Source organism: Allobosea sp. ASV33 (assembly GCF_016428755.1).
In the GTDB taxonomy this organism is placed as follows: Bacteria; Pseudomonadota; Alphaproteobacteria; order Rhizobiales; family Beijerinckiaceae; genus Allobosea.
In genome coordinates this window covers 1-51,280 of the sequence record NZ_JAELTI010000019.1, presented here as the reverse complement: position 1 = coordinate 51,280, position 51,280 = coordinate 1, and the positions used below count along the sequence as shown (strand labels likewise).

Annotated in this window: 74 protein-coding genes and 2 tRNA genes (1 of these 76 cut by a window edge); 41 read left to right on the top strand and 35 right to left on the bottom strand. The window is 64.3% G+C overall.

Annotated features, from left to right (window positions below):
- On the top strand, positions 1-100 hold the final stretch of the coding sequence (locus JHD80_RS08660; RefSeq protein WP_199086068.1) for a flavin reductase family protein. It extends 506 nt beyond the left edge of the window; 100 of the gene's 606 nt are visible here — the last part of the coding sequence; its start codon lies off the left edge, out of view; its stop codon occupies positions 98-100.
- Positions 101-234: 134 nt separating this feature from the next.
- Here JHD80_RS08660 and JHD80_RS08655 read toward each other — a convergent pair whose 3' ends face one another.
- The 3 genes from JHD80_RS08655 to JHD80_RS08645 are packed head-to-tail and all read right to left on the bottom strand — an operon-like array spanning position 235 to position 1,848.
- Positions 235-447, bottom strand: a complete 213-nt coding sequence (locus JHD80_RS08655; RefSeq protein ID WP_199086066.1) for a heavy-metal-associated domain-containing protein — start codon at positions 445-447, stop codon at positions 235-237.
- A 19-nt stretch (positions 448-466) separates the two neighbouring features.
- Complete coding sequence (locus tag JHD80_RS08650; protein ID WP_199086064.1) at positions 467-1,345, bottom strand: HpcH/HpaI aldolase/citrate lyase family protein; 879 nt, start codon at positions 1,343-1,345, stop codon at positions 467-469.
- 5 nt (positions 1,346-1,350) lie between these two features.
- Complete coding sequence (locus JHD80_RS08645; RefSeq protein ID WP_199086062.1) at positions 1,351-1,848, bottom strand: MaoC family dehydratase; 498 nt, start codon at positions 1,846-1,848, stop codon at positions 1,351-1,353.
- A gap of 189 nt (positions 1,849-2,037) precedes the next feature.
- Between JHD80_RS08645 and JHD80_RS08640 the strand changes: the two genes are divergently transcribed.
- Together JHD80_RS08640 and JHD80_RS08635 are read left to right on the top strand one after the other, a co-directional pair.
- Positions 2,038-3,117, top strand: coding sequence for a lytic transglycosylase domain-containing protein (locus tag JHD80_RS08640; RefSeq protein WP_199086060.1), 1,080 nt, complete (start codon positions 2,038-2,040; stop codon positions 3,115-3,117).
- Positions 3,114-4,328, top strand: coding sequence for a DUF2336 domain-containing protein (locus JHD80_RS08635; RefSeq protein ID WP_199086058.1), 1,215 nt, complete (start codon positions 3,114-3,116; stop codon positions 4,326-4,328). The genes JHD80_RS08640 and JHD80_RS08635 overlap by 4 nt, the downstream gene beginning before the upstream one ends.
- Positions 4,329-4,514: 186 nt before the next feature.
- On the opposite strand, the gene JHD80_RS08630 is transcribed toward JHD80_RS08635, so the two are convergent.
- From JHD80_RS08630 to JHD80_RS08610, 5 genes are all read right to left on the bottom strand, one after another.
- The gene (locus JHD80_RS08630; RefSeq protein WP_199086057.1) at positions 4,515-5,288 is read right to left on the bottom strand and encodes an NAD kinase; all 774 of its coding nucleotides are present in this window, start codon (positions 5,286-5,288) and stop codon (positions 4,515-4,517) included.
- Between the two features lie 151 nt (positions 5,289-5,439).
- A complete protein-coding gene (locus tag JHD80_RS08625; RefSeq protein WP_199086055.1) occupies positions 5,440-6,423 on the bottom strand; it encodes an MBL fold metallo-hydrolase in 984 nt (327 codons plus the stop codon).
- A gap of 76 nt (positions 6,424-6,499) precedes the next feature.
- Positions 6,500-6,934: a hypothetical protein gene (locus JHD80_RS08620; protein WP_199086053.1), complete on the bottom strand. Its 435-nt coding sequence runs from the start codon at positions 6,932-6,934 to the stop codon at positions 6,500-6,502.
- Positions 6,935-7,055: 121 nt separating this feature from the next.
- Positions 7,056-7,556, bottom strand: coding sequence for a hypothetical protein (locus JHD80_RS08615; RefSeq protein ID WP_199086051.1), 501 nt, complete (start codon positions 7,554-7,556; stop codon positions 7,056-7,058).
- A 70-nt stretch (positions 7,557-7,626) separates the two neighbouring features.
- On the bottom strand, positions 7,627-7,917 hold the full coding sequence (locus JHD80_RS08610; protein WP_199086049.1) for a hypothetical protein: 291 nt from the start codon (positions 7,915-7,917) through the stop codon (positions 7,627-7,629).
- A 186-nt stretch (positions 7,918-8,103) separates the two neighbouring features.
- Between JHD80_RS08610 and JHD80_RS08605 the strand changes: the two genes are divergently transcribed.
- Positions 8,104-8,592 (top strand): DUF3617 domain-containing protein, encoded by a 489-nt coding sequence (locus JHD80_RS08605; RefSeq protein WP_199086047.1) that lies wholly within the window; start codon positions 8,104-8,106, stop codon positions 8,590-8,592.
- A 64-nt stretch (positions 8,593-8,656) separates the two neighbouring features.
- Here JHD80_RS08605 and JHD80_RS08600 read toward each other — a convergent pair.
- The 3 genes from JHD80_RS08600 to rlmB all read right to left on the bottom strand — a co-directional run bounded on the left by JHD80_RS08600 (position 8,657) and on the right by rlmB (position 11,598).
- Positions 8,657-8,731 (bottom strand) — tRNA-Thr (locus tag JHD80_RS08600).
- 133 nt (positions 8,732-8,864) lie between these two features.
- Complete coding sequence (locus JHD80_RS08595; protein WP_199086045.1) at positions 8,865-10,523, bottom strand: MFS transporter; 1,659 nt, start codon at positions 10,521-10,523, stop codon at positions 8,865-8,867.
- Positions 10,524-10,797: 274 nt separating this feature from the next.
- Positions 10,798-11,598 (bottom strand): 23S rRNA (guanosine(2251)-2'-O)-methyltransferase RlmB, encoded by an 801-nt coding sequence (gene rlmB, locus JHD80_RS08590; protein WP_199086043.1) that lies wholly within the window; start codon positions 11,596-11,598, stop codon positions 10,798-10,800.
- A 97-nt stretch (positions 11,599-11,695) separates the two neighbouring features.
- Between rlmB and JHD80_RS08585 the strand changes: the two genes are divergently transcribed.
- Together JHD80_RS08585 and JHD80_RS08580 are read left to right on the top strand one after the other, a co-directional pair.
- Complete coding sequence (locus JHD80_RS08585; protein ID WP_465246506.1) at positions 11,696-12,253, top strand: AAA family ATPase; 558 nt, start codon at positions 11,696-11,698, stop codon at positions 12,251-12,253.
- Positions 12,254-12,421: 168 nt separating this feature from the next.
- Positions 12,422-12,506 (top strand) — tRNA-Tyr (locus JHD80_RS08580).
- 8 nt (positions 12,507-12,514) lie between these two features.
- Here JHD80_RS08580 and JHD80_RS08575 read toward each other — a convergent pair.
- The 19 genes from JHD80_RS08575 to JHD80_RS08485 form a co-directional block, all read right to left on the bottom strand.
- Positions 12,515-13,624, bottom strand: a complete 1,110-nt coding sequence (locus JHD80_RS08575; RefSeq protein ID WP_349237234.1) for a tyrosine-type recombinase/integrase — start codon at positions 13,622-13,624, stop codon at positions 12,515-12,517.
- Positions 13,621-13,815 (bottom strand): hypothetical protein, encoded by a 195-nt coding sequence (locus JHD80_RS08570; protein ID WP_199086041.1) that lies wholly within the window; start codon positions 13,813-13,815, stop codon positions 13,621-13,623. Before JHD80_RS08570 ends, JHD80_RS08575 begins: the two co-directional genes overlap by 4 nt.
- Positions 13,815-14,279 (bottom strand): hypothetical protein, encoded by a 465-nt coding sequence (locus tag JHD80_RS08565; RefSeq protein WP_199086039.1) that lies wholly within the window; start codon positions 14,277-14,279, stop codon positions 13,815-13,817. Before JHD80_RS08565 ends, JHD80_RS08570 begins: the two co-directional genes overlap by 1 nt.
- Positions 14,276-14,488, bottom strand: a complete 213-nt coding sequence (locus JHD80_RS08560) for a hypothetical protein (RefSeq protein ID WP_199086037.1) — start codon at positions 14,486-14,488, stop codon at positions 14,276-14,278. The genes JHD80_RS08565 and JHD80_RS08560 overlap by 4 nt, the downstream gene beginning before the upstream one ends.
- 198 nt (positions 14,489-14,686) lie before the next feature.
- The gene (locus tag JHD80_RS08555) at positions 14,687-14,893 is read right to left on the bottom strand and encodes a hypothetical protein (RefSeq protein ID WP_199086035.1); all 207 of its coding nucleotides are present in this window, start codon (positions 14,891-14,893) and stop codon (positions 14,687-14,689) included.
- Positions 14,890-15,168 carry a hypothetical protein gene (locus JHD80_RS08550; protein WP_199086033.1) on the bottom strand — a complete coding sequence of 93 codons (279 nt, stop codon included), beginning with the start codon at positions 15,166-15,168 and terminating at the stop codon, positions 14,890-14,892. Before JHD80_RS08550 ends, JHD80_RS08555 begins: the two co-directional genes overlap by 4 nt.
- Positions 15,165-15,587, bottom strand: coding sequence for a hypothetical protein (locus JHD80_RS08545; protein WP_210339837.1), 423 nt, complete (start codon positions 15,585-15,587; stop codon positions 15,165-15,167). The genes JHD80_RS08550 and JHD80_RS08545 overlap by 4 nt, the downstream gene beginning before the upstream one ends.
- A complete protein-coding gene (locus JHD80_RS08540) occupies positions 15,587-15,739 on the bottom strand; it encodes a hypothetical protein (protein ID WP_199086031.1) in 153 nt (50 codons plus the stop codon). Before JHD80_RS08540 ends, JHD80_RS08545 begins: the two co-directional genes overlap by 1 nt.
- Positions 15,736-16,077 (bottom strand): hypothetical protein, encoded by a 342-nt coding sequence (locus JHD80_RS08535; RefSeq protein ID WP_199086030.1) that lies wholly within the window; start codon positions 16,075-16,077, stop codon positions 15,736-15,738. Before JHD80_RS08535 ends, JHD80_RS08540 begins: the two co-directional genes overlap by 4 nt.
- Positions 16,077-16,511 (bottom strand): hypothetical protein, encoded by a 435-nt coding sequence (locus JHD80_RS08530; RefSeq protein WP_199086028.1) that lies wholly within the window; start codon positions 16,509-16,511, stop codon positions 16,077-16,079. Before JHD80_RS08530 ends, JHD80_RS08535 begins: the two co-directional genes overlap by 1 nt.
- Positions 16,512-16,514: 3 nt before the next feature.
- A complete protein-coding gene (locus JHD80_RS29100) occupies positions 16,515-17,741 on the bottom strand; it encodes a RecT family recombinase (RefSeq protein ID WP_465246505.1) in 1,227 nt (408 codons plus the stop codon).
- A 9-nt stretch (positions 17,742-17,750) separates the two neighbouring features.
- Positions 17,751-18,692, bottom strand: a complete 942-nt coding sequence (locus tag JHD80_RS08520; RefSeq protein WP_199086026.1) for a hypothetical protein — start codon at positions 18,690-18,692, stop codon at positions 17,751-17,753.
- Positions 18,693-18,846: 154 nt separating this feature from the next.
- Complete coding sequence (locus JHD80_RS08515; protein WP_199086025.1) at positions 18,847-19,794, bottom strand: pentapeptide repeat-containing protein; 948 nt, start codon at positions 19,792-19,794, stop codon at positions 18,847-18,849.
- Between the two features lie 26 nt (positions 19,795-19,820).
- Entirely contained in the window at positions 19,821-20,012 is a 192-nt protein-coding gene (locus JHD80_RS08510) for a hypothetical protein (RefSeq protein WP_199086024.1), read from the bottom strand.
- A complete protein-coding gene (locus JHD80_RS08505) occupies positions 20,002-20,313 on the bottom strand; it encodes a hypothetical protein (protein ID WP_199086023.1) in 312 nt (103 codons plus the stop codon). The genes JHD80_RS08510 and JHD80_RS08505 overlap by 11 nt, the downstream gene beginning before the upstream one ends.
- Complete coding sequence (locus JHD80_RS08500) at positions 20,310-20,975, bottom strand: PH domain-containing protein (RefSeq protein ID WP_199086022.1); 666 nt, start codon at positions 20,973-20,975, stop codon at positions 20,310-20,312. The genes JHD80_RS08505 and JHD80_RS08500 overlap by 4 nt, the downstream gene beginning before the upstream one ends.
- On the bottom strand, positions 20,972-21,112 hold the full coding sequence (locus JHD80_RS08495; protein WP_199086021.1) for a hypothetical protein: 141 nt from the start codon (positions 21,110-21,112) through the stop codon (positions 20,972-20,974). Before JHD80_RS08495 ends, JHD80_RS08500 begins: the two co-directional genes overlap by 4 nt.
- Positions 21,109-21,363, bottom strand: a complete 255-nt coding sequence (locus JHD80_RS08490) for a hypothetical protein (RefSeq protein ID WP_199086019.1) — start codon at positions 21,361-21,363, stop codon at positions 21,109-21,111. The genes JHD80_RS08495 and JHD80_RS08490 overlap by 4 nt, the downstream gene beginning before the upstream one ends.
- Before the next feature lie 5 nt (positions 21,364-21,368).
- Positions 21,369-21,767 (bottom strand): hypothetical protein, encoded by a 399-nt coding sequence (locus JHD80_RS08485; RefSeq protein WP_199086018.1) that lies wholly within the window; start codon positions 21,765-21,767, stop codon positions 21,369-21,371.
- Between the two features lie 125 nt (positions 21,768-21,892).
- Here JHD80_RS08485 and JHD80_RS08480 point away from each other — a divergent pair, with 125 nt between their 5' ends.
- On the top strand, positions 21,893-22,240 hold the full coding sequence (locus JHD80_RS08480; protein ID WP_199086015.1) for a hypothetical protein: 348 nt from the start codon (positions 21,893-21,895) through the stop codon (positions 22,238-22,240).
- Between the two features lie 224 nt (positions 22,241-22,464).
- On the opposite strand, the gene JHD80_RS08475 is transcribed toward JHD80_RS08480, so the two are convergent.
- Together JHD80_RS08475 and JHD80_RS08470 are read right to left on the bottom strand one after the other, a co-directional pair.
- A complete protein-coding gene (locus JHD80_RS08475; protein WP_199086014.1) occupies positions 22,465-23,268 on the bottom strand; it encodes a DUF3800 domain-containing protein in 804 nt (267 codons plus the stop codon).
- Between the two features lie 85 nt (positions 23,269-23,353).
- On the bottom strand, positions 23,354-24,127 hold the full coding sequence (locus JHD80_RS08470) for a LexA family transcriptional regulator (protein WP_199086012.1): 774 nt from the start codon (positions 24,125-24,127) through the stop codon (positions 23,354-23,356).
- A 619-nt stretch (positions 24,128-24,746) separates the two neighbouring features.
- Between JHD80_RS08470 and JHD80_RS08465 the strand changes: the two genes are divergently transcribed.
- The 17 genes from JHD80_RS08465 to JHD80_RS08385 all read left to right on the top strand — a co-directional run bounded on the left by JHD80_RS08465 (position 24,747) and on the right by JHD80_RS08385 (position 35,024).
- On the top strand, positions 24,747-25,091 hold the full coding sequence (locus JHD80_RS08465) for a hypothetical protein (RefSeq protein WP_199086010.1): 345 nt from the start codon (positions 24,747-24,749) through the stop codon (positions 25,089-25,091).
- Between the two features lie 164 nt (positions 25,092-25,255).
- The gene (locus JHD80_RS08460; RefSeq protein WP_199086008.1) at positions 25,256-25,702 is read left to right on the top strand and encodes a helix-turn-helix domain-containing protein; all 447 of its coding nucleotides are present in this window, start codon (positions 25,256-25,258) and stop codon (positions 25,700-25,702) included.
- Positions 25,703-25,727: 25 nt separating this feature from the next.
- Entirely contained in the window at positions 25,728-26,384 is a 657-nt protein-coding gene (locus JHD80_RS08455; RefSeq protein ID WP_199086006.1) for a hypothetical protein, read from the top strand.
- Positions 26,384-26,941 (top strand): hypothetical protein, encoded by a 558-nt coding sequence (locus tag JHD80_RS08450; RefSeq protein ID WP_199086004.1) that lies wholly within the window; start codon positions 26,384-26,386, stop codon positions 26,939-26,941. Before JHD80_RS08455 ends, JHD80_RS08450 begins: the two co-directional genes overlap by 1 nt.
- Entirely contained in the window at positions 26,941-27,276 is a 336-nt protein-coding gene (locus tag JHD80_RS08445) for a LexA family protein (protein ID WP_199086002.1), read from the top strand. The genes JHD80_RS08450 and JHD80_RS08445 overlap by 1 nt, the downstream gene beginning before the upstream one ends.
- A complete protein-coding gene (locus tag JHD80_RS08440) occupies positions 27,273-28,670 on the top strand; it encodes a helicase-related protein (protein WP_199086000.1) in 1,398 nt (465 codons plus the stop codon). Before JHD80_RS08445 ends, JHD80_RS08440 begins: the two co-directional genes overlap by 4 nt.
- The gene (locus JHD80_RS08435) at positions 28,655-29,569 is read left to right on the top strand and encodes a DNA-methyltransferase (RefSeq protein ID WP_349237233.1); all 915 of its coding nucleotides are present in this window, start codon (positions 28,655-28,657) and stop codon (positions 29,567-29,569) included. The genes JHD80_RS08440 and JHD80_RS08435 overlap by 16 nt, the downstream gene beginning before the upstream one ends.
- The gene (locus JHD80_RS08430) at positions 29,566-29,832 is read left to right on the top strand and encodes a hypothetical protein (protein WP_199085998.1); all 267 of its coding nucleotides are present in this window, start codon (positions 29,566-29,568) and stop codon (positions 29,830-29,832) included. The genes JHD80_RS08435 and JHD80_RS08430 overlap by 4 nt, the downstream gene beginning before the upstream one ends.
- The gene (locus JHD80_RS08425; RefSeq protein ID WP_199085996.1) at positions 29,829-31,253 is read left to right on the top strand and encodes a replicative DNA helicase; all 1,425 of its coding nucleotides are present in this window, start codon (positions 29,829-29,831) and stop codon (positions 31,251-31,253) included. Before JHD80_RS08430 ends, JHD80_RS08425 begins: the two co-directional genes overlap by 4 nt.
- Positions 31,250-32,125: a DUF1376 domain-containing protein gene (locus JHD80_RS08420; RefSeq protein ID WP_199085994.1), complete on the top strand. Its 876-nt coding sequence runs from the start codon at positions 31,250-31,252 to the stop codon at positions 32,123-32,125. Before JHD80_RS08425 ends, JHD80_RS08420 begins: the two co-directional genes overlap by 4 nt.
- Positions 32,115-32,606: a hypothetical protein gene (locus JHD80_RS08415; protein WP_199085992.1), complete on the top strand. Its 492-nt coding sequence runs from the start codon at positions 32,115-32,117 to the stop codon at positions 32,604-32,606. Before JHD80_RS08420 ends, JHD80_RS08415 begins: the two co-directional genes overlap by 11 nt.
- Positions 32,603-32,896, top strand: coding sequence for a hypothetical protein (locus JHD80_RS08410; RefSeq protein WP_199085990.1), 294 nt, complete (start codon positions 32,603-32,605; stop codon positions 32,894-32,896). Before JHD80_RS08415 ends, JHD80_RS08410 begins: the two co-directional genes overlap by 4 nt.
- A 66-nt stretch (positions 32,897-32,962) precedes the next feature.
- Positions 32,963-33,235 (top strand): HU family DNA-binding protein, encoded by a 273-nt coding sequence (locus tag JHD80_RS08405; protein ID WP_199085988.1) that lies wholly within the window; start codon positions 32,963-32,965, stop codon positions 33,233-33,235.
- Between the two features lie 65 nt (positions 33,236-33,300).
- Complete coding sequence (locus JHD80_RS08400) at positions 33,301-33,663, top strand: helix-turn-helix domain-containing protein (RefSeq protein WP_210339836.1); 363 nt, start codon at positions 33,301-33,303, stop codon at positions 33,661-33,663.
- Positions 33,664-33,785: 122 nt separating this feature from the next.
- On the top strand, positions 33,786-34,487 hold the full coding sequence (locus JHD80_RS08395; protein WP_199085984.1) for a hypothetical protein: 702 nt from the start codon (positions 33,786-33,788) through the stop codon (positions 34,485-34,487).
- A gap of 10 nt (positions 34,488-34,497) precedes the next feature.
- Positions 34,498-34,704, top strand: a complete 207-nt coding sequence (locus tag JHD80_RS08390; protein ID WP_199085982.1) for a hypothetical protein — start codon at positions 34,498-34,500, stop codon at positions 34,702-34,704.
- Between the two features lie 2 nt (positions 34,705-34,706).
- Positions 34,707-35,024 (top strand): hypothetical protein, encoded by a 318-nt coding sequence (locus tag JHD80_RS08385; protein ID WP_199085980.1) that lies wholly within the window; start codon positions 34,707-34,709, stop codon positions 35,022-35,024.
- A 170-nt stretch (positions 35,025-35,194) separates the two neighbouring features.
- On the opposite strand, the gene JHD80_RS08380 is transcribed toward JHD80_RS08385, so the two are convergent.
- Entirely contained in the window at positions 35,195-35,527 is a 333-nt protein-coding gene (locus tag JHD80_RS08380; protein ID WP_199085978.1) for a hypothetical protein, read from the bottom strand.
- 191 nt (positions 35,528-35,718) lie between these two features.
- Here JHD80_RS08380 and JHD80_RS08375 point away from each other — a divergent pair, with 191 nt between their 5' ends.
- Positions 35,719-36,084 (top strand): hypothetical protein, encoded by a 366-nt coding sequence (locus tag JHD80_RS08375; RefSeq protein WP_199085976.1) that lies wholly within the window; start codon positions 35,719-35,721, stop codon positions 36,082-36,084.
- A gap of 997 nt (positions 36,085-37,081) precedes the next feature.
- Here the strand turns inward: JHD80_RS08375 and JHD80_RS08370 are convergent.
- Complete coding sequence (locus tag JHD80_RS08370; RefSeq protein ID WP_199085974.1) at positions 37,082-37,672, bottom strand: acyloxyacyl hydrolase; 591 nt, start codon at positions 37,670-37,672, stop codon at positions 37,082-37,084.
- Between the two features lie 360 nt (positions 37,673-38,032).
- Between JHD80_RS08370 and JHD80_RS08365 the strand changes: the two genes are divergently transcribed.
- The 5 genes from JHD80_RS08365 to JHD80_RS08345 are packed head-to-tail and all read left to right on the top strand — an operon-like array spanning position 38,033 to position 42,656.
- Positions 38,033-38,275: a hypothetical protein gene (locus tag JHD80_RS08365; protein ID WP_199085972.1), complete on the top strand. Its 243-nt coding sequence runs from the start codon at positions 38,033-38,035 to the stop codon at positions 38,273-38,275.
- 3 nt (positions 38,276-38,278) lie between these two features.
- Positions 38,279-38,722, top strand: coding sequence for a terminase small subunit (locus JHD80_RS08360; protein ID WP_199085970.1), 444 nt, complete (start codon positions 38,279-38,281; stop codon positions 38,720-38,722).
- Positions 38,649-40,184 carry a phage terminase large subunit gene (gene terL / locus JHD80_RS08355; protein WP_199085968.1) on the top strand — a complete coding sequence of 512 codons (1,536 nt, stop codon included), beginning with the start codon at positions 38,649-38,651 and terminating at the stop codon, positions 40,182-40,184. The genes JHD80_RS08360 and terL overlap by 74 nt, the downstream gene beginning before the upstream one ends.
- 4 nt (positions 40,185-40,188) lie before the next feature.
- Positions 40,189-41,880, top strand: coding sequence for a DUF1073 domain-containing protein (locus JHD80_RS08350; protein WP_199085966.1), 1,692 nt, complete (start codon positions 40,189-40,191; stop codon positions 41,878-41,880).
- Positions 41,877-42,656, top strand: coding sequence for a phage head morphogenesis protein (locus JHD80_RS08345; protein ID WP_199085964.1), 780 nt, complete (start codon positions 41,877-41,879; stop codon positions 42,654-42,656). The genes JHD80_RS08350 and JHD80_RS08345 overlap by 4 nt, the downstream gene beginning before the upstream one ends.
- Here JHD80_RS08345 and JHD80_RS08340 read toward each other — a convergent pair.
- Positions 42,620-42,883 (bottom strand): hypothetical protein, encoded by a 264-nt coding sequence (locus JHD80_RS08340; RefSeq protein ID WP_199085962.1) that lies wholly within the window; start codon positions 42,881-42,883, stop codon positions 42,620-42,622. The two genes, JHD80_RS08345 and JHD80_RS08340, sit on opposite strands and share 37 nt — an antisense overlap.
- A gap of 58 nt (positions 42,884-42,941) precedes the next feature.
- On the opposite strand from JHD80_RS08340, the gene JHD80_RS08335 reads away from it, so the two are divergent.
- From JHD80_RS08335 to JHD80_RS08285, 11 genes are all read left to right on the top strand, one after another.
- The gene (locus tag JHD80_RS08335; RefSeq protein WP_199085960.1) at positions 42,942-44,387 is read left to right on the top strand and encodes a DUF2213 domain-containing protein; all 1,446 of its coding nucleotides are present in this window, start codon (positions 42,942-42,944) and stop codon (positions 44,385-44,387) included.
- A gap of 57 nt (positions 44,388-44,444) precedes the next feature.
- On the top strand, positions 44,445-45,386 hold the full coding sequence (locus JHD80_RS08330; protein ID WP_199085958.1) for a structural cement protein Gp24: 942 nt from the start codon (positions 44,445-44,447) through the stop codon (positions 45,384-45,386).
- 60 nt (positions 45,387-45,446) lie between these two features.
- Complete coding sequence (locus JHD80_RS08325; protein ID WP_199085956.1) at positions 45,447-46,538, top strand: major capsid family protein; 1,092 nt, start codon at positions 45,447-45,449, stop codon at positions 46,536-46,538.
- 52 nt (positions 46,539-46,590) lie between these two features.
- Entirely contained in the window at positions 46,591-47,037 is a 447-nt protein-coding gene (locus JHD80_RS08320) for a hypothetical protein (RefSeq protein ID WP_199085954.1), read from the top strand.
- A 39-nt stretch (positions 47,038-47,076) separates the two neighbouring features.
- Positions 47,077-47,403, top strand: coding sequence for a hypothetical protein (locus tag JHD80_RS08315; protein ID WP_199085952.1), 327 nt, complete (start codon positions 47,077-47,079; stop codon positions 47,401-47,403).
- Between the two features lie 18 nt (positions 47,404-47,421).
- The gene (locus JHD80_RS08310; protein ID WP_199085950.1) at positions 47,422-47,823 is read left to right on the top strand and encodes a DUF4054 domain-containing protein; all 402 of its coding nucleotides are present in this window, start codon (positions 47,422-47,424) and stop codon (positions 47,821-47,823) included.
- Complete coding sequence (locus JHD80_RS08305) at positions 47,820-48,305, top strand: hypothetical protein (RefSeq protein WP_199085948.1); 486 nt, start codon at positions 47,820-47,822, stop codon at positions 48,303-48,305. The genes JHD80_RS08310 and JHD80_RS08305 overlap by 4 nt, the downstream gene beginning before the upstream one ends.
- Positions 48,305-48,673 (top strand): hypothetical protein, encoded by a 369-nt coding sequence (locus JHD80_RS08300; RefSeq protein ID WP_210339835.1) that lies wholly within the window; start codon positions 48,305-48,307, stop codon positions 48,671-48,673. The genes JHD80_RS08305 and JHD80_RS08300 overlap by 1 nt, the downstream gene beginning before the upstream one ends.
- Before the next feature lie 6 nt (positions 48,674-48,679).
- Positions 48,680-49,261: a phage neck terminator protein gene (locus tag JHD80_RS08295; protein WP_199085944.1), complete on the top strand. Its 582-nt coding sequence runs from the start codon at positions 48,680-48,682 to the stop codon at positions 49,259-49,261.
- 2 nt (positions 49,262-49,263) lie between these two features.
- Positions 49,264-51,072, top strand: coding sequence for a DUF3383 domain-containing protein (locus tag JHD80_RS08290; protein WP_199085942.1), 1,809 nt, complete (start codon positions 49,264-49,266; stop codon positions 51,070-51,072).
- A 14-nt stretch (positions 51,073-51,086) separates the two neighbouring features.
- A partial coding sequence (locus tag JHD80_RS08285) for a tail tube family protein (RefSeq protein WP_199085940.1) occupies positions 51,087-51,280 on the top strand: 194 nt, incomplete at its 3' end.

The following is a 51,280-nucleotide window of genomic DNA, read 5'->3' as shown; positions in this document are numbered from 1 at the left end:
CTTCGACACGGCCGGCGCCAACCCGATCGCGCGCTGCGGCTATGCCGACTATGCCGAGGTGACGAGCCTGTTCTCGATCACGCGTCCGGCCGGCGGTTAGGGCCGCATCGCACAGGCGTCCTTCTCGGGCGGAGCGTAGCGTAGACCCGAAAATCTCAAGACGGATAGGCGCCGGAGCCCCTTTCGGCAGGAGATGCTCGGGTCAAGCCCGAGCATGACGCCCTATGAGCAGCGTCAGCCCTGCGCCAGCGGCTTGGCGCTGTATTCCCCGAATTCCGACAGCGCCTTGTTGATCGTCTCCGTGTCGAGCTTTGCGCCCTCCGGCAAGGTCAAGCGCGGCGGATCGAGCGTCACGGTCGCGCCGGGAGCGAGCGCCGTCGCGGCGCGCTGGACGCGCGAGGCGCAGCCGCCGCAATGCATCCCTGAAACCTCGAAAACCTGAGTCATTCGAATCGCCTCCGGCGGTTCATTCAGCCAGTCTGCGAGCCCGTGCGACGAGCCGCTGTGCCTTGATCAGATGGGGACGATCCAGCATTTCGCCATCGAGCCCGATGACGCCGGCGCCGGGATTGGCCTCGAACAACGCGATGATCTGCTCCGCTTTGGCCAAGGCCGCCGGCGAGGGTGCGAAGATCTCGTTGATGACGGGGACCTGCGCCGGGTGGATCGCCATCTTGCCGGTGAAGCCGTCGCGGCGCGATGCGAGGCATTCGGCGCGGAAGCCGGCATCGTCGCGGAAATTGGTGAAGACGGTGTCGATCGCATCGACCTGCGCCGCCGTCGCCGCGAAGAGCGTCAGCGCGCGGGCGAGGCGATAGGGATCGGCATAGGAGCCGTCCTCGAGCCGGTTGGTCTCGGCGCCGAGATCGGCCGAGAGGTCTTCTGCGCCCCAGGTCAGCGCCATCAGGCGATGCGAGGAGCGGCTGTAGCTGCCGAGCCCGAAGATGGCCTTGCCGGTCTCGGTGCCGATCGGGAGGATGCGTGTGGTTCCGTCCGGCAGGTCGCATTCGGCCTCGCGCACCGCGATCTTGGCGGCGAGGTGTCCGACATCGGTGCCGCCCTCCGATTTCGGCAGCATGATCGCATCCGGCGCACCGGGCATGACCGCGTCGAGATCGGCGTCGCTCATGCCGGTCGACAACGCGTTGATGCGCACGATCAGGAGCGGGCGCTTTTGCAGGGCGCGGGCGGATTCGAGGAAGGCGCGGGTGATCTCGCGCGCCTGCGGCTTGCTGTCGAGCGCGACGGAATCCTCAAGGTCCAGGATCAGCGCATCGGCGCCGCTTTCCAAGCCTTTCTGCTGCTTCTTCGGGCTGTCGCCCGGCACGAACAGGAGCGAGCGCATCGGCGTCAGACCGCGACCGTGGCGGGGGCCGGGCGCTTACGCATGAAGGCCTGGCGGCGGCATTGGGCGACCAGCGTCCCGTCCTGCTTATAGGCCTTGTGCACGAACTCGACGATGCCGGCATCGGGCCGCGAGCGCGACTCGCGCTTGGCGGCGATCTCGGTGGTGCAATTCACCGTGTCGCCCTCGAAGAGCGGGGCGGGAAAGAGGACATCGGTCATGCCGAGATTGCCGATGGTGGTACCGACCGTGGTGTCGTTGACGGAAATGCCGATCATCAGGCCGAGCGTGAACAGCGAGTTCATCAGCGGCTTGCCCCATTCGGTCTCGGTCGCGCAGAAATGCGCATCGATATGAAGGGGTTGCGGGTTCAGCGTCATGTTGGAGAACAGCATGTTGTCCATCTGCGTGACGGTGCGGGTCAGGCCGTGCTCGATGACCGCGCCGACCTGGAAATCCTCGAAATAGATCCCGCCACGCTTGTGACGCACCACATCCGCCATAGACGCCTCCGCCTTCTTCACGCCGGCCGCTGAGCCGGAACCAGAAGTCGTAGAGTGACCTCCGCCGGGAGGGAAGCGGAAAGCGCGGAGGCCTCCCGGACGGGGCCGATCTTAACGGTTCGCTTACCATAATGGAGCAATTTTCGACGGTGCCCTCGCAATGCGCGCGGGCCGCCGCCGAAGGTCTCGATGTTCCTCTTCATCACGCCGCAGAGCCAGAGCCGCGAAACGCAGCCAGCGAGCCCGGTCGTCAGCGCCATCCGCCAGGGCGCGGAGCGGACGGGGGCGGGGTTCGACTATCTGCTCAAGACGGCGCAGCGGGAATCGTCTCTGGAGCCGACGGCGAAGGCGAGCACATCGAGCGCCACGGGGCTCTTCCAGTTCATCGAGCAGACCTGGCTTTCCATGGTTAAGCAGGAGGGGCCGAAGCAGGGTCTCTCGCAATATGCCGATGCGATCAGCGAGAGCGGCGGGCGCCTCAGCGTCTCCGATCCGGCGGCGCGCGAAAAGATCCTGCAATTGCGCAACGATCCGCAGGTCGCGGCGGTGATGGCCGGTGCGCTGACCCAGAAGAATCGCGATCAACTCGCGTCGAGCCTCGGCCGGCAGCCGCAGGCCGGCGAGCTCTATATGGCGCATGTGCTGGGCGCGCGTGGCGCGTCCGACCTGATCCGCGCGGCCGCCAACGACCCCAATCGCGTCGCGGCGCGAGACTTTCCGGATGCGGCATCGGCCAACCGCTCGATCTTCTACGACAAGGCCGGCCGCGCCCGCAGCGTGCAGGAGGTCTATGGCGTGCTGGCGGCAAGCCATGCCAGCACCCAGGTCGCGGCCAATGTGACGCAGAACCCGCAGGCGGTGCAGGCGCAGGGCGACGTTCCGGTCGCCGAGGTTGCCGCCGGCTTGCGCGAGGGGCGGGCCAAGGGGCTGGTCGGGCTGTTCTCGACCAATGGCTCACGGGATCCGGTCTCGAAGGCCGTCGCCAATCTCTGGACGACTCCGCCCCGAGGCGGCACGCGCATGGCCTCGCTCGAAGGTGGCGAGCGCTATTTCCCGCGTTCCGGCCAGGGCGAAACGATGTCCGATGCAAACCCGGTTGCGATCGGTGCCGCGACCGGCGCCGCGGCCAAGGCCGTCAGCGCGCCGCTGCCGCCATCGCGGCCGAGCGATCTGTCCCAGCCCAGCGTCGCGACGTCGCAGCCGGCCGGTAAACGGCGCAGCGGACCGCTCGACCTGTCTTCCTTCATGATCCAGCGGAGCGGGGCATGATCGTTCGTCGCTTCCTGCTTTGGGCCCGGACCGCACCGGCGGAGGCGCGCGCGAGCGGCGCCGCGGCTTTGGCGGGGGCCTATCTGCGCTCGGAGATGTCCGACGAGGACAAGCACGAGGCCGAGACCGCGCTGATGGCCTTGATCGACGATCCCTCGCCCTTGGTGCGCCGTGCGATCGCCGAGGAGGTGGCGCCGTCGATGCGCACGCCGCGCAATCTCGCGCTGAGCCTGATCGCCGAGCAGAGCGATGTCGCGGCGCTCGTCCTGGCGCATTCGCCGGTGCTGACCGAGGCCGATCTGGTCGATGCCGCGGCGATCGGCGATACCCTCGCCCAGAAAGCGATCGCCATGCGCCGCTGCCTGCCGTTGAGCGTCTGCGCGGCGCTGGCCGAAGTCGGCTGCGAGGAGGCGCTCGTCACGCTCGCGGGCAACCGCACCGCCGAAATTCCCGAGTTCTCGCTGGAACGCATGATCGAGCGGCACGGCGACAGCGGCACCTTGCGGGAAGCCCTGCTCGAACGTGCCGATCTGCCGGGTGGATTGCGCCAGGCGATCGCCGCCAGAGTCTCCGATACGCTGGCAAGCTTCGTGGCCGGTTGCGGCTGGTTGACGCCGGAGCGTAGCGCGCGGCTGGCGCGCGAATCGACGGAGCGGGTCGCGGTCGCGCTCGCGGCCGGCGGCGAGGTTAGCGATGCGCCCGCGATCGTCGAGGTTCTCAGGGTCACCGGCCGCTTGACGCCCGGGCTGATGCTGCGCTCGCTGCTGAGTGGCGAGCCGGCCCTGGCCGAGGCGGCCTTCGTCGCCCTGTCGGGCTTGCCGGAGCAGCGGGTCGCGGCGCTGCTGCGCGACAAGCGGGGTGCCGGGCTAAAGGCGCTCTGCCGCAAGGCGGGGCTCTCGGCTGCGCTGGAACCCGCTTTCACGGCCGCCATCCTCGCGCTCAACGCGCGTGGTTTCGACCGGGGCAGCGTTCGCCAGGGCATCGATCGCGGGCTGTTGCGTGCAGTCCTGATCGCCTGCGAAACCCGCGAGGGGCCGGAGGCCGACGGACTGATGGCGATGCTGCGCCGCATGGATGCGGAGGCCGCCCGCGAGGAGGCCCGCAATCTCGCGGATTCGCTGGCCGACGACGCCGCGCTGGCGCTGCTCGTCGAAGCCGATCCGGCCTTCCTGATCGAGCTCGCCGAGAGCGATCTGCGCGACGCTGCCTGAGCGGCGCTATCGGGATTCGATAAGCTGAAGCACTGCGCGGTCATTCCGGGCTTGACCCGGAAGCCATCGTAGAGCGCTGGAACCCTTCGATGGATTCCGGATCGGCGCCGCTATCGCGGCTTGTCCGGAATGACGGCGCGGTTCCCGGACTGGTCGTTCCGGGGCCTCGTCATCAGGGTTGAAGGCTCAGTAGCCGAACTGCTCGCGCAGGATGCGCTCGTCCAGGCTATGGCCGGGGTCGTGCATCATGACGAGGTCGACGCTGCGGTCGATCTCGATCGAGACGGAGCTGACCTCGTCGATCTGCGTGTGATCGGCGACGGCGCTGACAGGGCGCTTCTCGGCTTCCAGCACCTCGATGAAGACCTTGGCATGGTCGGGCAGCAGGGCGCCGCGCCAGCGCCGCGGCCGGAAGGCCGAGATCGGCGTCAGCGCCAGAAGCGGCGCGTCGAGCGGCAGGATCGGGCCGTTGGCCGAGAGGTTATAGGCGGTCGAGCCGGCGGGCGTCGCCAGCAGCAGGCCGTCGGCGATCAGCTCGGACAGGCGCACCTGACCGTCGACCGAAATGCGCAGCTTCGCAGCCTGATAGGAGCGGCGCAGCAGCGAGACCTCGTTAATCGCCTTGGCCTGCACGGTCGCGCCGTTGCGGTCGATGGCCTCCATCGACAGCGGATGCACGATGCTGCGCTGAGCTGCGTCCAGCCGCTTGGTCAGGCCGCGCTCCTTGAACTCGTTCATCAGGAAGCCGACCGAGCCGCGATTCATGCCGTAGATCGGCTTGCCGGTCCCCAGGAAGCGATGCAGCGTCTGGAGCATCAGGCCATCGCCGCCGAGCGCGACCACGACCTCGGCCTTGGCCGGATCGGCATTGCCGTAACGCTCGACGAGCTTCTCGAGCGCCGCCTGCGCTTCAGGGGTTTCGCTGGCGACGAAGGAGATCGCGCCGAATCGTTCGGTCATAGCGTGTCCTGAAACGGCAGGCCCTGCGGCATCGGGGCAGGCTTAACACGCCAGGACGCCCGGCCGCGAGGCCATGGCGGCAACAAAGTCCCGATGACGGAAAAAGCCGGGCTTTCGCCCGGCCTCGATATGAAACGAAAAGGGACGAGTCTCAGAGAGCGGCGCTCCACTGCACCGGCACCATCTCGAAGCCGTTGCCGTCCTTGGCGATGAAGCCGGTCGCCGGGAAGGGCGCATGGTAGAACGCGACCTGCATCCGCTCGGCCGAGACCATGTCGAGGAGCTTGCGCCGCGTCGCCGCCGCCTGCGGGCCGTCCATATCGAAGACGGCCGACCAGTCGGGATTGCGCACGAACAGGGCCGGATGATTGGTCGTGTCGGACATGATCATCATCTTGCCGTTGCCCGAGGTCAGCGCGAAGACGGTGTGGCCGGGCGTATGGCCGGGGGCCGCGATCGGCGTCAGGCCGGGCAGGAGTTCCTTGCCGGGCTCGAACTGCTTCACATCCTTGGCGACCGGTCCGAAGACGCGGCGCACGCCGGCGAAGGCGCCCTTCATAGCCTCGGGCGCAGCGTTCATCTTGGCATCGTCCATCCAGAAGGCCCATTCGGCCGCCGGGACCATCACCTCGGCATTGGGGAAGACGGCCGTGCCATCCTTCAGCCGGAAGCCGTTGATGTGGTCGCCATGGAAATGGCTGAACACGACGCTGGAGACGTCCTTCGGATCGAAGCCAGCCGCCTTGAAATTCGCCATCCAGGTGCCGGAGGTCGGTGCGCCCGAATCGCCGTTGCCGGTGTCGATCAAGGTGAGCTTGCCGCCATGCTGGATGGCCAGCGTCGTGAAGGTGATGTTGAGCGCGTCCTGCGGCAGGAACGCCTCCGCCATCGCCTTCTTGACGTCGGCGAGCTCGGCATTGCGGACAAAGCCTTCGAGCGGGCGCTTGCCGAAGCCGTCATTGAGCGCCGTCAGGGTGACGTCGCCGATCTTGTAGCGGTAGAAACCGGGAGCCTGATTCACGGGAACTCCTTGAGCATGGGCCTGGCTGAAACCGGGCAGATCGAGTGTTGCAGCGGCAACGAAAGCACCGGCGCCGACCAGAGCGGCACGGCGCGTGAAATCTGTGTCCTGCATGTAGCTGTTCTCCCTGGGATCGCAGGCAGACTAGCGGCGGCCCGGCGGCATTCAACCGTGCGGGACAGCCGGCAGGTCAAGTTTCCGTGAGGCCCGGCTCCGTCGGCGCTGCGGATGAAGCCGGCTCGCGACGCGCGAGCGCGCGCAGCATGGCGGCGCAGAGCGCGAGCGAACCGACGACACCCTGACCGGAGCAATCGGCCACGAGGGCTTGGAACGCCAGCGCTTCGTCATTTGCGAAGCATTGCAGGCTCCAGCTCCAGCCGGGTGCCTTCTGCCGCAGCAGCGACACCGCGATGTCGATATCGGCGCTGACGGTGCCGAGCGTCTTCCAGAACGAGCCGTGCTGATAGATGCCGCCCGCCGGCGTGCGACGATTGACCAGCCGCGTCGGCTTGCGCCGAACGACGAAGCCGAGCGCCTCGTAGATATCGGCATCGAGCTCACGATCGGGCTTGCTCGAGGCCTCGCAACGGTCCGCGAGCGTGAGGAGTTGTGTCCGGTCGTCCATTCCGGTCCGTGTAAAGGTCGATCAGATCTATGGGCGCTGGTGCGGCACCGCAGGCGGGACATTTAACTCATCATAGCGCCCGCCGGCCAGCCACGGAATGGCGGGCCGACAGGCGCTGAGGTCACGGACCGACGACAGTTCCCCGCGCGCTGCCGCCGGGCACGCGGCAGGAGCAGCCGATGCCGATGGGCGCAGGCTCATACAGCGTGCAGGTCTTGACCCGTGTACTGCACATTCCGCCTTCGGCGGCCGGAACGGCTCCGTAGACGGGATAAACCGGATAGGCGGGATAAACAGGATAGCCGGGATAGACCGGCCCATAAGGATAGGCTGCGATCGCACCGAGCGTCGCTGCGGCCGCCAGGCCCGTGCCCCAATAGGGATAGCCGCGGTATCCGCGATAATAGCCGGCGTGGCGCCAACCCCAGCCGCCGCCGCGCCAGCCCTGTCGGTAGGCCCCAAATCCCGGCCGGGCTCCGAAAGGCCTCACGCCGATGCCGCGCGCGTGGAAGCCGCCCTGCCGGAAGCCGGCGCCACCGAAATGAGGCTGGGCTGCAGCCGGCAAGCTAGCGGCCAGAAGCAGTGGTGCGGCTGACGCCGCGACGAGAAAAAGATGACGCATGCGAACCTCCCTGGAAACCGGGATTTCGCCCCATCAGATCAACGTGTGGGTGCTTGCGAGGTTCCCGGGCTTAATTGTCGAAAAGGCGGGAGCGGCTCTTGCAGCGATAACCGACGAAGCAGGCCTGGCTGTCGCCGCTCGGCACGAAAGCGGCTTCCTGGTCTTCGTCGATCTCGCAATAGCTGCGATCGCGGACGAAGCGGTCATAGGTATATCCGCCGGTTCCGAGCACGACGGCGCCGTGCACCTGGACGTCGCGCTGACTCGCCGAGCAGGGTCGCGAGACGGTCGACGGGCGCGTTTGCGCCGTCGCGAGTCCCGCAGGGAGCAAAAGCGCTAGCGTGAGTACAAAGGTCTTCATCGAAGCCTCCAGAAGCTTGAGCTGACTGATCAACCGCCCGGCACCTCAAACGTTCCTGCCGCGGTCGCTCTGTCAAGATCGCGTTGCCCTGCAGGTATCGCAGCCCCGATGCCGATCCGCGCCGCCTCATTCTGGCCTTGGCCTGCGTCTTGTCTCGGCATCTTCCGAATCCCTTGGAGCGACGTCATGAAACTCGTGCTGATTGCCGCACTCGGTGTCCTCGTTGCGCTGCCCGCGGTGGCGCAGCAGCAGCTTCCACAGCGCAAGCCGGGCCTCTGGGAAACGAAATCGGTAGGCAATGAGGGCGAAACCCTCGCCAAGCAATGCGTCGGAGCGGGAACCGACCAGTCGGTCGTCGGTGGCCTCGCCGCCGGTGCCTGTTCGAAGATGCTGGTCACCAAGACGGCCACCGGCTACGCCGTCGAGACGGAATGCACCGTCGGCCAGATCAAGGCATCTGGCAGCAGCGTCATCACCGGCGATTTCCAGACCTCGGTCCGCACCGAAGGCACGACGAAGATCAGCGGCATGCCGGGGCAGGCCGGACCGGTCGAGCGCAAGCTGGTCGTCGAGGCGAAGCGCGTGGGTGACTGCGCCGCCGGCCAGAAGCCTGGCGACATCATCATGCCCGATGGCAAGGTGATCTCGATGCCGTCGTCGAAGCCGGCGCCGTAGACCTGTCGATCGACATGTCAGGGTGAGAGGCCCGCGCGCTCGTGCGGGCTGATCCTTCGGAAAATGGTGCCGGCGGAGAGGATCGAACTCCCGACCTTCGGTTTACAAAACCGCTGCACTACCGCTGTGCTACGCCGGCGCCGTCGCATTCGGCCTCGCGGCCAAACCGAAGCAGCGGTTACCAGCCGCGCGGCGCGAGGGCAAGCCTGAGATGGGCCCATAAAAAAAGCCCCGCCTTGGGAGGCGGGGCCGGGTTCGCGGTCAGGCGACGATCATTCCAGGATGTCGCGGTTCTTGGTTTCCGGCAGGAAGAGCAGGCCGATCACGAAGGTGCCGAGCGCCACGATGATCGGATACCAGAGGCCGGAGAAGATGTTGCCGCTGGCGGCCACGATGGCGAAGGCGGTCGGGGGCAGGAAGCCGCCGAACCAGCCGTTGCCGATGTGATAGGGCAGCGACATGCCGGAGTAGCGGATGCGGGTCGGGAAGAGCTCGACCAGCAGGGCGGCGATCGGTCCGTAGACCATCGTGACGAAGAGCACGAGGATGAACAGGATGCCGACGGCCTGGAGGGCGCGGCTGCTGGAGAGCAGCTCGCCGATCGAGGGCGTCTTCAGGATGCTCGGATCGCCCACCTTGGGATAGCCGGCGGCCTGGGCGGCGGCGGTGAGTTCGGCCACTCCGCTCGGCGCGTCCTTGCCGTTGATCGTCGCCTTGAGCGCCGAGCCGGCCGGGCCGGGCACCAGATCGTAGTGGATCGAGTTCGTGGCCAGTGCACGGCGAACGACGTCGCAGGGCTTGGTGAAGGTCCGCACGCCGACGGGGTCGAACAAGGTGCCGCATTCGGCCGGATCGGCGGTCAGGACCAGCTTCACGTTCTCGGTCGCGCTGATCAGGTTCGGATTCGCGGTCTTCGCCAGCATGGTGAAGAGCGGGAAATAGGTCAGCGCCGCGATCAGGCAGCCGGCGAGCAGGATGGGCTTGCGGCCGATCTTGTCAGAGAACCAGCCAAAGAAGATGAAGAACGGCGTGCCGAGCAGCAGGCCGAGCGCGATCAGCAGGTTGGCGGTGGTGCCGTCGATCTTCAGCGTCTGCGTCAGGAAGAACAGCGCGTAGAACTGGCCGGTGTACCAGACGACCGCCTGGCCGGCAGTGCCGCCGAACAGCGCGATGAGGCCGATCTTGGCATTCTGCCAGTTGCCGAAGGCTTCCGAGAGCGGTGCCTTCGACTGGGTGCCTTCTTCCTTCATCTTCACGAAGGCCGGCGATTCGGAGAGCTGGAGACGAATCCAGATCGAGAAGCCGAGCAGGATGATCGAGAGCAGGAACGGAACGCGCCAGCCCCAGGCCGCGAAGGCTTCCGGCGACATGCTGAGTCGCAGGCCGAGGATGACGATCAGCGAGAGGAAGAGGCCGACCGTCGCGGTGGTCTGGATCCACGAGGTATAGAAGCCGCGCCGGCCCATCGGGGCATGCTCGGCGACATAGGTCGCGGCGCCGCCATACTCGCCGCCGAGCGCGAGGCCCTGGAGCAGGCGACAGGCGATGAAGATCGCGGGCGCGGCGTAGCCGATGGTCTGGAAGCTGGGCAGCAGGCCGACGACGAAGGTCGCGATGCCCATCACCGTCATGGTGACGAGGAAGGTGTATTTGCGGCCGATCATGTCGCCGAGACGGCCGAAGAACAGGGCGCCGAAGGGGCGGACCGCGAAGCCCGCCGCGAAGCCGAACAGCACGAAGATGAACTTCGCGGTGTCGTTGTCGCCGGGCACGAAGGTCTGGGCGATGTTGGCGGCGAGCGAGCCTGCCAGATAGAAGTCATACCACTCGAAGACCGTGCCAGCCGACGAGGCGATGATGACCTTCCTTTCCTCCTTGGTCATCGGCCGGGGCGCGGCCCGCGAGTCCGATGCTTGTGATGCCATGCTCATGGCGCTTGTCTCCCCTGATGAAGCCCTGAAGCCGGGCTTAAGCCCGGCAACCTCGTTCGCGCGGTTCACGTTCTGAATGACGGTGGCCGCGCTGCCGGACGACGGGTGAGTCCCGTCGTTCCAGCTCGCTTCAAAGGATTGCGCGCGGATCGCCGCGGGGGCAATCAGGCACTTGGTCTTGCACCGTTCGTCTAAGAGACCATCGGTGGGGGAGGCGCGTGGGCCGGAACAGGGCGCGGAAACGCCCTTCTGCTGGCTTCGCGGAGGGCGCGGCTCAGCGGCGCCGGCTGGCCGCGTAGAGCGCGATCGCGGTCGCGTTCGAGACGTTGAGGCTGGTGATCGAGCCGGGCACTTCGAGCCGGGCGACATGGTCGCAGAGCTCGCGCGAGCGCTGGCGCAGGCCCTTGCCCTCGGCGCCCATCACCATGACCAGCGGACGGCGCAGCGCGACGTCGTCGAGCGCGACATCGCCATCCGAATCGAAGCCGATGCGCAGGAAGCCGCGCTTGCCGAGGGTATCGAGCGCGTCGCCGAGATTGCGCACGGCGATCAGCGGCACATGCTCCAACGCGCCGGAGGCGGATTTGGCGAGCACGCCGGTGGCGGCCGGGGAGTGCCGGATCGTGACGATCACGGCCGCGGCGGCGAAGGCGGCTGCCGAGCGCAGGATGGCACCGACATTATGCGGGTCGGTGATCTGGTCGAGCGCGAGCACGATCGCGTCGTCAGGCAGGCTGTCGAGATCGGGCGAGGGCAGGGGATCGCAGACGAGATAGAGACCCTGATGCACCGAATCGGGTGTCAGCAGGCGGTCGATCTCGGAAGGACGCACGATCTCGGCTTCGAGCGGCAGGTCCCCGACTTGCTCCTGGAGGCGGCGCAGGCCATTTTCCGTCGCGAGCAGCCGCCGGAAGCGCCGCTGGGGATTCTTCAGCGCCTCGACGACCGGATGCACGCCGTAGAGCACGGCCTCGTCGATTTCGCCCGGCCGGTGCGGCGGCGGGCCGTCAGGGCGGCGGGCGCCCGGTCTGCCCCCGGCGGGCCTGGCATGTTTCGGGCGGAACGGCGGAGCCATCGCTCTCTCCAGTGATTGCCGGATTGCCGTGCCACGCCACGGCGCACTTGGCCAGCGCGAACCAGCCTTTGCCGACATATCCAGGAGGACAGGAGCCATGATGCCACAAGAAAACGACCGGCTGATCGTAGTCACCGGAGGGCCGGGCGCGGGCAAGACGAGCCTGATCGAGGCCTTGGCTGCCAGCGGCCAAGCGGTGCGGCCCGAGGCCGGGCGCGCCGTCATCCGCGACCAGCAGGCGGCCGGCGGCCGGGGGCTGCCCTGGGCCGATCGCGCCTTGTTCGCGGACATGATGCTGGCGGCGGACCTGCGCAGCCATGCCGAGGCGGCCGCGGGAGGCGGGACGGTGTTCTTCGATCGCGGCCTGCCTGACATCGCCGGATATCTGACGCTGTGCGGTCTGCCGATTCCCGATCGCGTCGAGCGGGCGGCGCGGGAACTGCGCTATCGTCGCACCGTCTTCATGGCACCGCCCTGGCCGGAGATCTTCGCGCAGGACGCCGAGCGGAAGCAGGATTTCGCCGAGGCGGAGCGGACCTACGCGGCCATGGCCGAGACCTACCCCCGCTACGGCTATGTGCTCGTCGAACTCCCGCGTGCCAGCGTCGCGGAACGCGTGGCCTTCGTCCTGAGCCATCGTCCCGCTTCCGGCTGACCGGCTTGCGGCCGCATTGCCGCGCCTTCACAACGAATTCGCACCATCGGTCTTTTTGCCGTTGACAGGGCGCGGCCCGGTCACCATAAGTCCGGCCGCGCCTACCGGTCGTCGCGAAAGTGACATATCGGTGGCCCTGGGCTCACAGAGCCGATCAAGGGCGCAGGCGGGGGAATGTCCCGAGCGGCAAAGGGGGCGGACTGTAAATCCGCTGGCTATGCCTTCGCAGGTTCGAGTCCTGCTTCCCCCACCACCTTTTTTCTAAGCATTTGATTTTCCTTCTTTTTTAGCTTCGTTCCCCGCACCTGATGACGGGGTGCGGGAATAGACGTTCTTTTTCGGTTCCGGGATCAAGAGCGAAGCAGCCTCTTCCGCGAGGCGTTGGCGGTTCGCTTTCTTGGTATAGAGCGCCGCCATTCCGCGACCGCTCCAGCCGAAAATCGCATCGAGCTGAGCATCGGAGGCTCCCCGGTTCGCGGCGCGTGTGGCGCCAGCTTTGCGGAGGCCATGAGCGCGACCAGGCACCCCGGCCGCGACACAGGCGTCAGCGAACCAGTTGCCGAAACTCTCCTTGGTCATGGCCGTGCCGTCAGGCTTGGCGATGAACACCATGTCCCCGGTCTTCGTCGCCTCGATCGACTTGGCCAACGGAGGCAGGAGAGGGAGGACGACTGTGACCTTCCCCTGACCCTTCTCCGTGGTCATGTGAATCAGGCCACCGCGAATGTGCTGCCGCCCGAACTGCGAGGCGTCTCCGCGCCGGAATCCGGTATAGGCGAGGATGTCGAATGCCAGCCGCTCGCGCGTGCCGGTTGGCCATTTGGCCTCGAACCGATCGCACTCTTCGTCTGTCCAGGTATGGTGGCCTTCCGTCTTGGGCTTCGACACCTTCACGTCCCGCGTCGGATCTTCCTTGACGTGCTCGGCATCGACTGCCCACTGGAACATGCCCCGCATGGTCTCGACGAAGTGGCGCGCCATCGCCGGAGTGTCTTTGCGACGATCCCGCCCGGCGACGACGGCCTTGCGCGTGATCGCGGAGAGGGGCTTGTCGCCAGCCGTCTCCAGCACATGCTTCATGATGTTCTCGCGCTGGCGCCGCGTGGCATTCGACAGGCCCCCCCAAGCTTGGCTGCCTTGGTAGACTTTCCACAGCCACCGGAGCGTGCCAGCGCCGCCTGCCAGCTTCTTCTGAACCGGCTCGCCAACAAGCGCGGCCTCATAGGCCTCTTTGAACTCGTCGCTGCCATATTCAGCGGGGAGCCGAACGCGCTTGCCCTTGCCGCGCCGAAAATACCAGACCGGGTTACCGTGCCGGTTGAACTCGCGATGGGCGTGGGGGTAGCGAGGACGAGGCATGTCGTCGATCACAGCACGACCTCCTCTTCCTGCTCAACAACCATCTGCGTCTGATCATGCTGAGGCCGGGCATTCTCCCCGATCAGCACGCGAATGGTTCCGTCAGGCGCGACCTCGACGACAGCCTTGACCCGCGCCTGAGCAACCGCGCGAACCGTGCGGGCGATATCGGCTTGCGTGACCCTGGCGGCGGTGCGAGGCATCAGACAGGCTCCTCGATCCACAGCCGGTCATCGATGACGGCTTCGTCCCAAGGGCGCAGGCCCGCAACTTCAAGCGCGGCGCGGTTCTCTGGCGTATCGATGATGACCTTAACCTCATAGTTGTCGCAGATCGCCCCAACCCAACGGCCTTGCTGCAATGCTTCGCGGATTTCGGGGTGTCCTTCGAATTTGAGGCAGTGGCCTTCGACGCTCCATGCGCCATAAGTGTCGGGCCGGTAGAAGGCTCCGCTCTTCCAAAGCTCATCGCGCAATGGCGATTGGACATCGACCTTGGTGATTTTCCCGTTCTTGCGCACGCGGTGAACGAATTCGCCGTTGCGGTTGACGACGTCGAGCACATGGCGCGCCCTCAAGCCGCCAATCTTCGCGATCTCGGCGATGGTCGTGTGGTCCTTGAACCGCAACAAGGCGCGGATCGTTTCGAGGACGGGGCGCTCGGTCATCGTTTTGCCCACTCCCACGCGTGGACGGTGTCGTCATTCGAAAGCGCGTAATGGCGTTCGCAGCGGAAGCGCGCGACATGGCGTGTGCCGGGCCTCGTCGGCATGACGATCTCGACGATCTTGAAAGCTGTGCGGCCACGCTTCGCCTTGATGAAATCTCCGAGACGCGGCAGGCCCCCGTCCCAATGCAGAGCGGTGAGGGTTGCCAACTTCACAGCAGCCTCCCAGCCCGATCATCGGCACCCGCGCGCTGACGGAAGTCCGATTCCATTTCCTCGAAGATCTCGATTTGAATATCCGCATCGGCCTGCTTCATCCGGCCTTCCGCAACGCGGGTCGCATAGACGCGTCGGCGGAAGCCGCTCTCGCGGGCGAGAGCCTGCTGTTTCTGACGAGCGGTAAAGCGGTCAGCCATTCTCAACCTCCCGACCTGCATGGGCCTTGGCCCGGGCCGTTGCTGCGGTGATGATGCTGGCTCGGGCGCGTCGAGCATTTGCTAGATCGGCCTTCCGGTGCTCGATCACGGCGTCGAACTCAGAAACGGCGTCGGCCTCCACGGCCGTCAGGAAATTGCGCCAGGGCCATTTCGGAGTGCGGGGCTTGAACCGGCTCATGCCGCGTCCCACTCTGCTTCGTGTTGGCGACGTGCGCGGGCCAGCTCGCGGCGCTCTCGCTCCGACCGCCACTCTTCGGCGGACTTCATCGGATAAAGTCCGTGCCCACCCCAGCGGGCGATGCGGCCCTGAACCGACAGGTAGGTTAGCGAAACGATCTGGCCGAGCATTTCGTCCCAGCCGAGGCCGTCATGATGCTTGCCGTCCTGCTCGACGACGAAAGAGCCGGGGAACTGCTCATTTTCGTCGGCGATGCGGATAGTAATCGCCTTCACGGCTTGCTCCTCTTGCGATTGGGGAAGGGGCGGGAAGGCATGCGGGAGCGAGGCCGCTCGGGCCTCTCGCCGCGCTTGATTTCGAGGATGCGCCTGCGGAATTCCTCTCCACCGGCTGGGTCTCGCTCGATACGCTTCACCTTCGCGGCGTTGCCGACATCGCTGCCCGCGGTCGTGGCGCCGCGGCCGCGCGTCTTCTCGGCGTGCTCGACCTTGCGCAGCGGCCGCAGATGGCGCGGATCGTTCGGATGCGGCATGAGCTCGCCAGTCTCGGGATCAACGATCCTGAGCGCGAGCGCCGGCTGGTGATCCCACTCGACGCCGCCTGCGATCTCCTCCTCTGTGAACCCGAGCAGCAGCAGCGCTGCATGCAGCTTCACGCCGATGGGGATGTGTTTGCGATGATCGGAGGTGCGCATCAGGAGTCATCCTCCTGGTCGTCTTCTGCATCCTGCTCCTCGACCTGCTGGCAGTTGACGCCACCGCAGCGCGAGCATTCGGTGTGCGTCAGGGCGACGAGCGGGCCGCGCCAGGTCACGGTCTCGGTCTGGCAATGGGCGCAGATCATCATGCGTCCTCCGCCTGCTTCACAGGCGACAGGAGGCGCTCGAAGACGCTGATGTCGGTCGGACGGTCGAGGAGAGGGCGGAAGTCTTCGGCGTGGTCCCAAGGCTCTTGCGGCGGCGCGTCGCTCCATTCGCAGACGGGATTGACGATCTCAATCAGCCGAACGCCCTGGGTGCCGTCCTTGCGGTTACGTGTTTCGCGGATTGTGTAAACTGAGCCCTTGGACGGAGCGGCTACACCCCACTGGCGCCGCCAGTGAGCCCAGAATTTCCGCGCCTGATCGGGCAGTCGCGATTCGCTACCGCCGACACAGACGACCTTTTGCCCAGCATAGAAGGCCATCAGCGTGCCCTCCGCGGCTTCAGGCGCACCGCCGTCTCAGCCTCAAGCGCGTCGACATCGAGCCCGAGATCGGCGGCGAAGTCCTTTGCCTGTTCGGTGAAGAGAGCGAGCTCCTCGCGGCTCATCTTGCCGACGGATTTGAACTTGGCTTCGCCGCCGGCCTCGTCGAATACGACGCCGTCGATCCAGTGATGCGTTGCCTTCAGACTCGTCTTGAGCTTCTGATCCGTCATCGCGGGATCAGGGTGCGCGTCGGCGAACACCTTCAGGAAGACGGAGATGAAAGCCCGCGCACCTTGGGTGCCGGGTTCCCACTTCCTGAGCGAGAACACGGTGTCGGCGGGAAACTCGGCGATGGCGTCGCGATCCCGGCCGCCGACCGCGCGCAGCGCCTTGCCGTCCCAGCGTGCGAGGATTTCGTCGCCACGCTGCATGGCTCAGCCCTTCGCCTCAAGTTCGGCCTTGCGAGCGCCGAAATAGGCTTGCAACCGGGCAATATCCTCATGAGCAGTGATGCCCAGCCCATGGCGAACCGGGCGGGTCATCGTCCACCAGGAGCGGACCTCTTCGTAAGCCTTGAAGTCACCGGCAGCGGTCAGCTTCGACCTCACCAGAGCCTCGTAGGCTTCCGGCGTGCTCATATCCTCCTGCTGGCCAGCATCATCGTCAGCGGCGGGCGGTGGTGGAACGTCGTCGTTGGCCTCATCGGCGGCCGGCGCTGCGGGCGCGGTATCGGTCTGCCGCACCGTGCGTTTGACGTGGCGATCGCGGATCTCGCGAGCCCGCTCCACATAGCCGGAGAAATCAGCCAGCACCGCGTCGATATCGGTTTCGACGTACCAAGCCTCGACGTCGTCCGAGTTTGTAGCAAACCCGAGCTTCTCATCGAGGGCGGCAAGCTCCGCCTCGGGATCGATCGCATCGTCGGAGGGTGCCGCCGGCGCATCGTCAGGCTGGGGGGCAGATGTCGACGCGCCGGCGGCTTCCGCTGCCTGCTGGGAGGTGGTGGCGGCAGCGGATTCGGAGACGAGGACAGCTTCCTCAACGATCACGGCGGCGGTGAGGCCGACGTCATCGTCAGAAGGAGGGGGCGGCGGCTCTGTTGGAAGAGACCTCCCGCCAACGTCGCGGACTTGCGCGATGTCGGCAGCCTCGTCCTCGTCGTAGATGCCCGAGAACCCAAAGGCGTAGCGGGCGCCTTGCATCGCCGCCTTATGGCGCAGCATGCGTCGCTTCATCTTCCAGGGCTCGGTGCCGCGAATGCACTCGTCGAGGTATTCCGTCACGACGGTCGGATGCGAGCGGTCCTTGCGGTAGATGCGGCAGGTGACGGCTACGAGCGCGCCCTTCTCGTCGTCGTGCTGATCGAACTCCATGCCGTCGAACTGGGCGTGCCCGTTGATCAGGTTGAGCCAGCCGTCGATGCCGACGATCGGGACGATGCCACCGCCCTTCTTCGGGAAGGCATATATCTCGCGGAGGAGTGGGTTCAGCCGGTACTCCTTCGCGACGAGCACGAAAGCCGCGAACTCCTCGCGAGTGCCGGAAGCCGGAAAAACCGTCCCCCGAAGTGTCGCCTCGAAGGCGGCAGCCTCCATCCCGTAATTGTCGGCAAGCGTGGCGATAACGGACTTGCGCGGCTCGACCTTGGCAATGGCGTTCATGATGGCCTCTCAGGCGACGTATTCGAGGGTTTTCAGTTCGCAACCCGGCACGGCGACGCCGGTCTTCAGGTTCTGTTCGGCCATCTGCTTGATGACCGTCACGAACTGGACAGGGGGCTCGGGAAGCGCTGCGTAGAAGGCTGCCGCAGCGAGCAGGTCGTTGATGACAGCCACCTTGCGGGTACGGACCGTGGTGCTCCCGGTCGCGACCTTGCTGCGGCCGCGCACCGGCGCCTGCTCGACCGGTGCGTCTTCGCCCATGGCAGCCGCAGCTTTTGCCCGCGCCTCGCGATCAGCGGCTTCCTGCGCCTCGACAGCCCGCTTCTTCGCGAGGGAATAAACCGACATGCCGGTATTGACCTTGGAGACCAAGGCGTCGGCACGGTCGCGCGGCGGAACGAATTTCTTCTGGATTTCCTTGGCCTGCTGATCGATCGGCTTTTTCGCCGCGACCCGCATATCCTCGATCTTGCCGGAGAGCTCGCGCGCCCGTTCCTTCCACTTGTCTGCCTGAAGGGCGCGGACATCGTCCCCGGCGAGGACCGGCGTCTTGAAGAACTCGGCGATCTTCATCTCGATCAGATCGAGCTCTGCGATCAGCGCCTCGAACGGATCGGTCGGAAAGTTGGAGCGGGCGTCGTCGAGGCTCTCGATGTCTTCGGGCCACGGCTCGTTTCGGTTGGCCACAGCGTCGTAGAGGTCCGACGAAATCACATCCCGGCAGAAGAAGGAGAAAGTCGTCTCGGCGAATGATGCGTCCGCCAGCCGGCGCGTCTGCTTACCCTTGCGGCCGATCCAGGCGAACATCGTGCCATCGACGACACGGATCAGCACCGGGTCGCCGCGGTACCGGTAGCAGCCGCAGCGCGGCAGCTTGTCGGTCAGCTCGGGGTTCTGGCCGGCCAACTGCGCCTTCCAGTAGCTGAAGTCCTCTTTCAGTGCGGCGCTCATGGCTTCTTCCTCATCGGGATGCGCAAAACGGGCTTGCCGTCGCGCCATTTCGAGATTTTTAGCCCGGCTGCGCGGGCTTGCTGTTCAAGGGCGAGGCGCGCGAGGACCGTCGCGTAGTGACGCTGCACGGTTCCGTCTTTGCGCGCCGCTGGCATCAGGCAGCCTGTGGCTCTGGCGCCGAAGCGGGAGCGTCGAGTGCGACGAATTCCTCGATCCACTCGATGGCCTTGGCAGCGGCAAATCCGCCGCCCGACCCATCGCCGGGCTTGTCGCCCTCGCGGATCATGAGGAACCACTGCTCGGCGGGGCGATTTACATCCCGCTCCAGCGTCATGACATCGACACGGCGGACGTTGGCGATGGTGCCGACCAGACAGGCGCAGTCGCCGGCATAGGCGGAGCCGTTGACGCGCCCCTCGCGAAGGGCTGCAAGCAGGCCAGGGATTTCGGCTCGCGCGCCGGCCAGGATCATCCAGAGATCGGCCTTGAAGGATCGGAGCGTGCGCTTGTCGAGGCGGGCTCCGACGAGGCTGGCTCCGACGAGGCTGGCTCCGTCGAGGCTGGCTCCGTCGAGGCGGGCTCCGTCGAGGCGGGCTCCGTCGAGGCTGGCTCCGACGAGGCTGGCTCCGTCGAGGCGGGCTCCGTCGAGGCTGGCTCCGACGAGGCTGGCTCCGTCGAGGCGGGCTCCGACGAGGCGGGCTCCGACGAGGCTGGCTCCGTCGAGGCGGGCTCCGTCGAGGCGGGCTCCGTCGAGGCGGGCTCCGTCGAGGCGGGCTCCGTCGAGGCGGGCTCCGTCGAGGCGGGCTCCGTCGAGGCGGGCTCCGTCGAGGCGGGCTCCGTCGAGGCTGGCTCCGACGAGGCTGGCTCCGACGAGGCTGGCTCCGTCGAGGCGGGCTCCGACGAGGCTGGCTCCGTCGAGGCGGGCTCCGTCGAGGCGGGCTCCGTCGAGGCTGGCTCCGACGAGGCTGGCTCCCGTTCGGAAAGCCCACTTCACAGCCAAGCCCAGCTTGACGCTGCGCGGCTCATCATCAGCGCAGTCGATTTCTGCGGTGAACTGCAGCGCGCCGGTCCAGCGGCTGAAAACGTCGAATTTGATTGGCATCTCGGGCTCCGCTTGCGGTTTTGGGGTCAGAATGGCCGGTGACGGGCTTCGGCCTCGGGGTCAGGGCGACGCGGCTCGACATCCCAATCGTCATCGTCATGGATGGGCGCGCCGGTGCGACGGATGTCGATGAGCAGCCAAACGACGATTGCGAGAACGGCGATGCCGAGGAAAATCCAGCCCGCGTCGAACGACTGGAACAGAGGCTCAGGCTGCATCGCGGCCTCCCTCAGGCTTGCCGGAGACGCGGACGCCACCATGGCGCTCGGTCATCGAAGCGGTCTGGGAGAAGGGGGAAACCTCCCGCCCCGCGCCTCCGGCAAACTGGTAAAGTTCTGTCTGGGCGAAGGCTTTGGCCTCGCCGCCGAATTCTTGGATCGCGATCGGCGCGACCCGCTCAATGCGCCAGCGGGCTTCACACGCGGCGCTATCGGCTAGGTCGACGGCGGGTTCCAAGAGCAGGAGCCGGCCCATCATCGCGATTACGCGGTCGCAAACGACTTTGACCTGCGGGCTCATGACCGTGCCTCCGCCACCTTGCCCGCGTCGTGCTCAGCCTGCCGAGCCCGCCATTCGCGCTCATAGACAAGCCGCTTGGGTTCGCACCATTCCGGCTTCATCGGCTCGATGGTGGTCGCGCCGCCGTAGGTGACTTCGGCAAGCGGCAATTCCGGACAGAACCGCGCCATGATCGCGACGAAGGTGTCATGGCGCAGGTAGAGACCGCCCATGCCGCCTGTCGCGTGCCAGGGCTGTCCCTTCCACGGCTTCCAACGATTGATGTCGACGAAGGCGACTTCGGCGTAGCCTTCCGGCGCGCCGACATGCCAAGGGCCGCGCAGGACGATCTCGGAGCCGTCCGCACTCTGGAACATATGGACCTTGTCCAACCGGACAGCGCCGCCGTGAGCGTATTGCTCCATCCGCCCGTCCTCGTGCCGGGCGCGGTAGTAACGGCCGCCCTCAAGGACAAAGCGCTTGTTCGGCCAATCGCGGACATAGCCGCGAACCTTGAGTAGAACATCGGGGCTATTGCCGTAGCCCTCGCGCCAGCGGACATGCGCACCCTTGCACCAGTCGGGGATCGGCTGCGGACCGACCGGCCGCTCGATCTCCCGCCACGTCAGGCGGTTGTCGAGGCCGTGCATCACGGCGCGGGTCTGTTCCGTGGAGAGCATCATTGACCCACGAGCTCCCAGCAGGAAGCGAAGCCGACGAGGGCGATCATCGCGAAGATCGTCAGGGTGGCGAACACGTCGCCGACGCTGTCGATGCGCCAGACGGGCGCAGGCGCGGGCACATAGACGCGGCGGATCATGCTGCGCTCCGTTCGGTGAGACGATTGAGATCGGTGCGGATCCAGCTCAGAACCTTCAGGCAGAGGTTCCGGCGGTCGGCACAGTTCAGGCTGTTCGCATAGGAGAGGGCGACCTTCACGCAGGACTGGACGGTCCGAAGCACCGAGGCGCGGACAAAGTCAGTGCGGAAGTCCTGCAGCCTGCGAAGTCCGGCGAGAGCGTCGCTGATCCAACGATCGAACTGCTCTGCGCGGTGGATGTTGAGGTCCATCGCCGTCACTCCGCCGCGAGCAGCAGTGCGCCGGCTGCACGCTCATGGCGCCGTGCCCAGCGGAAGGCGATCATCGCGCCGCAAAGCAGATGCGTGTCGCCATCCTGATGGGCGAGGCGGCGAACAGTGCGGATGCCGTCTTCCGGGTCAGCCTGCGACAGGTTCCACGAAAGCGAGTTGAGCTTCTGCGGCGTCCGCAGGAACTGGCGGGCGAAGCTCTTGGCGTAGTTGATGGCGGTGCGGCGACCGGCGGCCTCGACCTTCGCCAGCGCCCTCCCCATCGCGGTCATGCCGTCCGGCGAAGCGGCCCGGATTGCGGCGTCACGAGCCCGGGCGGCAGCGACGTTTCCCGCCGAAGCCCGCTGGCATTCGTTGAGCCAGTCCTGTGTCTGTTGAGAGAGCATCGGTCGATCCCCATCGCCGGTTGGCTGATGGGGTCACTATGCAGAGCTAAAAATAGCTCGTCAAGGGGATAGGGCTAAAAATATCTCGCTCTCACTCCCGCTGACATTTGGAGTCAGGAGCGGCAGTGGCTCGTATCGACTCTGGGGAACAGGTATGCCTGAAATTGGAACGTAAGCAGAACAAAGAGGCTGCTACGACAGGGCATCATCAACAGAGTTCGGAGTATCAGGTCATGCCGGAAGACGTCGGAATTCGAGCGAGCTTCAAGCTCCATTACCGCTGCACCAACTGCCAACGGAACGTGTTCAAGCGCCTCGACGTCCCGGATGTGGACGACGCGCCTTATGACGTCGAGGAGCTGCTCGACAGCGCCTTCCTGCAGAGCGTCCGCGCGACCTGCGACGGCTGCGACAGCTTCATTGGGCGGCTGATCGCCGTCACCGTGTGGAAGTGCGAGGGGATTGCGGCATGAAAGACTGGAGCAAGGGCCTACCTGAGCCCGCCCGCGGCGCAGGCAGCAAATCCGGTGATGAGCGCAGAACGTTTTGTTTTCTGTTTGTTCCGGTTTGAGTGTTGTGAATCGCGGGGATATCTGCTAGATTCTTGTTGGGCAGACATGCGCCGGAACATCCCCAAGTTGCCTTCGGGCGGCAGCACTCAAGCAGTGTGAAACAGGGGCCGGGGGTCTGCCCACTTTCATTTCGCAAACGACTGGAAGAAGCCGCTTTGCATTGCGTCAAGCGCCGCTTTCGCGAGAGACGGCACAGGGGTTACGCCGCAGTCCAACGCTATACCCCGACGCTTAATCAAATTGGGACGTAGTAAGTTTGCATAGGTCGGTTCATAGTTCCCGTAAACATTGGGTTCGACGGCGTTAAAGAAAGCGCTCGTGATGCAGTCTGCAATCTGGAGCCCTGCCCATTTAGAGTGATTTTCGACCGCGATCTGATCTATGTCGAGCACTTTCCAATTAATGCTGCGTGCCGAAGGCATTACCTCTTTGCCGTCGCGCATCAGTGCCAAATACTCTCGCATGGAATTGTAGTCGGAATTCGCTCGGCGTGAGAACACAATTTTGAGGCTGCAGCCACCAGGTGACTTTGTCGCGCACGCGTGTGTAACCCTCTCCAAAAGCCAGCGCAGGAGGTAGTTGTAAAGATAGCCCTCCTTTTTGAAGGTCTCTTCGTATCGAGATCCGGGGATGGTTACCTTGTGCGACATCGCAACGGCCGCACCAATCGGAAGCCCGGAGATTTCCTGGCAAACCACTATCTTCTGTTCATGCTTGAGATCCCGGAAATGTAGGTCGCGAGACTTCTTTTTTGGGAATCGGCTGATGACCTGATTGCGCCACGTGGGGAGCTTCAGGTCGTTCTCGCGGCTAACTAAGCAAGCTCCTAGGATGAGCCATCGCGACTGTCCGCCAACCGGGCCGGCGGCGAGTTTTCCGAAGCCCTCGTCGCCGGCTTCGTCGATGTAGGCGGTGTACTGCGGGAGCATCGATCGACTCTGTCAATTCATCAATCGATGAAGCATAGAATGCAGATGTTGCAAAGTTGTTCGAGCGCCTGTTTGACTGACGTCGTCAGAGGTTGAACTCCGCCACAAGTCGCCGAACAATCGCGATGATCTCCACCGTCACGCCGTCATCGGCCAAGCTGTCCCGCTTGATGATGATCGGCTTGTGGCGTGGGTTGGTGGATCTCGGATGGAACTCCATCCGGTCCTCGTAGATCTCGAGCTGCTTCACCGACCATTCGCGCTCATGTCCGCCGTGCCTGGTGCGCTCAACAACGACGATCATGCCGTCTCGCAGCGGGTAGCGGTCGGCGATGTCCTCATAGGCGAGGGCGGATAGGCGATCACCATCTTGGATCGGCCGCGGTTTCAGCGCGTTCATGCTGTCGCCTTCGACCTCAAAGCCCAGGTGTCGGGCATGAGGGAACCTTGGATCGCGCGTGTCGAGGAACTCCTCGGGCTCTTCCCAGTCACCCAGATCCTCGATCGCGATGAACTCGCCGGCCTTGACCTTGCCGGCGATCTTGACCGGAACGAACTCGCCTAAGTCAGTGGGGATGACCGTCGAGGTTGAGGGGGATGGGAGTCCATCGCTGGCCGCAGCAACCTCGGGGCCTCGTCCTTCGGTGAGCCAATCGATCGTGGTGCCAAGAACGCGAGCAAGTGCCTTCAATCCGTCGGTGCGGGGCGATTTTGACGCGCCTAGCCGAATGTTCTTGATAAAGCTCTCGCTCTGCCCCGCTTCGCGAGATGCCCCTTTGGCGCTCTTTCCGGTCGCGGCAAGCCGCCGATCGATGCGTTCGATCAAGGTCTGCGGCAGCTTTTCCGTCTCGTTCGTCATGAGCCAAAATTAGCCCGCTGACGAGCTAAACGCGCGGGCTAAGAATAGCCTTGACATCGAGCTAAAAATAGCTCCATGTCTTCGCGCATGAACGCGATTGATGAACTCCTCGCCGTTGTCAGCGCCTTTGCTGAGGCAAGACAACTCTCGGAATCGAGGGTTTCCACGCTCGTGTTCGGGGAAGGGACGCGTCTCAAACACCTTCGCGAAGGTGGAGATATGGGCGCCCGGCGCGTAGCGCGCGGAATGTCTTGGCTTTCGTCGAATTGGCCTGAAGGGGCCGAATGGCCCGCGACTGTGACCCGGCCCATCGCGGCCGAGGAGACAGTCTGATGGACCGCTTGCTGGACATTTTTGTCGGCGCCGTCATCGGCGCCGCATTGGCAATTGCTGCGCTGCTTGCGCTTGCTCCGGTCGCCCTCATGGCCACCGTCATTGCTAGGTCCTGATCGTCATGGTGGTCCTCGCGCATCCCCGTCCATCAGCTTCGTCTCTCCTGAAATCCGGTGGGGTGCGGGTTGCAGCCCGCGTTCCCCGGAAGGTCGATCCGACCAGCACTGCCAAGCGCCCCGCCGTTCCGTCCTCGTCTGTGAAGCCACTTTCGCAGTCGGAGCTTGGAATGACTGGTCAGAAATCCGGAAAGGTTGGGGTGGCTTCACCCCAGGCTTGCCCCGAGAAGGCCCTTGATTTTCTGCGCGGCCTCTATCCGTCGAAGACGGTCGAGAACGTCGCGTACGACACCGGCATACCATCCGACACGGTGCGGAAGTGGTTCGAGGGCGTCGCCAAGCCATCCTGGGCCGCGTTCTCGCGCCTGATCTTCGCCTACGGCCCGGCTTTCCTGATCGCTGTCTATCCGAAGGCGCCGGCGTGGCTCGATGAAGCCCATCGCCGCGAGCGGCAGAACGCCCTGCGCGCTGAACAGCGCCGAATTCAAGAACAACTCGACGCCCTTGGCGCGTGAACCCTGAAAGGAGGGGCCATGCGGGGCCTTCTCGCGATTTTTCTAGCCGGGCTGTCTTGGCTCCTCGCCAAGCTGTCGCGGCTGACGATGTTTCCAGCAGCGGCCTTCGCCGATGGCGCGGAGTGGTGCGACCGGCAGGCCAAAAACCTCTCGGAGCCACGGCCATGAGCACGCCAACCCCAGACTGGCACGCAGTTGCCAAGCAGATGCACGCAGAAGGCGCTCGGATCTGCGAGATCGCGCGGCGTCTCAGGAAGTCGCGCAGCACCGTGCGATGGGCGGTCGATGCCGGGAATGAGCGGCAGCAGCATCGCGACCGCGTCCGCGTCCAGCGCCAGACGATCGCTCCTGGCATTCGCCGTCGTGTTACGCGGCAGCCGGTGCCGGAGCCGGTCGCTGCTCCACTAGTCGAGATCGGCACGAAGCCGACGCTGCCGAAGATCAGCCTGCTTGCGGCAGCCGAGCCCGAGCCGATCGTTCGGAAGTTCGCCCCGCGCACTCGCATTCGCCCTGCCTCGTCAGGCGCTGAACGCTGGCGGCAGATCCATCGCGCGATGATCCGGGCCGGCAAGCTGCCTGAGCCTGGGCTTCCCGAACAACTCCACCACTGACCACCACCAGCAGGAGCACGCTCGCATGACGCAGGAATCGGAAGCCCCAATCAAGCTGCCACAGGCATCTGTGGTGAAGGCCCTGTTCGCAGAAGCAAACCGGGTGAAGGAGCAGACCTCCAGCATTGCCGGACAGTTCGGCGATCGCATCAAGACGCAAGTCGAGGTCGGCAATCTCTGTGGGCCGGCGTTCCGCCAGGCCGCCTCGATCTTCAAGAAGGCACGGAACAACGAGCTGAAGGCGAAGGAGCATCTCTACCACCTTCGCGCTTACCTCGATTGGGTCGAGGAAGACCTCGTCAACAAGGGGCACGTCGGAAATCTGGCCGATATGGCGGAAGACGGCGGGGAGGAGCCCGAAGTTCCTCAGGAGACCGCCGCTGAGGCCGCCGATCGCATTTTCACCGAGCAGAACCGGGCCGCCGCCGGCGAAGCGCTCGACCTCGACAATCTGAAAACCGAGGCCCCGACCGAGCCTGCCAAGCCGAAAGGCAAGGGTGGCCGCAAGAAGGCCGTCGAGGCCCAGACTGAGGAAGCCCCGCCGGCCCCGGTCGACGACGATGTTCCGGCCGCGCCTTCCTCTGAGGACTTCAGCGACGATATCCGCCCAGCGTTCCTGCGAGCCCGAGACGAAGAGCGGGCCGTGGAAGAACAGGGCGGCACCTTCAGCCGCGTCCACTGATGTTCACGGTCGGGCTCGACCTCGCAACCACCACGGGGGTCGCTATCGGCGACTCCCGCATCAACCACCCGTCACAGATCGAGCTGCTGTCCATGCGCTTCCGCAAGCCGCACGAGCCATTCGAGATGGCTGGGTTCAACCTCGAACGCTGGCTTGAGCAAGCGTTCATTCGTCCGCTTCCGCAGTATCCGCGCCCCGATCTAATCGTCGCTGAAGCCATGCTGCCGGTGGCAGGGCAGAAGTCTGACGATGCGGCCAAGGTCGCCCTGTCCCTCAATCAGGGACTTTTCAATTTCGCCCGCCGATTCAGCGTTCGTGTCGAGCGCGTCGCTCGCTCCACGGCATGCAAACATTTCATCGGAAAGGGACGCGCCGACAAGGGCGAGGACATCAAGCTCTTGGTTGCCAAGCAGGCACATCTCCTCGGCTACACGGAAGTCATTCTTCCGAAAGCCAAGCGCGACCAGTCCGATGCCATCGCTTGCTGGGATTGGGCTGTCGCGACTTACGCGCGCCGCCGGCCGGCTGGCGTTGCCCTTCTCGGAGGCGTCGCCTGATGAGCACGGGCCTGACAAAGCGACAGCGCGCGCTGTTGGATTTCGTGAACGAGTTCGCCGCTCGCGAAGGGCAGCCGCCTTCCTATGAGCAGATGGCAGCCGGCGTTGGCCTGCGCTCGAAATCGGGCGCATTCCGATTGATGGCAAAGTTGGAGGAGCGCGGCGCTATCCGGCGCTTGCCGAACCGCGCTCGCTCAATCGAGGTGATCGACCAGTCGAGCTTTCCGCGCGATCTGGAGGAGAGCATCGCTGTCTACTGCCGGAACATCGGCATCCCTCGCGCGACCTTTGATCAGCGCGCTGCCGAATGCCTCCTGCGGGGAGGCGTGGCATGAGCATTGAGGCTTATCGCGACATCATATCGGCCTCTCGCGGTGCGTTTCAGCCCTCAGGCTTCGACGGCCATTTCGATCTCCCGTCGTCGCTTTTCGACCATCAGCGCGCAGCCGTCGAATTCGCACTCCGGGCCGGCGCCTCGGCCATGTTCCTCGACACAGGGCTAGGCAAGACACGCGCGGCCTTGTCGTGGGGACAGGAGGTCGTTCGTCGGACGAATAGGGCAGTCCTGATGCTGGCGCCGCTCGGGGTGACGCGGCAGCACAAGCAGGAGGCCGATGATATCGGCATCGATGCGATCGTTTCACGCGATGGCTCTTGGTCCGGCGCTCGGATCGTGATCACCAATTACGAGCGACTGCACCTATTCAACCCGGCCGACTTCGCCGGGATCATTCTGGACGAGAGCTCCATCCTCAAGAGCTTCAGCGGGCAGACTACGAAACGGCTGATCGAGCTGTTCTCGCAGACGCCCTATCGGCTGGCGTGCACAGCGACGCCGGCGCCCAACGACCACACCGAGCTTGGTACTCACGCTGAGTTCCTGGGCGTCATGACGCGGGACCAGATGCTGATGCGCTGGTTTCTGCACGATAGCGCCGATACCGGCACATGGCGGCTAAAGGGTCATGGCGTTCGCCCCTTCTGGGATTGGGTGGCGTCATGGGCGCGATGCGTCTCGAAGCCCTCTGATCTCGGCTTTTCCGATGTCGGGTTCGAGATGCCGGAATTGCGGATGCAACGCCATCTGGTCGAGGCCGATCGCCTCGTCGGGCGTGGGCAGGAAAAGGATGGCCAGGCCCATCTCTTCCGGCTCCCGGACATGTCCGCAACCTCGATCCATGAAGAGAAGCGGCTCACATGTCGGGCTCGCGCCGAAATGGTTGCGAGCATTGTCGCGACTGAGCCCGGCGAGCCTTGGACTATCTGGGTTGAGACCGATTACGACGCCGACGCCGTCATGGCTGCCATCCCCGGCGCCGTCGAAGTCCGCGGGTCGATGACGCCGACGGAAAAGGAAGATCGGCTCACCGCTTTCACCAACGGCGAACTGCCCTGGCTGGTGACAAAGGCCAGTATCGCGGGTTTCGGCCTCAACTGGCAGCACTGCGCCCGCACTGTCTTTGCCGGCATGAGCTTCTCTTACGAGGCCTTCTATCAGGCTGTCCGGCGCCACTGGCGCTTTCGACAGACCCGACCAGTTGATTGCCATGTCGTCTTTGCCGACACCGAAGCCGCAATCTGGGATGTGGTCAGCCGCAAAGCCGGCGATCACGACGCGATGAAGCGCGAGATGATGCTCGCTATGTCGCGCGCCCACCGCGCCGAAACCCGTCTCCATTCCTACCAACCGCAAAAGTCGGCCTCATTGCCGGCGTGGGTGCACGCATGATTGAGGTTCTCGATCAGGTCGTCGGCGATCGCTTCGCCGCCTATCAGGCGGATACGGTCGAATTCACGCCGACCATGCCGGACAACAGCATTGGCCTGTCGGTCTATTCGCCCCCGTTCTCCCAGCTCTACGTCTACAGCGAGAGCGAGCGAGACATGGGCAATGTCGCCGATCATGACGAATTCGCGGAGCGCTATCGCTTTCTCGTCCGTGACCTGCTGCGCGCCACGAAGCCGGGTCGCATCAGTGCAGTCCATTGCTCGGACCTGCCGCTGAGCAAGTCACGAGACGGCGTGATCGGCCTGTTCGATCTGCCGGCACTGATCCGCAAGGTTCATGAAGACGAAGGCTGGACCTATCACTCCCGCGTGACGATCTGGAAATGCCCGGTCGTGGAGATGACGCGGACCAAGGCCCACGGCCTGCTCTACAAGACGCTCCGCACCGACGGCAGCCGCGTCCGCGTCGGGATGCCCGACTATCTCCTCGTCTTCCGGAAAGAAAGCGACGGTAAGACCCCAGAGCCCGTCCAGCACGATCCCGGCGTCTATCCTGTGTCTTGGTGGCAAGAGGCCGCGTCGCCGGTTTGGATGACGGTCGATCAGACCAACGTCCTCAACGTTGCAGTCGCTCGCGACAGCAAGGACGAGCGCCATCTGTGCCCGCTGCAACTCGATGTGATCGAGCGCGCCGTCCATCTGTGGAGCAACCCGAACGACCTCGTCTATTCGCCCTTCATGGGCATCGGCAGCGAGGGATTCATCGCTCTCAAGCACGGGCGCCGTTTCGTCGGCACGGAATTGAAAGATACCTACTTCCGGCAAGCGGCCCGAAATCTTCGGCTGGCGGAAGACACAGGAACTGACGGCGATCTCGTTTCGAGGATGGCCGCAGAATGATCGCAGATCCAATCATCCTCGACAGCGGTGCGCTTGGCTGGACGATCGGCATCTCCACCCGCTCCAACGGCAGCGGCGAAGCCAAGATCACATGGGACGCGCAGGGGCAGCTTAACCCCGACTTCCATGGTGGCCAGTCCAGCCCTGCCGCCGCACTTGAAGCTGTCCTGATGCGGGTCGAGCGCAACGGCGGCGTTTCGCCGCTTGATGTCCCGGTGCTCGTCGGCGTCCTCGTTGGCCATTTTCAGGCGAGGGCGCGATGAACGCCCATACCCCCGATCAATTCACGGACTGGTTCCGCGAGATCTCCGAAACGGAGATGGCGCTCGTCGGCGGCATGCTGATGGCGCCGCCCGCGATCAGCACTGTGATGTTGACCGGGCTGACGGAGGAGCACTTCGGTGATCTGTCGGCCGCGGCGCTCTATCGCCGGATCATCGACATCGTCGCGCGCGGAGGAACGATCGACTTCCGGACCGTGATTCAAGGCGGCGCATCCGTCCTGATGGGCGAGGGCGGTTCCATCAACGAGCTTATGGCCCGGATGGCTGCGCTCGCGGCGCCGGCCGGTTCGCTGGCCGACTATGCGAAGATCATCCGCAGCGCATGGGTCGTCCGGCGCATCTTCGACGCTGCCGACGGCGCGCGAAGCACGATCGCCACGTCAGATGTTACCGCGCTGGCTCGCGGGCTGATCGATGCCGTGGATGCACTGCGCGACGCGGCCACCGATCAGCGTCGTTCCAGCCGAGGTAGCCTCGGAGACATCGCTGAGCAGGCCGGGCGCGAAGCCGAGGCCATGATGCGCGGCGAACTGGAGCGACCACCATCCTGTGGCATCCCCGACCTCGACAAACATCTGCCGATGCGGGGGCTGGCGCCGGGTGCGCTCTATGTGCTGGCGGGACGAACCGGCCAAGGCAAGACGCTTATGGGCTCCGCTCTGGCCTCCAAGATGAGCAGCCGGGGCGAAGGCACGCAGTATTATTCGCTAGAGGTTCCATCGAAGGAGATCGCCGCCCGCGTCATCTGTGAACGGCTGGGCTCCAAGGGCCCAACCTACGGGCAGGTTCTTTCAGGGCACACCACCGAGAACGAGCTTGAGGCCTATCTGTGGGCCGCCAGCCAGGCGAAGAAGGAGCCACTACGGCTAGACGATACGCCATCGCTCAGCATGGCCGACATCCTCGTCGAATCTCGCAAGTTCGCTGATCGGCTAGACAAGCAGGGCAAGCGCCTTCGGCTTGCCCTGATCGACCACGCCATGCTGGTTAAGCCATCGAGCCGCTACCAGGGGAACAAGGTCAACGAGCTCGGCGAGATCGCCAACTCCGCGAAGGTCATGGCGAAGACGTTGGAGTGCACGGTAATGCTGTGCTGCCAGCTTGGCCGGGATGTCGAGAAGCGCGACGACAAGCGCCCCCAGCTTTCCGACCTCCGCGCCTCCGGTGAAATCGAGGAGGCCGCAGACGCCGTCCTGATGCTCTATCGCGAGCACTATTACGCCACTCGCACCGAGGCCTACCGCCGCGGCGACCAGGGCGCCCAGGACGAAGCCGAGGCCGTCCGCAACAACCTCGAAATCGGCATCGAGAAGAGCCGGCAGGGTCAGACCGGCCGCGTCAATCTCTGGTGCGACCCCGGCCGGTCGATCGTCTGCGGCATCCATGGAGATGGCCGGTGAGGGGCGAATTCTACAAGATGGAATACGAGGCTTGGGACGAGGGGACCGACACCCTCTCCCTTGAGCAGGAGGGCGCATACCTCCGCTTTTGCCACCAGATGTACCGGCGCAAGAGCGCGGTCGTCGATGACAAGATGGTTCTCGGGCGCCTCTGGAAGTGCCATCCGAACAAGGCATCGAAGCTCCGCGATGACCTGATCGCCGCGGGCAAGATCGTGCCCACAGGTGACGGGCATCTGACCAACACCCGGGTGACACAGGAGCTAGACACCCGCAAGACACAGTCGACACACAGGTCAGACGCAGGGAGGACAGGTGGCATACGTAGCGGAGAAATTCGCCGCAACGCATTGAAAAATAACGACGCAGATGAAGCACTTGCTTCAAGCAAAACGAACCAGAGAAGAGAAGAGGAGAAGAGAGGAGATATATCCTCAGAGACTTCGTCTCTTCGGAGTGCGCACGAACAGCCAATCGACGATGGCGGTCGCGAAAAGGCCAGCAGCCGAAAGCGTGGAACACGCCTGCCTCCGGATTGGTGGCCCGATGACGAACTCAAGGCCTATGCCCGCGAACGGCTGCCGAGCAACCGTGCCTGCCAGGAAGAAACCGAGCGATTCAAGGATTGGGCTGCCTCTTCGCCGAAGGCCGTAAAGCTCGATTGGGCTGCGGCATACCGGAACTGGATCCGCAACAACGCGCCGCCGCCGGATGTCGACATGAGCCGCCCTGGCTTTGTCGGAGCGATTACGCACGCCGACCCCAGGCCTGGGCCGACTGGAGCCCGTGACGCGCCACGACGACCATCCTCGGATGATCGATTGGTCGCAGGTCTCAGAACAGTCATGGAGCTCTTCCCAGATGAACAATAGCCCCGCAATCCCCGCAGGAAAGCTGCCCGTTCCCGCTGGCGCGGAACTCGTCCGCAAGCCGACCAAAGCTGAACTCCAGGCGAGCTTGTCCCTGTTGTTCCGCGCTTTCGCCAGCCAGCAGCGCGATGACCCTGCTCAACTTGCAGCCGTCTACGTCATGGTCCTCGGAGAGTTCAGCGCCTGGTCGATCCAGGAAGGTATCCGTCAGCTCATCAGCGGCGAAGTTGAGGGAGTCGATAGGACTTGGCTGCCGTCGACAGCCGTGGTCGCACACACCATCCGCACGATCGCGGCCAAGAGCCCCGAGGCGAAGGAGCGGCAGTGGCGGCAGAGGCTTGAGGCTTGGCGCACAGGGCAGCCGTGGAACCCCCATTGGGCGCAGGATCCTGAAAGCCTGAGCTTCCCCCACCTTTGTCCGCCGCATCTGCGGTCGCATTTCGAAGAGGCGACGCGCCAGCGCAACGCGGGGAAGGCAGCATGACGACCGTCCCGCGCGACTTCGGCGCCGTGCCGGCCCCCAATCGTCTCGGCTGGTTCGCATGGTTCCAAGCCCCCGGGGTCGGAACCTGCTGGATCACGATCAAAGACGCTGTGACCCGCGAGAATGGCAAGCCGGTGAAGCAGGCTTTTGCGACCGAGGTCGAAGCGATCATTGCGGCAGCCCGAGCGAAGGACCGTGCCGAAGACCGAGGGCGGACCCCGCTCTCGAAAGCCGCCAAGGTCTTCAAGACCGCCGGCACCGGCCGAAATCGACGCGCCGTCGCGATCTGAACCCAACCCCCATTCCTGCGCCGCAGGAACATCCCGGCCCAGCGAGGGCCCTCAACGGAGAAGACCATGACCAAAGCAGAACTGATCCAGGCGATCGCCGACGACAGCGGCAAGAGCAAGAACGACGTCGCAACCGTGCTCGCCAGCCTTGGCCGCGCTGTTACCGGCAGCCTCAAGGGCGGCGCGGACATCACCGTGCCGGGCGTCGGCAAGCTTTCGGCGAAACGTCGGGAGGCTCGGATGGCGCGCAACCCATCGACCGGCGCCACGATCGATGTCCCGGCCAAGACCGTCGTGAAGTTCAAGGTCACCAAGGACCTCGCCGGCGCGATCGCCTGACCACCCAACAGCTACGGCCGGCGCATTCCCGCGCCGGCTGCCCCCTTTCACGATGCGGCAGGATGATGGGCGAGGTCGACAGAACGAAATTCAAACCGGCACGGGAGCGGGCACGCGACATAGCGGCGCTCGCTGCGAACGGCATGACGAGCTGCGAAATCGCCGACACCATCGGCGAAATCAGCCCGCGCCGCGTCAGGGCTATCGCGCATCGCTATCACATCAAGCTTGCCCGTCCCGGCGCCAGGCGCTTCGGCACCTACCTGCCTGACCGCAACGCCCGCGTCCTGACCGAGCTTGCCGACGCCGCCCAGGTCAGCCCGGCAACCATGCTCGACCGCATCACCCGCGTCGTTTTGGACGACGGAATCGAACACGCCCGCCGCCGCCTCGGCAAACTCGCCCTCCCAACACGGCCACGCCCATGAACGATCTCGCTATCGCCGTTCCCGGATATCTCGGTCCTGCAGGTGACCTCAGCAGCCGCATCGCAGCGATCGGGGAGGAAGATATCCCGACGGAATGGACGCCTGAGCATGTCCAGAACCGCATGGTCGAAGCCTTCGATATCCTCGCCCGGTCTGGAACCCGCGTCGGGCCGCGCCAGCATGCAAACGGCTGGCCGGCAATGATCCACGAGTTCTCCGACCTCGTCGACGCTCAGGCCCGAGCCCTGGCGGAGAAGGAGAAGCAGCAGGAGCGCGCCGCGCGACCGACGGCCGATGAGCTCTCACGCATGAACGAAGCGCTGAAATGGCCGATGGCTTATCTCGACGGCCGCCCACTCCCATCCGATGCCATGATGCTATGGGCCTACGCCACCGCGCTAGGACGCGACATGGCCGCCATGCTCCACCACCGGAAGAAGCGGGCTATGGCTCTAGCCGATGAGATGATGCGTCGGCACAACGCACCGCCACACCGGGACGACAAGGGCGCCGTCAAGGACACCCGCGAACCGGCGGTGATCGAGGCACATGAGCGGCGCGCGGCGATCGCGCGCGAGGTGGCGGGTCTGGCGAATGCCGAGATGGCGAAGGCCAATCTCTCGAAGCACGCGGAAATACGGGTTCAGGCGCGAGCAGTATTCATGGCGCGATGCCGCGAGGCCGGCTGCCTGCCGCTGCAAGTCAAGCCGCATGAGGCCATGCCCGGCCGCTGCCTGTCGCGCACCAATTTGGATCGGCAGCGCAAGATCGCGGCGGCGACTGTGGCCACCGGGCTACGGCGGGCCGGGATCGCAGTGAGGTAGGAGATCGATAATGACCGAGGAAGAGTTCGCGAACCTAGCGTTGAAAGACGAGCGGATAGCTACTTTGGAAGCCGCTCTTGAACCGTTCGGGGATATTGCAGGCGAAGGCAGCGACGACTTCAGCGACGACACAAAGGTGGTCGTGACTTTCGGCCGGACGACGCACTACGCGCTCCGATTGGGGGATCTACGCCGAGCTCGGGCCGTGCGGTTGTAGACATGCCCATTCGCTCCGAGAACAAGGCCCGCTATCCGAAGGAATGGCCAGCGATCTCGGCAAAGATTCGCGAGCGCGCGGGTCAGCGCTGCGAGGAGTGCGGCGTCGAGAACTACACGCTCGGCGGACGGTTGCCTGGTGGCCGCTGGCTGAAAGCTCAGCCGACTGGAGACAACGGCCTTCGTTTGGAATGGCCTCAGCCAGGTGACATGCGTGGTGTGGAGTTGGCGAAAGCGTTGAACGTCTCCGTATTGTCCGCATCATCCTCACCGTCGCCCATCTCGACCACCAACCGGAGAACTGCGCGGACGAAAACCTGAGAGCCTTATGCCAGCGTTGCCATAACCGCTATGACGCGAAGGCTCGAAGTGATGGTATTCGGGAGCGTGCGAGACAGCAATCAGCCGTCGGCGACCTGTTTGATTGATGCACCGCAGTGGCAGGATGCCACTGCGGCTTCATCTTCAGGGCACGCCGTGAGGTGAGCTCCTCAATCTGCAACGCGGTACAGTGTGACCCGCATTGGCATACCCGGCGCTTGAGGGCTCTCGCCCTGCAGAGAAATTGTGCCGCCCGATGACACGCCGGTGAACTTGGCAGTAACGTTATCTAAGCCGAACACGCTCGTAACAGTTGGCGTCACTGTGTGCCGCGAAACGCGAAGATCGGCGGAAACGGCGTCGCCGTCTTCCTTGTAAGAGCCGACATAAAGCATAGCCGAGTCACCGCCGCGTGCCTTGCCAGCGGCCAGGACAACGATACCCGATCCAATGCCGAGCGCCGTCGCGAAGTCAGCCTTGTAAGTTCCCGGTTCAATAGCCACGGCAATTTCCCTCTCGGAGTTGTGGTGCTGGAGTAATTCGACCCTGAGTCGGTGACGTAGCGCAATCAACGCGGTCAGTTGTCCACGAAATCCACGGGCGCCGAGGTATGATTTCCGCGGCGGCGCGTTGAGGCAAACACCTCTTGAGAGCGAGCGGGACAAGTGCCACGCTCTGCGGCCCGGGGGGAATCGTGCCGAAGTTTGACCCGCAAAAGATCATTCAGGGAGCATACGACAGAATCAAGCTCGGCTCGGGCTTGTCTGGAAAGCTCACCGCCGCGCTAATCGCCTTGTATGGCGTATTGGCGGTAGCGGCCTATGGCCTTTCAGGCCACGTTTCTGCACTGCTTTTTGTTGTGGTCGCAGCAATAGTTGTGTTCCTCGTGTTTTGCGGCGGGATGGCGTTTTACGCAATTAAGTACCCTGGGCTGGCGGTCCTCGAGGGAGCGGACTTTATCAAGCTTCGACAGATTGAAATGTCTGCTTCTGATCCTCGTATCATGACGGCCGGCCCCAACTCCTTGCCGCCACCCGAAGGACCGCTGACCGATGGCTAAGCTCTATGCCGTGTCGGTCCGATGGATCGGAACGCCAGCAAACGCAGAGAATGTTGGGAAAATGGATGCTGCCATCGGCACGACCGGTGATTGGATCCGATTCAACGGGTGGACGTGGCTAGTTTGGACGCAGAATTCGGCGGAGCAGGTCTCCTCCGCCATCAGGCGCGTCATCCCTCATGACGAAGATAGTCTTTTGGTAATCGCCTGTGATCCGAACGACTTCAATGGCTACGCGGCGCCGTGGATCTGGGAATGGCTTAGAAACAAGAGAGGCAGCGCTTCCCTGTCAGCGCTCGGAACTGGTTTTGGCCTACCTCCCCGCCGAGGGTAAAAATCAATCCGACGGCCTGAAAATCTAGCCCGTGGTACATCCCCATAATCTTGTTCCAATGCAAGATTTTAGGCGTAAATTGGATGGTTGTCGAATTGTCATTTTGCAGGCATGCATTGGCCATCGTCGCGAAACGTGTCGGTCACGGCACCTCCCGGCCCCGCTCAATGCGAACGGCCCTTGCGACGGTGCAATTTCTGAGTTCGACGAGCGGCGCTGAAGGAAGCGCGTGACGACTAACGCCAGCCCGTGCACGGGTGTCTTTGCAAACGGCCAGCCGGTATCAAGCCCGGCCTCGTCGATCATCTCCGGCTGGTGCAAGGCCAGTCTAGCCTCGCGGGCCTCCCGGTCTCACCGCGCGAGTAGCGAACACTGCGACGCCGGCGCGCGGGCCTCCGCAACAGCGGGGCTTCAAGCGCGACAATTCGCCCGAACGGGCAAACGAGGGTGCCTCCCGTTAGCGAAGCGCGGGCGCGGTAAAGTCGGGATGCTGCGCCCCGTCAGGCCATAGCAATTCAGAGTTCGCGCGGCAGACGGACAAGGCTGAGGCCCGTGAGAGAAGCGTGAGTGCGGGAAGCGAGAAACCGCTGACGTTCACCGCTAAGCGCCAATCAAGCCGGGGTGGGAAGCGAGTGGTCTAGTCCGCGCGATGCCCTTGATCGCTCAAAAGGTGTAACCGACCCGCACACCGTAGTTCGTCAGACCTTGGTTGGCATGGCAGAGATTGGCGTTCGAGATGTGCTCCACGGTCGCCATGATCGACCAGTTCTCGTTAAGGCGGTAGCCGATCGAGCCGGTCCCTCGGATCAAGGGCGAGCAGCCCAGGCTCAATCGATCTGGCACGCGGAAGCGCCCGGTTTCACCGTTGTGGAAGCCGGCACCGACGCTGCCCTCGATGAACACCTTCGACGTGATGTCATAGGTCCAGGTGAAGCCGGCGTAGAACTGGCTGGTATCCCCCGCCGTGTTGATTGTGGTGCCGAGATGCAGCCGCGGCACAAGGAAAGCCAGCAGCGGGTCGGCCGGCATTAGCGGCTTGGAAAACAGAACTTCGCCGTTGATATCGACCGAGCCATCTTCCCTAGTCCCGATAGCGTGGGCGTACACGCCGCCCCGGAACTCGGAAATCAGAGAACGCGCCACCAATGGCGGAGCGTAGGCTAGCGGATTGGTGAGATCAGCGGCACTCGCTTCCAAAGCGATGCCAGCCGAAAAGCATAGGCACAAAGCGAGACAGGTCAGCACACGGCTCATAGGAAACGTTCCCAGCGAATCCGCCGCGTAAGGTTATCGGAGGGTGTTCGTTTGGAAATCGTTAACCATAAGTGAGGGGGCGGAATGCCCGGGCATGTGGCTTGCCTACCGCACCCTCACTCCTTCGGCCTAGGCAGAGCCGCGGCAACGACTGCATCCGACGCAACAAGGGCTGCTTCGACCATCGGCCTGACAAACGCTCGGAGATCTCGCTTCCACTCCTCGCTGGATTGCTCCCAGGTGTATTGCCGCTTCTCGCGGCAAGTCTCGTGGAACGCCTTCGCGGCGGCTTCAATGGCAACGTCGGTTCTTGTCTCGGTCATCGGACGCAACCCAAATTCGCCTTAGCAGGATTTTGCCATGAAGACCCTCGACACGGAAAGCCCTGCTGGCCGTGCGCTTGAGCTTGTCGGCGATCTCGTCGAGCAAGGCAGGATGTCCAAGGCTGAGGCGAGGGTGATCGAGGAACTGGTGTGGCATCCCGAGTTCCCGGAGAGCCTGCGTCGTCGGCAGCTGATCAATCACAACTTCACGTTCGTCGTTGGAAGCGGTTATGACGCCGCGGCCCCAATGATCCGGCGACCGTGCACCACTTCGCCGTGAGCCGTGCCGATCCTCGACAATCAACGCCACGAGCGCTTCGCCCAAGAGCTCGCCAAGGGAACCCCGGCAAATCAAGCCTATGTCCTCGCAGGATATAAGCCGAGTGAGCCGAATGCGTCCCGCCTGACAAGAAATGACAAGGTCCTGACAAGGATCGCGGAATTGCAGGGCAGGGCGGCCAAACGAGCCGAGGTGACGGTTCAGACCATCGCCGAAGAGCTCGAAGAGGCCCGCAAGCTGGCGATCGCGGAGAAGCATTCCAGCGCCGCCGTCGCGGCTTCGATGGGTAAGGCCAAACTGTTCGGCCTCATCGTCGAAAAGCACAAGCACTCCGGCACCATCGGCACCTACGACCTGTCGAAATTGGACGACGATGCGCTCAATCGCCTTGAAGCCATCCTCGGTCCGCTTGCCGACGCTAGCGGAGATCAGGGCGGAGAGGCGTAGACGCGAACAGGAGCGCGAGCGCACACGGCTGGCGCGTGACGTCGAGGCCATCCGGGCGCGGTGCACCACGCTTGCCGGGTTCATCCGCGAGGCCTGGCGCATCTTGGAGCCGAACGCGGCTCTCGTATGGAACTGGCACCTCGATGCAATCTGCGCGCATCTAGAGGCGGTATCTGCTGGGAGGATCAATCGACTCCTGATCAACGTGCCTCCGGGCTCGTCGAAATCGCTGATCGTCAGCGTGATGTGGCCTGCCTGGGAATGGGCGCAGGGGCATCGCTCGCTTCGGTACCTGACGACTTCGTTCAACGATGGGCCTGTCAAGCGCGACACCCGCAAGTGCCGCGACCTGATCCTCTCCGATTGGTATCGGGCTCTCTACCCCGAGGTGGTGCTGACCCGAACGGGTGAGACCTCGTTCGCGAATAGCTCGACAGGATCCCGCGAGGGCGTCGCCTTCGGCTCGCTGACCTCGCAGCGTGGCGACCGGCTGATCATCGACGACCCGCATTCGACCGAGACCGCAGAGAGCCCGGCGGAACGGCAGACAACCACGAGGCGCTTCCGAGAGGGCGCGCTGAACCGCCTCAACGATCAGGAAAAGTCCGCGATCGTCGTCGTGATGCAGCGGCTGCACGCGGAGGACGTCTCAGGCACGATCCTGAAGCTCGGCATGGGGTTCGTGCATCTGTGCCTGCCGATGGAGTTCGACGCCGATCGACGGTGCCGAACAGAGATCGGATTTGAAGACCCTCGCGAGGTCGATGGCGATCTGCTCGACCCGGTGCGCTTCCCTCGCGAGACGGTCGAAGCCCTGAAATCGGGCATGGGCTCGTACGCCTATGCCGGCCAGTACCAGCAGCGCCCGACGCCTCGCGAGGGCGGGATGTTCAAGCGTGCGTGGTTCGACGGCAAGCTCATCCGCGCGGCGCCGCAGGCCACGCGCTGGGTTCGGCATTGGGATTTGGCCGCAACCGCGAAATCGAACAGCGCTCGCACGGCCGGCGTGAAGATCGGGAAGGCGCCAGACGGTTCCTTCATCGTCGGGCATTCTATCACCGGCCAGATTGAAGGCCCCGAGGTTCGAAAGCTGATCAAGCTGACTGCCACGACCGACGGCCGCCGTGTCGAGATCAGCCTGCCTCAGGATCCGGGGCAGGCCGGCAAAGTTCAGGCCCGCGATATGGTTGCAATGCTCGCTGGCTTCCGCGCTCATGCCGAGCCGGAGACGGGCGACAAGATCACTCGAGCCGAGCCATTTGCTGCCCAGTGCGAAGCTGGAAACGTCTTCATTCTCGAAGGCGAATGGAACGAAGCCTACCTCGACGAACTCTGCCTCTTCCCAGGTGGCTCCTTCAAAGATCAGGTCGACGCCAGTTCCGGCGCGTTCGCCCGACTGACCGGGACGAAGGGCCGGATGATGGTCACAGAATCTCTCATCGCGAAGATGGCTCAGGGTTGATTGCATGGCGCTTCGCGAACGGATCAGACGCTGGCTCGGGGTGAACGATGCCCCAGCGCCGGTGCCCGAGAAGCGTGGTCGCAAGATCGGCCATGGGGTGATCGGCTGGGCTGGCGCTAATGACGTGAAGAAGCATGAGGCCTTCATCGTCTCCGACCATCCGCCCGGCGTTCTGCCGTTCGGCACGAAGCTGGCGATGGACGACAACGTTTCGGCCGCGCTCGGTTGGGCAAATGGTTGCCTGCAAGAGGGTGTCGTCTTCCCCGGCTTCCCGTTTTTGTCGCAGCTCGCGCAGCGGCCGGAGTATCGGAAGATCACGGAGACCATCGCGTCGGAGATGACGCGGGCTTGGATCACGTTCGAATCCGCCGGCGGCGATGACGAGGCCAAGCAGAAAGCGGAGAAGATCAAAGCCATCGAGGCGGAGTTCGGCCGCCTGCATGTGCAGGACATGTTCCGCAAGGCGGCAGAGGGCGATGGCTACTTCGGTCGGGGCCACATCTTCCTCGATCTCGGCGAAACCGATGATCGCGAGGAACTGAAATCGCCGGTCGGTGACGGCTGGAACTCGATGAGCCAAGGGAAGGTGGGGCAGAAGTCGCTTCGCCGCCTCCGCTACATAGAGCCGATGTGGGTGGCAGCGACCACCTACAATTCGACCGATCCGCTCAAGGGTGATTGGTTCCGGCCCGTTGGCTGGTACGTCATGGGCAAGGAGGTGCACACATCACGCCTGCTGACCTTCATCGGTCGCCCGGTCCCCGACCTGCTGAAGCCGACCTACCTGTTCAGCGGGCTCAGCATGAGCCAGATGGCGCAGCCCTATGTCGACAACTGGATCAAGACGCGGGAAGCGGTTTCGGACCTGATCAGTTCGTTCTCGTTCACGGGCTTGAAGACTGATCTGACCGAGCGATCGCAGATTGACGACGGCGCCGAGCTGCTGGCACGGCTGAAGCTCTTCACCACGATGCGGGATAACCGCGGCACGCTGGCGATCGACAAAGATACCGAGGATTTCTTCAACATCTCGGTTCCGCTCGGCACGCTCGACAAGCTGCAGGCGCAGAGCCAGGAACAGTTGTCGTCGGTGAGCTCGATCCCGTTGGTGAAGCTGTTGGGCATCACGCCATCTGGCCTCAATGCATCGTCCGATGGCGAAATCCGCGTCTTCTATGACTGGATCGCCGCCTATCAGGGCGTCCTCTTCCGGGACAATCTGCATCGCCTCCTCGGCTTCGTGCAGCTCTCGCTCTTCGGCGAAGTCGACCCAGCGATCACGATCAAATTCAACCCGCTCTATTCGCTCAACGAGAAGGAGCAGGCAGAGGTCAACAAGATCGAGGCTGAGACCGGCGCCGTGCTCATCAACGCGAACGTCATCTCCCCCGAGGAAGAGCGGAAGCGTGTCGCCACCGACAAGACGACGCCATACACCTCGCTCGACGCCGGGGCGGCGCCCGTCGCCGTTCTCTCCGATCTCGACAAGGCCTCGATCGCGTCGACGCTCACAGCCGCGGTTGCTGGCGCCGCAGAGGCCGGCTTGGTCGATGACGGTATCGCCATGCGCGAACTCGCCAAGATCGGCGCGGAGACCGGCCTTTGGTCCAGCCTCACGCCTGACGACATCGCCCAAGCCGAGGCCGAACCGCCGGCGCCTGAACTGCCGGACGGAACGCTGCCGGAGGCGGCATGATCAGCCGCACAGATATCAATGGCACGATCCGCTTCGCCTTCGATAAGGCGAGGGAGAAGGCGCCGGGATCCGGCTTCAGCGCCGCCCGCAAGGTGGAGCGACGCTTCGCCCAGCAGCTTCGCAAGATCGCCAGGCATATCGCCGATCTGGTCGAGACGTTCGGCGCTGAGCAGACCGATGCGCTGACCTATGCATTGGACCGCTATGGCGAGATCATCGAGCCATGGGCGCGCGCTGTCTCTGGCCGGATGATTGCTCAAGTATCGGAGCACGATGAACGAGCCTGGATGAAGCTCGCTCGCCAGATGGGCATGTCGCTGAAGAGCGAGATTGAACGGGCTCCCGTCGGAATCCGCATGCAGCAACTGCTCGAGGAGCAGGTTGGACTGATCAAGAGCCTGCCAATCGAGGCGGCCGAGCGGGTCCACAAGATCACGACGGAAGGCATCACGAAGGGGCTCAGAGCCTCCGAGGTGGCTGCCGAGATCATGAAGACCGGGCATGTTACGAAGTCACGGGCGAACCTGATCGCCAGGACAGAAGTCGGGCGCACATCCACCACGCTGTCACAGGCGAGGGCAGAGAGCGTCGGTTCCCGCGGCTATATCTGGCGTACCGCTGGCGACACCGATGTCCGTGAATCGCATCGCAAGATGGAAGGCCGCTTCGTCGCATGGAACGACCCGCCGACGCTGGACGGTTTGACAGGGCATGCCGGAGCACTGCCGAACTGCCGATGCTACCCTGAGCCGGTGATCGATGACGCCGAAGCCTGAGCCATGCGCCTCAGCCGCCGCTCCCGCTCATCGATAACGAACCGGGCGGCTTCGCGAGGATCATCGCAACCTTGAGCGATCTTGGAGAGCGCGTCCCGCATTTCTTCGATCAGCAGGGCAGCATCCCATTCCATCATGTCGACCTCGGTCATCACCGCACGTGGCTGATCGGACGCGGCCTCGATCGCCATGTCGCGCAATTCGGCAATGATCTCGTCGATGGTCATCGGGCGCGGACAGTAACGGGCAACAGCCCATCGCTCAACGGGTTGAGGTCTATCCTGCATGTCGAAGCTCACTGGACGCAACCCTTGCGGGGCGGATGAAGCCTTCGCGCTCGATCGTTCGACCGTCCGCAGCTACGACCGCGACGGCCGGATGCGCGTGGCGGTGAGCAACATCAGCCGGGCCGCGGTCAATCCGTATCTCGGCAGGGAAATCCCTGACTGGGAGAAGCTCGGGCTCAACCCCGACCGGACCTACAAGCTCTATCGCGACCCCGAGGAGCTGGCGAAGGCCGCTCCGAGCTTCAATGGGCTGCCGCTGCTGTCCCGCCACGTGCCGGTGAGCGCGGATGATCACCAGCCCGATCTCGTCGTCGGGTCAACCGGCGACAGCGCCACCTTCGACACGCCGTTCCTCCGCAACAGCCTCGTGATCTGGGCTCGGGACGCCATCGAAGGCGTCGAGGCAGAAGTCAAGAAAGAGCTGTCCTGCGCCTACCGATACCGGGCGGACATGACCCCTGGAAAGACGCCGGAAGGCGAAGCCTATGACGGCGTGATGCGCGACATCGTCGGCAACCACGTCAGTCTCGTGAAGGAGGGCCGCGCCGGGCCCGATGTTGTTGTCGGCGACGCGAAACCCTCTTTGAACATCGGAGCATTCGATATGTCCAAGTCCGCCGTGCTGACCCGCAAGGCAGTCTTCGTGCAGGGCGCGCTGGTCGCGGCCCTGGTCCCCCGCCTTGCCCAGGATGCCAAGGTCGATATCTCCCCGCTCTTCAAAGGGGTGACGGCCAAGAACCTGAAGTCGAAGGCCCCCACCATCATAGCCGGCATCAAGCAGCGCACCGATGGCAAGCTGGCCCAGGATGCCACGATCGACGACCTGACCGATCTTCTCGACGTGCTGGAACAGGCCGATGTCGCGGAAGGGGCCGACATCGATCCGAATTCCGGGCTCCCGGTCGCGGCGATCGAGGAGAATGCCTCCGACGCGGATGCCGAGCAGATCAAGGCGTTCCTCGCGGGCAAGCTCTCCGACGAAGACCTGGCCAAGGTGCTCGCCATGATCGGCGGTGGCGCCGCGGCCATGGATGAGGACGACGACGAAACCACCGGTGCCGAGGACGAAGACAAGGGTGAGGAGAAGAAGGACGTGGTGACCAAGACCGCCATGGACGAAGCGATCAAGGCTGCGGTCGCCAAGGCCAATTCCGACGCCGCGCGGAACCAGCGTGAGATCCGCGACGCCGAGCGTGCCGTGCGCCCCTATGTCGGCGAACTCGCCATGGCCCATGACAGCGCCGATGCCGTCTACAAGACCGCCCTGACCGCCCTGGGCCACGCCGTCGACAACGTTCATCCCTCGGCTTTCCCGGCAATCCTGGCCGCCCTCCCGAAGCCCGGCGCCAAGTCGGCTCAGCCGTCGCGCGTCGCCATGGACTCAGCTTCGTCGGCCTCCTTCGCGACCATGTTCCCCGACGCGGTCAAGATCGGCCACGCCTAACCTTCCCAACCCCTCTGACATCGAACGCGGCCGCGAGCCGAACACAGGAGATTCCACATGGCTGGTTTCCAGACCTCCGTGGCCGTGCAGCCGGCCCCGGCCGTCCTCGGTGATTTCTGCGACACGAACCCGCGTGTCAGCGTCGACGCCGGCCCCCGTGGCCTGGTTGCTGGTTCCAGCGGCGTCCTCGTCGGACGCTTCGCCTGGCTGAGCAAGGCTCTGCTGGACGGGGACAATGCCCCCGCTGCGGTGAACAATTTCGGCTCCGGCCCCGTGGCTGGCCTTGTTCACCGCGAACAGCAGGGCCTCATCACCACCTATCTCGCCCAAGCCGGGATGCAGGTGCCGGCCGGCTTCCCAATCACCGTGATGAGCGCGGGCGGCATCTGGGTGAAGAACGATGGCGCCGCCGCCGTTCAGCCGGAGATGAAGGCTTATGCGAACTTCGCGGACGGCAAGGTCACCTTCGCTGCGCCCGGCGCGGCGACCTCTGCCAGTGTGACCGGCGCGATCGCGGCCAGCACGGGTTCGTTCACCGGTTCGATCAGCGACAACATCCTGACCATCACCGCAGTCGGTTCAGGCACCGCGGTTGCCGGCGGCTTGCTGTCGGGCACGAACGTCGCCACCGGAACCCGGATCGTCTCGCAGCTTTCGGGCACCGCGGGCGGTATCGGTACCTATGTCGTCAGCATCCCGAGCCAGACCGTCGCCTCGACCACGATCTCCGAGACCTATGGCACGCTGACCGTTTCTGCCGTGTCCTCGGGAACGGTCGGTGTGGGTGCGGTCGTGTCGGGATCGGGCGTCACCGCTGGAACGACCGTGACCGCGCTCGGCACCGGAACGGGTGGCACGGGCACTTACATAGTCGACACCACTCAGACGGCCGCCTCCACGACCGTCGCGGCGACGATGAACATCGAAACCCGCTGGATCGCGAAGAGCGCAGCGCTCGCTGGCGAGCTCGTCAAGGTCACCACTCATCCGCTCGGCTAATCGCCCGGCGCCCCTCCATCTCGCGGGCTGTGTGCCCTCAATTCAAGCGGAGACCACATCATGAACTTTCAGGAAGCGGCTGCCGCCTGGAAAGCGCACGTTCCAATGCACGAGCAGAAGGGCGTCTATCTTTCGGGCGTGACCTCGTACATCCCCGATGGGGTGAAGGCGGATATCTCGCTCGCCATGGACGCGGTCCAGCCCGCCTTGGCGACCGATCCGAATTCCGCCATCCCGGCCTTCCTCACCACGATGGTCGATCCACAGGTCTTCCACATCCTGTTCTCTCCGAACAAGGGTGCGCAGATCTTCGGTGAGAATCGCAAGGGCGGATGGCTGGACGAGACCGCTATGTTCCCCGTCGTCGAGCATACCGGAGAGGTGTCGAGCTACGGCGACTATGCCGAGAACGGCCGTGCCGGCGCGAACACCAACTGGCCGCAGCGCCAAGCCTACCTCTTCCAGACGGTGAAGGAATACGGCGATCGCGAGATCGAGCGTGCTGGCCTCGCCCGCATCGGCTGGGTTGCGGAGATCGACACGGCCGCCGCCACCATCCTCGATAAGTTCATGAACCTGACCTACCACTTCGGCGTGGCCGGGCTTCAGAACTATGGCCTGCTCAACGACCCCAATCTGTCGGCCTCGCTGACACCTGCCACCAAGGCGGCGGGTGGCGTCAAATGGATCAATAACGGCGCGATCGTCGCGACCGCCAACGAGATCTATGCGGATGTGCAGGCGATCTACCTGCAGCTCGTGACCCAGACCGCTGGCCTCATCCAGCAGGACACGCCAATGGTTCTGGCGATGTCGCCGAGCTCCGAAGTGGCGCTCACTGCGACCAATTCGTTCGGCATCTCGGTCTACGACCTGCTGAAGAAGAACTTCCCCAATCTTCGCGTCGAGTCGGACGTACTCTACGGATCGCAGTCGGCCGCGAACCCGCAGGGCAATGCGGCCGGAAACCTGGTGCAGCTCATCGCGGAATCCGTCGATGGCCAGGACACCGGCTACTGCTCGTTCAACGAGAAGATGCGCACGCATCCGATCGTCCGGCAGCTTTCGTCCTTCCGCCAGAAGGTCACTGCCGGGTCCTGGGGGGCCATCATCCGCATGCCGGCGGCCATCGCGAGCATGGTTGGCGTCTAACGCCAGCCTCTCCGACCTCCCTCAACGCCAAAACACCCTCAGGAGAATACCCATGGCTGGCGAGGCCGTCACGGTTGCCTGCAAGATCCCGAATGGCCTGCATCTGCGCGTTTTCAAGATGGCCGATACCGCTGAGCCTGTGATGGGCGGCGGTCAACGGACAGTGAAGCGCGCCCAGCAGGACGGCGAAACGATCTTCGTCCGCGGGCCTGCCGTGCCTTTCGGGCAGGCTCTCATCAACGGCGTCGCCGGCTATGCGCTCACCTCCGGTGTCCCGGCCGAATTTTGGGCGGCGTGGAAAGAGCAGAACAAGGATCACGACGCCGTCAAGAACGGGCTGATCTTCGGCTCCCCCAAAACGGACGAGGTTCATGGGGTCGCGAAGGAATGCGAGAGCGTCCGCAGCGGTCTGGAGCCGCTGATGCCGAAGGACGACCCCCGGGCGCCGCGCAAGCAACCGCACCTGTCCGGCATCGAGGTCGCCGAAAAGGCGGCCTAGTCTGCTCCAACTGTCCACTGACCGTACAGGAAGACTGCCATGGATTTCGATGCATTGATGACGCGACTGGCAGGGCTCCCGGCGCTACTGGCGCGACTGGAAGACGTCGTGCCGCGAATGGAGGCCTTCCTGGCCGAACATGCGCCACTGGTCGACCCCGCGCCGAAGCCAGTGCAGACGGACGAAGTAGCGGCGCCGTCTGCGGATCAGGATACATCCGCCGAAGATTCGCCGGCTCCGGAAGCTCCCGCTGATGCAGCGCAAAGCGATCCGGCCCCCGAGACCGAGGCCGACCGGCCGGCCGCGACCGATGCCCCCGCTGATATCCCGGCCGATCAGGAACAGAAAATCCCCGATCAGGGCTGATGCTGAGGAAGTTTTCTGATGGCGGTCACCTATTCCAGTTTCGTGGCCGTCTTCACGGAGTTTGCGGACATCACTGCTTTCCCGCAGACGACCGTCGAATTCTGGCTGTCGCAGGCGCCATTCCAGCTTAACGCGAACCGGCTCCGCAATTCCTATGACCTCGCCGTCATGCTGTTCACAGCGCACAACCTAGTGCTCGGCAAGCGGGACGCGCGCTCCGCGTCAGCCGGTGGGACGCCGGGGCAGGTCAGCGGCCCTCAGGCATCCAAGTCAGTCGATAAGGTCTCTGTCTCCTATGACACAGGAGCGGCCACCTACCCCGGTGCTGGGGAGTGGAATGCCACGAGTTACGGGCTGCGTCTCTATCGCCTTCTCCGTGCTGCTGGGGCCGGTCCGATCTACGTGTTGCCCTGCGCATGACCGTTAAGATCACGAAAGACGGCGTTCCCGATCTTCTCAAGGCGATCAAAGCATTGACCTCGAAAGAGGTTCTGGTCGGCATCCCGGACACCGCAGCGGGACGAGACGACGGCGACGCCATCAGCAATGCCGAAATCGGCTACCTGATGGAGACGGGTTCTCCAACCCAGAATATCCCGCCGCGTCCGCATTTGGTGCCTGGCGTCGAATCCGCTCGCGATAAAATCGAGAAGCGGATGAAGACCGGGGCGCAATCCGCGCTTTCAGGCAAATCGTCGGACGCCGATGCCACCCTGACCGCTGTCGGGATCACGGCTGAGAACGCAGTGAAGGCGAAGATCACCGAAGGGCCGTTCGCGCCCCTTTCGCCGGTCACGATCGCCAAGCGCAAGGCCAAGGGCCGCACCGGTACGAAGCCGCTCATCGATACGGGCCAATACCGTCGAGCAATCACGCACGTGGTTCGGAAGAAGGGCGAGTGATGCCAACTCTCGACGTCTCCGAAATCCTGGACGATCCAGAGTTCGCTGACACTGCCACGGTCTATCGCAACGCGGTGACTGTTGACCCCGTCACGGGCCGCACCACGGTCACGACGACATCAACAGCGATCCTATGCGTCGTCACCTCCGACAAGGGCCGCAACCTGCAGCGCAATCCCCAGGCAGCGCTGTCGGAAGGCTCCATCATCGTCCATTCCACCTTCACCTTTACTGAGGGAGGCAATGGCGTGGATGCCGACGAGCTCGACTGGCGCGGCCGGAAATGGACCGTCGTCGTGGTCGATGATTATTCCCGCTACGGCGCCGGCTTCACCTGCGCGACCTGCCGCCTGCTCGACCTGCGGTAATCCGACATGGCCAACACCTCAGCGACCGGCGGACCTCTGGTCCCGTCATCGACGACGCCTGTCGAGGATGACGCGTTCGAGGATCTGATCGGCAACACGATCGCTGCGCTCACCGCCATCGATCGTGTGAATGTTCGGCCGCGGTGGCAGCCGAAACCGCCACCGATGCCGCCCGACAACGTCTCATGGTGTGCCTTTGGCATCATGGAACTCGATGCGGATTGGGGCGCTCACCAGCAACACCATCCAGAGGGCGACGGCAGCACCGAACTGACGCGGCACGAGACCCTGACGATCCTTGGAAGCTTCTACGGGCCCAACGGCTACTCCAAAGCCTCGCAGCTCCGCGACGGCCTTTGGATCAAGCAGAACTGGGATGCGCTGAACGCCGTGGGCGTCGCTCTCCTGGAATGCAGTCGGGCTCGTACCGCCTCGGACATCATCAACGAGCGTTTCATCCGCCGCATCGATCTCGAGATGCAGTTCCGGCGCCTCATCACGCGCTCCTATCCGATCCTCAACCTTCTCTCGGCTCAGGGCTCGATCTCGACCCCTGACGCCACCCAGCCCTTCATCGTGGAGACCTGATCATGGCCCAAGGGCTCGCTGTCAGCGATATCGTCAAAATCAACATCAGCTTGGCGCCCGTCGCGGCGCCGACGCGCAACTTCGGTGCGGGCATCGCCGTCGGTGCGACCGATGTCATCGACATCAACCAGCGCATCCGGAGCTATTCGAACCTGACCGGTGTCGCGGCCGATTTCTCGACGACCGATCCGGAGTATCTGGCCGCGGCGCGCCATTTCGGCCAGACGCCGCAGCCGTCGATCTATTACATCGGCCGCTGGGCCCGGACCGCGACGCACGCGACGCTCAACGGCGGCGTGCTGTCTTCGACGGACCAGTTGATCGCCAACTTCACCGCGATCACCGCCGGCGCCTTCTATTTCATCCTCGACGGCATCCCCCGCACGGTTTCCGGCCTCAACTTCTCGGCGCAGACTAACCTCAACGGGGTGGCTTCCGTGATCCAGACCGCAGTTGCGGCGCTGGTGGCTGGGTCGACTGTCGTTTGGGATGGGAACAGCAACCGCTTTGTGATCAAGTCCGGCTCGACCGGCGCGACATCGACGATCGGCTACCTCGCTGATCCGACCGCGTTCGGCAGCATCGGGTTCAGTGGTCTGCCGGCGGTGAATGACACCGTCACCGTCAATGGCACCGCCATCACCTTCAAGGCGTCTGGCGCGGCCGGCAATCAGATCAACATCTCGGCATCTCCTGCCCAGATGGCGACGGACCTCGCGACGTTCCTGAACACGTCCACGGACGTCAACGTCGCCCTGATGAACTATCTGGCGGTGGGAACGAACGTTTACGTTATCGCGGACGCCCCCGGCACCGGCGGCAACGCCTACACCCTGGCCAAGAGCGGTACCAACATCACCGTCTCTGGCGCGACGCTCGCGGGCGGCGCCGGTACGTCGGTCGCAGCCCTCCTCAAGGGCAAGGCTGGACAGGCCAGCGCGCCGGCCAACGGCATCGTCGCTGAGACGCTCGTTCAGGCGCTTCAGGCGCTCGTGAACGCCTCGGGCGACTGGTACGCCGCGATCATCGCCGAACCCAGCGTCGATATCCCGTCCTGTGTAGCCGCTACTGCCTTCATTGAAGGGCAGGGCAAGAAGCGACGCATCGGCTTCACGGCGACGGACACCACTGCGATCGACTCGACGTTGTCGACGGACCTGGGCTCGCAGTTGAAGGCGGCCGGCTACAAGCGGTCTTTCGTCCAATATTCGACCTCGTCGCCGCAGGCTGTCGCTTCGTTCTTCGGCCGCGCCTCAACGGTGAATTTCCAGGGGACGAACACCACGATCACGATGATGTTCAAGCAGGAGCCCGGCGTCGTTGCCGAGACCCTGACCGAAAGCCAAGCTGCGACGCTGAAGGCGAAGAACATCAACGTCTTCGTCAACTACGACAACGCGACCGCGATCCTGCAGTTTGGGACGAACTCGGACGGCTCGTTCTTCGACGAGTGGCACGGCCTCGACTGGCTGGAAAACGATCTTCAGACCGCTGTCTACAACGCACTCTACACCTTCCCGAAGATCCCCCAGACCGACGAGGGCATGACCACCCTGCAGACGATCATGGAGAAGCGACTGATCCAGGCGCGGACAAACGGCCTTATTGCGCCGGGGGTGTGGAATGCTGCGGGAATTGGGCAGTTGAAGACCGGCGATACACTGCCGACCGGCTACTATGTCTATGCGCCGCCGGTCGCAAGCCAGGCTCAGGCCAACCGCGAAGCTCGCGAGTCCGTCGTTTTCCAGATCGCGACCAAACTTGCTGGCGCCGTGCACAGCGTGCCGGTGCTGATCTCCGTCAATCGCTGATCTGAGGGGCTCTCATGGGCACGACCACCTATTCCTTCGCAGATGTCAGCGCCTCGTATTCGGGGCCTGGCGGCACCTTCGCGATCGGCAATGGCGCCGGCGCCGCTGAAGAGGGGATCAGCATCACGCAGGTTGATGACATCGGCACTCTCACGGTGGGCGCCGATGGTTCTTTCATGCACAGCCTGCATTCCGGCCGCGCCGGAAC

Excerpts from the sequence above, each read along its gene's own strand:
- JHD80_RS08655 (WP_199086066.1), bottom strand. The coding sequence starts at position 447 with ATGACTCAGGTTTTCGAGGTTTCAGGGATGCATTGCGGCGGCTGCGCC.
- JHD80_RS08650 (WP_199086064.1), bottom strand. The coding sequence starts at position 1,345 with ATGCGCTCGCTCCTGTTCGTGCCGGGCGACAGCCCGAAGAAGCAGCAG.
- JHD80_RS08645 (WP_199086062.1), bottom strand. The coding sequence starts at position 1,848 with ATGGCGGATGTGGTGCGTCACAAGCGTGGCGGGATCTATTTCGAGGAT.
- JHD80_RS08640 (WP_199086060.1), top strand. The coding sequence starts at position 2,038 with ATGTTCCTCTTCATCACGCCGCAGAGCCAGAGCCGCGAAACGCAGCCA.
- JHD80_RS08635 (WP_199086058.1), top strand. The coding sequence starts at position 3,114 with ATGATCGTTCGTCGCTTCCTGCTTTGGGCCCGGACCGCACCGGCGGAG.
- JHD80_RS08630 (WP_199086057.1), bottom strand. The coding sequence starts at position 5,288 with ATGACCGAACGATTCGGCGCGATCTCCTTCGTCGCCAGCGAAACCCCT.
- JHD80_RS08625 (WP_199086055.1), bottom strand. The coding sequence starts at position 6,423 with ATGCAGGACACAGATTTCACGCGCCGTGCCGCTCTGGTCGGCGCCGGT.
- JHD80_RS08620 (WP_199086053.1), bottom strand. The coding sequence starts at position 6,934 with ATGGACGACCGGACACAACTCCTCACGCTCGCGGACCGTTGCGAGGCC.
- JHD80_RS08615 (WP_199086051.1), bottom strand. The coding sequence starts at position 7,556 with ATGCGTCATCTTTTTCTCGTCGCGGCGTCAGCCGCACCACTGCTTCTG.
- JHD80_RS08610 (WP_199086049.1), bottom strand. The coding sequence starts at position 7,917 with ATGAAGACCTTTGTACTCACGCTAGCGCTTTTGCTCCCTGCGGGACTC.
- JHD80_RS08605 (WP_199086047.1), top strand. The coding sequence starts at position 8,104 with ATGAAACTCGTGCTGATTGCCGCACTCGGTGTCCTCGTTGCGCTGCCC.
- JHD80_RS08595 (WP_199086045.1), bottom strand. The coding sequence starts at position 10,523 with ATGAGCATGGCATCACAAGCATCGGACTCGCGGGCCGCGCCCCGGCCG.
- rlmB (WP_199086043.1), bottom strand. The coding sequence starts at position 11,598 with ATGGCTCCGCCGTTCCGCCCGAAACATGCCAGGCCCGCCGGGGGCAGA.
- JHD80_RS08585 (WP_465246506.1), top strand. The coding sequence starts at position 11,696 with ATGATGCCACAAGAAAACGACCGGCTGATCGTAGTCACCGGAGGGCCG.
- JHD80_RS08570 (WP_199086041.1), bottom strand. The coding sequence starts at position 13,815 with ATGCCTCGCACCGCCGCCAGGGTCACGCAAGCCGATATCGCCCGCACG.
- JHD80_RS08565 (WP_199086039.1), bottom strand. The coding sequence starts at position 14,279 with ATGACCGAGCGCCCCGTCCTCGAAACGATCCGCGCCTTGTTGCGGTTC.
- JHD80_RS08555 (WP_199086035.1), bottom strand. The coding sequence starts at position 14,893 with ATGAGCCGGTTCAAGCCCCGCACTCCGAAATGGCCCTGGCGCAATTTC.
- JHD80_RS08545 (WP_210339837.1), bottom strand. The coding sequence starts at position 15,587 with ATGCGCACCTCCGATCATCGCAAACACATCCCCATCGGCGTGAAGCTG.
- JHD80_RS08540 (WP_199086031.1), bottom strand. The coding sequence starts at position 15,739 with ATGATGATCTGCGCCCATTGCCAGACCGAGACCGTGACCTGGCGCGGC.
- JHD80_RS08535 (WP_199086030.1), bottom strand. The coding sequence starts at position 16,077 with ATGGCCTTCTATGCTGGGCAAAAGGTCGTCTGTGTCGGCGGTAGCGAA.
- JHD80_RS08530 (WP_199086028.1), bottom strand. The coding sequence starts at position 16,511 with ATGCAGCGTGGCGACGAAATCCTCGCACGCTGGGACGGCAAGGCGCTG.
- JHD80_RS29100 (WP_465246505.1), bottom strand. The coding sequence starts at position 17,741 with ATGAACGCCATTGCCAAGGTCGAGCCGCGCAAGTCCGTTATCGCCACG.
- JHD80_RS08520 (WP_199086026.1), bottom strand. The coding sequence starts at position 18,692 with ATGAGCGCCGCACTGAAAGAGGACTTCAGCTACTGGAAGGCGCAGTTG.
- JHD80_RS08515 (WP_199086025.1), bottom strand. The coding sequence starts at position 19,794 with ATGCCAATCAAATTCGACGTTTTCAGCCGCTGGACCGGCGCGCTGCAG.
- JHD80_RS08510 (WP_199086024.1), bottom strand. The coding sequence starts at position 20,012 with ATGCAGCCTGAGCCTCTGTTCCAGTCGTTCGACGCGGGCTGGATTTTC.
- JHD80_RS08505 (WP_199086023.1), bottom strand. The coding sequence starts at position 20,313 with ATGAGCCCGCAGGTCAAAGTCGTTTGCGACCGCGTAATCGCGATGATG.
- JHD80_RS08500 (WP_199086022.1), bottom strand. The coding sequence starts at position 20,975 with ATGATGCTCTCCACGGAACAGACCCGCGCCGTGATGCACGGCCTCGAC.
- JHD80_RS08495 (WP_199086021.1), bottom strand. The coding sequence starts at position 21,112 with ATGATCCGCCGCGTCTATGTGCCCGCGCCTGCGCCCGTCTGGCGCATC.
- JHD80_RS08490 (WP_199086019.1), bottom strand. The coding sequence starts at position 21,363 with ATGGACCTCAACATCCACCGCGCAGAGCAGTTCGATCGTTGGATCAGC.
- JHD80_RS08485 (WP_199086018.1), bottom strand. The coding sequence starts at position 21,767 with ATGCTCTCTCAACAGACACAGGACTGGCTCAACGAATGCCAGCGGGCT.
- JHD80_RS08475 (WP_199086014.1), bottom strand. The coding sequence starts at position 23,268 with ATGCTCCCGCAGTACACCGCCTACATCGACGAAGCCGGCGACGAGGGC.
- JHD80_RS08470 (WP_199086012.1), bottom strand. The coding sequence starts at position 24,127 with ATGACGAACGAGACGGAAAAGCTGCCGCAGACCTTGATCGAACGCATC.
- JHD80_RS08465 (WP_199086010.1), top strand. The coding sequence starts at position 24,747 with ATGACTGGTCAGAAATCCGGAAAGGTTGGGGTGGCTTCACCCCAGGCT.
- JHD80_RS08460 (WP_199086008.1), top strand. The coding sequence starts at position 25,256 with ATGAGCACGCCAACCCCAGACTGGCACGCAGTTGCCAAGCAGATGCAC.
- JHD80_RS08455 (WP_199086006.1), top strand. The coding sequence starts at position 25,728 with ATGACGCAGGAATCGGAAGCCCCAATCAAGCTGCCACAGGCATCTGTG.
- JHD80_RS08450 (WP_199086004.1), top strand. The coding sequence starts at position 26,384 with ATGTTCACGGTCGGGCTCGACCTCGCAACCACCACGGGGGTCGCTATC.
- JHD80_RS08445 (WP_199086002.1), top strand. The coding sequence starts at position 26,941 with ATGAGCACGGGCCTGACAAAGCGACAGCGCGCGCTGTTGGATTTCGTG.
- JHD80_RS08440 (WP_199086000.1), top strand. The coding sequence starts at position 27,273 with ATGAGCATTGAGGCTTATCGCGACATCATATCGGCCTCTCGCGGTGCG.
- JHD80_RS08430 (WP_199085998.1), top strand. The coding sequence starts at position 29,566 with ATGATCGCAGATCCAATCATCCTCGACAGCGGTGCGCTTGGCTGGACG.
- JHD80_RS08425 (WP_199085996.1), top strand. The coding sequence starts at position 29,829 with ATGAACGCCCATACCCCCGATCAATTCACGGACTGGTTCCGCGAGATC.
- JHD80_RS08415 (WP_199085992.1), top strand. The coding sequence starts at position 32,115 with ATGAACAATAGCCCCGCAATCCCCGCAGGAAAGCTGCCCGTTCCCGCT.
- JHD80_RS08410 (WP_199085990.1), top strand. The coding sequence starts at position 32,603 with ATGACGACCGTCCCGCGCGACTTCGGCGCCGTGCCGGCCCCCAATCGT.
- JHD80_RS08405 (WP_199085988.1), top strand. The coding sequence starts at position 32,963 with ATGACCAAAGCAGAACTGATCCAGGCGATCGCCGACGACAGCGGCAAG.
- JHD80_RS08400 (WP_210339836.1), top strand. The coding sequence starts at position 33,301 with ATGGGCGAGGTCGACAGAACGAAATTCAAACCGGCACGGGAGCGGGCA.
- JHD80_RS08395 (WP_199085984.1), top strand. The coding sequence starts at position 33,786 with ATGGTCGAAGCCTTCGATATCCTCGCCCGGTCTGGAACCCGCGTCGGG.
- JHD80_RS08390 (WP_199085982.1), top strand. The coding sequence starts at position 34,498 with ATGACCGAGGAAGAGTTCGCGAACCTAGCGTTGAAAGACGAGCGGATA.
- JHD80_RS08385 (WP_199085980.1), top strand. The coding sequence starts at position 34,707 with ATGCCCATTCGCTCCGAGAACAAGGCCCGCTATCCGAAGGAATGGCCA.
- JHD80_RS08370 (WP_199085974.1), bottom strand. The coding sequence starts at position 37,672 with ATGAGCCGTGTGCTGACCTGTCTCGCTTTGTGCCTATGCTTTTCGGCT.
- JHD80_RS08365 (WP_199085972.1), top strand. The coding sequence starts at position 38,033 with ATGAAGACCCTCGACACGGAAAGCCCTGCTGGCCGTGCGCTTGAGCTT.
- terL (WP_199085968.1), top strand. The coding sequence starts at position 38,649 with ATGCGCTCAATCGCCTTGAAGCCATCCTCGGTCCGCTTGCCGACGCTA.
- JHD80_RS08350 (WP_199085966.1), top strand. The coding sequence starts at position 40,189 with ATGGCGCTTCGCGAACGGATCAGACGCTGGCTCGGGGTGAACGATGCC.
- JHD80_RS08345 (WP_199085964.1), top strand. The coding sequence starts at position 41,877 with ATGATCAGCCGCACAGATATCAATGGCACGATCCGCTTCGCCTTCGAT.
- JHD80_RS08340 (WP_199085962.1), bottom strand. The coding sequence starts at position 42,883 with ATGACCATCGACGAGATCATTGCCGAATTGCGCGACATGGCGATCGAG.
- JHD80_RS08335 (WP_199085960.1), top strand. The coding sequence starts at position 42,942 with ATGTCGAAGCTCACTGGACGCAACCCTTGCGGGGCGGATGAAGCCTTC.
- JHD80_RS08330 (WP_199085958.1), top strand. The coding sequence starts at position 44,445 with ATGGCTGGTTTCCAGACCTCCGTGGCCGTGCAGCCGGCCCCGGCCGTC.
- JHD80_RS08325 (WP_199085956.1), top strand. The coding sequence starts at position 45,447 with ATGAACTTTCAGGAAGCGGCTGCCGCCTGGAAAGCGCACGTTCCAATG.
- JHD80_RS08320 (WP_199085954.1), top strand. The coding sequence starts at position 46,591 with ATGGCTGGCGAGGCCGTCACGGTTGCCTGCAAGATCCCGAATGGCCTG.
- JHD80_RS08315 (WP_199085952.1), top strand. The coding sequence starts at position 47,077 with ATGGATTTCGATGCATTGATGACGCGACTGGCAGGGCTCCCGGCGCTA.
- JHD80_RS08310 (WP_199085950.1), top strand. The coding sequence starts at position 47,422 with ATGGCGGTCACCTATTCCAGTTTCGTGGCCGTCTTCACGGAGTTTGCG.
- JHD80_RS08305 (WP_199085948.1), top strand. The coding sequence starts at position 47,820 with ATGACCGTTAAGATCACGAAAGACGGCGTTCCCGATCTTCTCAAGGCG.
- JHD80_RS08300 (WP_210339835.1), top strand. The coding sequence starts at position 48,305 with ATGCCAACTCTCGACGTCTCCGAAATCCTGGACGATCCAGAGTTCGCT.
- JHD80_RS08295 (WP_199085944.1), top strand. The coding sequence starts at position 48,680 with ATGGCCAACACCTCAGCGACCGGCGGACCTCTGGTCCCGTCATCGACG.
- JHD80_RS08290 (WP_199085942.1), top strand. The coding sequence starts at position 49,264 with ATGGCCCAAGGGCTCGCTGTCAGCGATATCGTCAAAATCAACATCAGC.